Below are 57,671 nucleotides of genomic sequence, written 5' to 3'. Positions count from 1 at the left end.
GTCCCGCCGCTGGACGGCACCCTGCTGACCGACCCGGCCTCGCTCGACGCCGACGCCGACGACTTCGGGCACATCGTGCACCGCCGCCCGGCCGCCGTGCTGCGCCCCGGCTCCGTCGCCGACGTCGTCGCCATGGTGCGGTTCTGCAACACCCACCGCATCCAGATCGCCGCCCGCGGTCAGGGCCACGGCACCAACGGCCAGGCCCAGGTCGAGGGCGGGCTCATCATCGAGACCGCGCCGCTCGACGGCATCGGGCCGGTCCGGCCGGGACCGGCCGGCACCGGCACCGTAACGGTCGGCGCGGGCACGGTCTGGAGCGCGGTCGTCCACGCGACCCTCGCGCACGGTCTGACCCCGCCGGTCTTCACGGACTACCTGGAGCTGTCGGTCGGCGGCACGCTGTCCGTCGGCGGCCTCGGCGGCCAGTCGCACCTGCACGGCGCCCAGGTCGACAACGTCACCGAACTCCAGGTCGTCACCGGCGCCGGCGAGCTCGTCACCTGCTCGCCCGCCCGCCGCCCGGACCTCTTCCGGGCCGTGCTCGCCGGCCTCGGCCAGTGCGCGGTCATCGTCTCGGCGACGCTGCGCCTGGTGACGGCACCCACCTCGGTGCGGCACTTCCTGCTCCCGTACACGGACCTGGAGACCTTCCTCGACGACCAGCGCCGCCTGGCCGAGGACGACCGCTTCGCGTACGTGGAGGGCGAGGTCGCGCCGGACGCGCAGGGCGCGTTCACCGGGTACGTCCTCGAAGCGGTCGCCTACGGTCCGCCCGCCGGTCCCGCTCCCGACGACGCCGCGCTGCTCAGCGGACTGCGCTACGACAAGGCCGGTGCGATCACCGCGGAGACGCTGGGGTACTTCGACTTCCTCAACCGGCTCGCCGGCGGTGTGGCCGCCCTCGAACAGGCCGGTCTGTGGTCGTGGGCCCACCCGTGGCTGAACCTGCTGCTGCCCGGCGACCGTGCCGCGGACCTCGCCCGTACCCTGCTCGGCCGGCTGACCGGCCAGGACACCGGCCCCGGCGGCGTCGTCCTCCTCTACCCCCTGACCGGGCGGCGCCTGCACACCCCGCTGCTGCGCGTCCCGGACGACCCGGTGCCGTACCTGCTCGCCGTGCTGTGGACGCTCGACCCCGCCGATCCGGCGCCCATCGCCGCGCGCACCGCGGCCAACCACGCGGCCTACGAACTGGTCCGCGCCGCGGGCGGCACCCAGTACCCCGTCGGCAGCATCCCCATGACGCCCGCCGACTGGCGCGCCCAATACGGCCGCGCCTGGCCGGAGTTCACCGCGGCCAAGCACCGCTACGACCCCCGTGGCCTGCTCGCCCCCGGGCAGCACGTCTTCTCCTCCTGAGGACGCGGGTCCTGGCGCGGCTGCCGGGACCTCCCGGGCCGTCACCGGCCCCGGCGCGGCGCGGGCACCCCGGTCAGGCGGGGCGTTCGAGGAGGGCCTTGAGGGTGGCGAGGTCGGCGGCGACGGCGGCGGCGTCACGGGCGAAGTCGTCGTCGGACATGCCCGGTCGGCGGCGCAGGGTGAAGACGACCTCGCTGCCGCCGTCGTCCGGGACGACCCGCATGGGGTTGGAGACGGTCTCACCGGACGGGAGCGTCACGTCGTGGTCGAGGACGCCGAAGTCGTTGGGCGGCGCGAACGAGACGACGACATGGCCCATGGGGGAGTCGGCGACCCACCGGCCGTCCACCTCCTCGACCGAGGTGCCGAGGCCCGCGGCCCACGACGGGAGGTTCGACGGGCGGCGGGCGAATTCGTACACCTCGGCCGCGGGACGGGCGATCCAGGCGCTGATGTGGCGCGACGTGGTGGTCATGACCGCCAGTCTCGCGCGGGTGCCACCGCTACGGAGCCAGGCACGCGCGAACGTCCGCGATCAGCGCGTCGGCGTCGTCCAGCGCGGCCGCCAGCGCTTCCGGCGCCTCCCGGCCTCGCGGCCCGGCCGCCGCGAACAGGCCGTGCGCCCGGGCCGCGAAGCCGGGCGGCGCCGACGGGAGCCGCCCCGCCGAGTCGACGGCGCCCTTCTCGTTGACCAGCCACCGCCCCGCGTCGGCGTGCAGGGCCTGGACCAGCACGCCGACCGCCCGGAAGAGGCAGCCGGCGACGAAGAACGCGTCGCCGCGCCGCGCGCCCTTGCGCGCGTTCGCGACCACGAACGACGGCTCCCAGCGCGCGCTGTCGACCAGTGCGTCACGCAAGGGCGCGGGGTACTCCCGCATCCGGTCCTGGAGCGCGCCCAACTCCCCGGCGGGATCGGCCAGGACGCGGCCCATCGCCAACTCGCCCGCGTAGGCGTGCGAGTACACGCCCAGCGGATGGCCCGGCTGCGTCCCGATCTCGAACCGGCCGGCCGAGCACTCCTCCCATACGCGCCGCACCCGGTCGAGGTCACGGTAGATCCAGTCCACCGGGCGGCCGTCGACGGTCAGCCAGGCGCCGCCGTCCACCCACGGCCCCCAGCCGCCCGGCTCGGTCACCGCGACGTCGGCTCCCGTCAGTTCGGCCGCCAGCGCCCGCAACGCCCCGGTGTCCAGCGGCTTCCGGTAGTACAGGCCGAGGTCGACGTCGGAGTCCGGGTGGTGGGTGCCGCGCGCCCGGCTGCCGCCCAGGCACACCCCGACGACGCCGTCGACCGCGGCCAGCCGCCCCGCCATCTCCGCCAGGTCGTCCACCGGCTACCGCCGCTCCGGCCCGAGGACGACCGCGGCCCTGACGAACGTGCCGCTCTCCGCCTGACCGACCAGGAAATCGGCCACGTCGGCGCGGCTGACGCGCGCCGCAGAGGTCGGCCTGCTGCTGATGGCCACCGGCGTGGGCGCGGCGGCGTCGTTCCCGCTGGTCGCGGCGCTCATGAGACGGGTCGGTTCCCGGCGGCTGTCCCTGGTGTCGGCGCTGTGCCTGGCTCTGCTGCTGTTCGCGATGGCGGCGGCGCCGAACTACCCGGTGGCCCTGGTCGTGATGTGCGCCGACGGCGTCCTGGTGGGGTGCCTCAACGTCGCCATGAACGCGCAGGGCGCGGCGCTGGAGGCCACCTACGGACGCAACGCCATGGCACGGCTGCACGCGACCTTCAGCGGCGGTTCGCTCGCCGCGGCGCTGCTGGCCTCGGGCATGAACGCGGTGACCTCGACGGTGGCCGTGCACTTCGCGGTGGGGGCCGTCCTCCTGCTGGCGCTGCTGGCGTCCGCCCGTACCGGGCTCCTGGCGGACGACCCGGCGGCGGCGCGGAAGCCGAAGAAGGAAACAGAAGGCGCGGAGGGCGGGGAGGGCAGGAGCCGGAGCACGTGGGCGTTCCCCGCACGGATGACGTTGTGGATGGGCCTGGCCATGGCGTTCGGCACCGTGACCGAGGGCGCGATGAACGACTGGTCGGCCCTCTACATGAAGGACGTGGCCAAGGCCTCGGCGGAGCTGGCTCCGATGGGCATCGCGGTGGTCTCGGTGATGATGGTGCTGGCCCGGCTGTTCGCCGACGGGTGGCGCAGCCGCTGGGGCGACGGCCGGGTGGTGCGGGTGGGCAGCACCCTGGCCGGGGCCGGACTGGCGCTCGCCCTGCTGAGCGGGGGTGTGGCGCCGGCTCTCGCGGGCTTCGCCTGTGTCGGCCTCGGCATCGCGGCGGTCACGCCGTGCGTCTACGTGGCCGCGGCCGGGCAGGGCTCCGACGCCCTGACCCTGGTCGCCACCATGGGCACGACCGGCCTGCTCGCGGGCCCGCCGGTGATCGGCTTCATCGCCAACGCGAGCAGCCTGGTGTGGGGCCTGGCCGCGGTCTCGGCCTCGGCGGTCGTCGTCGCGCTGTGCAGCACGCAGATCCGCTGGACCGCACCTGAGCCGCAGGCCGGTCCGGTGGCGGCGGCGCCCGCCGCACCGGCCGCGCCCACGCCCTGAACCGGCGGAGGCGTCACTCGGTGGGGTAGATGTCCCCCGCCGCCATCATGCTCTCCTGCTCGCTGTCGAGCTCCAGCTGCCTGACCCGCTCCTGGAGCCGCCTGCGCTCCTCGGGGTCCTGGCTGCGTTCGGCCTCGGCCTCCAGCTCCCGCGCCTTGTCCCGCATCTCCTGCAGATGGCGGTGGGCATCGCCTGTCGCGTTCATGATCGGCCCTCGCTCCGTACCGGGAGGTCTGCCCTACCAGCGAAACAGGCGCGGCCGCCGAACGCCAACCGGCGGCCCCGCCGCGCACGGGCAGAGCGCCGGCCGGGCCGGTGGGGCTCCGAGGGCGGGGAACCCTGTTGCCCCGGGCCGGGCCCCCTGCGAGGATCTTGGCCATGCCCGTCTCCCCCGTCGTTCGAGGGCCCCTGGCCCGCACGCGACGGCCTCTCTCCCCCACCACGCGAAGGACGGCGGCCGTATGAGGCTCCTGGTGCTGGGCGCCACCGGCACGACCGGCACGCAGGTGGTGCGCCGGGCGCTGGAGGCCGGACACGACGTGACGGCCCTGGTGCGCGACCCCGCGCGCATGAAGATCACCGATCCGCGCGTCCGGGTCGTCGTGGGCGAGGTGACCCGGGACGTGCCGGCCGTGGCGGCCGCCGCGGAGGGCTGCGGCGCCGTGGTCAGCGCCCTCGGCTCGGGCCGCACCCTGCGAAGCCTGCGCTCGCCGACGGTCATGGCCGACGCCGCACCGGTGATCGTGGCGGCGATGGGCGAGGCCGGCGTCACCCGGCTGGTGTTCCTGTCCTCGCTGGGCGTCGGGGACTCCTGGGCGCGCACTCCCGTACTCCTCAAGGCGCTCTACAGGCCTGCGCTCAGCCGGGTCTTCGCCGACAAGGCCGCGGGCGAACGGGTACTCAGGGCGAGCGACCTGGACTGGACCCTGGTGCTTCCGCCGATGCTCGGCAACGGCCCGCGCACCGGCCGTGTCACCGCGGGCGCCGGTCTGCGGCTCGGCGGCGCGCCGCTCAGCCCGAGGTGCGCCTTGATCGCCGGGAGCCGCGACGCCCACGTGGCGTACTGGAAGCCCAGCGAGCAGAACAGGGCCGCGATGGCCAACTGGCCGCGGCGGAAGGGATCGTGCACGCGGAACATCGGCATCAGCCCACCTCGTGTTGTGTTGACCACCCGCGCGGCGGACCGCTGGCCGGATGCGGTTCGCCGGCGCGGTCCGGGAGGACCGGCCGGGACATGTAGACCGGATCGACTCCGTAGCCGTCGCCGGGCACCCGCTCGTCCCGGGCCGTGAAGCCGTTCGCGGACCAGAACGTGTCGCTGCCGCCGACGGCGACCAGGGAGATCTCCTCGTACCCGGCCGACCGCGCGGTCTCCGTGAGGTGCCGCAGCAGCCGCCGGCCGAGGCCCCGGCCGCGCAGGTCCTCGGCGACGACCAGGTCGTGCAGGTGCAGGTTCCGCGAGCGGAACACCGTCTCCTCGGCCCGGGCCAGGTCGGGGAACGCGGACTCCGGGTAGGGCAGGGCCAGCAGATAGCCCGCGAGCCGGGGGCCCACGTCCAGCACGAAGCAGGTGGCAGGGGAGGACCGCGCCCTTGACCGCAGGGCGGCCGGCTCCTCCGACAGCCCCAGCGGCGCGTAGGCGCGGTTCTCCAGGGTGGTGATCCCGGCCCAGTCGCCCTCGGCGACGGGACGGATCCGGGTGCGTACGTCGGCGTTCATCCGCCCTCTCCGCGAACGCAGATGTGGGGGAGCGGCTTGATGCCGTTGAACCCCCGGGACTGGTAACTGATCGCGTACGCGCCGCTGGACAGCACCCACACCGGGTCCCCCGACGCCAGGCCCTCGGGGACCAGAACGTGCCCGGGCGCCTGCGTGTCGGCGCTGTCGCAGGTCGGGCCGGCGACGGTGACGGGCACGAGCGGACCGGACGGACGGGTGGGGAAAACCAGCGGGTACCGCACGTCGTCCATCTCGTACAACCCGTTGAACTTGCCGGCGCTCAGGTACAGCCACCGCCGTGGCTCGCCGTCGGCGCCGGTCCGGGTCGACAGGCGGGCCACGTGCGCCCGCACGGCGCCGTGGTCGGCGACCAGGTGCCGGCCGGGCTCCACGACGAACCGCAGCCGGTGCCCCGGCACCTGCGCACAGCGCTCCATGCCCTCGCGCATGGCGGCGAACATCTTGTCGAGCGAGGGCGCGAACGGCTCGCCGTGCCGGTCGAGATAACCGAGCGCCGGCAGCCCGCCGCCCAGGTTCACGTGGTCCAGGGCGATACCGTGCCCGGCCAGCACCTCCAGAACGTCGGTGAGGTCGTCGAAGGCGCGCTGCCACGCCTCGGTGGTCATCTGCTGCGACCCGACGTGGACGGACAGTCCCGACGGGATCAGCCCGGCGTCCCGCGCGGCCCGCAGGACGCGGACCGCGTCGCCGGCCGAGCAGCCGAACTTGTCACTGAGCCCCCACAGTGCCCCGTACCCGTCGGTGGCCAGGCGGCAGAACACCCGCACGCCGGGGGCGTGCAGGGCGATCGCCGCCACGTCCTCGGTGCTGTCGGTGGCGTAGTCGCGGACGCCCAGCCGGTGGGCGTCCGCGATGTTCCGGTCGGACTTCACGGGGTTGCCGTAGTGGATCCGCTCCGGCGGCACCCCCGCCGCGATCGCCTGCGCGATCTCGTCGGGGCTCGCGGCGTCGACACCCGCACCCTTGAGAGCGAGGCAGGAGATCACCTCGTCCAGCGGGCACGCCTTCATCGCGAACCGGACGTCGACGCCGGGCAGTTCCTCCAGCAGGGATTCGTGGCGGGCCTCGATGCCGTCGAGGTCGAAGACGATCAGGTCCTCGGTGGCATCGGCCAGGGCGGCCAGCAGGGCCGCGTCGTGGTGCGTCATCGACGGATCAGCCGGGAAACCGCCGGAGGCGGTCCGGGCCGGTCTCCCTGCTCGCCCGCACCAGCGCCCCCCAGCACTCGATCAGCAGCGCGAAGTCGTTCGCGTCCTGCCGCGCCTCGTCCAGCAGCCGCTCCCGGCGTTCGGCGAGCAGGCCGGCGAACTCCGCGTATCTGCCGCCGAGCCGGCGGTACAGGCGGTCGAGGGCGTCGAGGCGGTCGGTGTTCTCCGCCCGGTCGAGCGCGGCCGCGCGCCGGACCGACTCGGCGATCAGCGGCACCCGCACCTGGTGGGCGTCGTCCAGCAGCCCCGCGCCGGCGGCGGCCATGTCGGCGTAGACGGCGTTGAAGTACAGCATCGACAGGAAGAACTTGGCGAAGCGCAGCTGGTAGGCCGTGAAGCCGGGGCCGGTGCGGCGTTCCGGCGTGTAGTAGTTGACGATGTGGCGGTTGTGCAGGACGCCCGGCAGCGTCGCGTCGTACACCAGGTGGATGAGGAAGTAGTCACTGCCGATGGTGTCGGTCGCGGGCGGCAGCGGCACCTGCTCGTGCACCTGGTGGAACGCGATGTTGCACATGTCCACCCGCATCGGGTCGACGTGGCCCAGCACCGCGTGGTCGCGGGTGAACGGCTCGGTGCCCGCGCCGCGGAAGGACTCGGCGGCGAGCTCGTGCTTCTGCCCGGCCGACCAGTCGGCGGGCGCCCAGAGGCCGACGACCTCGTGGTAGACGTCCGGGTCGAGCCGGTACATCTCCTCGATGTCCACGGACATCTCGCCGATGAACGAGGCGCCCACCATGGACACCGGCTTGTCGCCGTGCTCCGGTCCGAGGGTGGACGCGTCCACGCCCGCGGACGCCCGGCTCGCGCGTTCGCCGAGCGACATCAGCTCGTGGTGGACGGGGAAGACCGGCTCGCCGTCCACGCTCTGGTAGCGGCTGTCGGAGTCCCTGCGGTGCACCGACGCGCAGCCCAGGGCCGCGGCCATGAGGAACGCGCGGTTGGTGCAGGCGCCGTACGACAGCGCCTGCGGCAGCATCAGGTCGAGCACCAGCTCGGGCTTGGGCAGGCCGGCGCGGTCGATCACCCCGGTCAGGAACTCCCGCTGCGCCGCCTCGTCGAGGTGATGGGCCACCACGCCGGGCACGGCGGGCAGTTCGCGCAGCACGCGGGCGTGCTCGGCGAAGTCCGCGGCGCCGGACGAGTCCAGGACGAGCAGGTGCACCTCGACGCCGAAGTGCCGGGCGGCGTAGGCCGCTTCCTGCCCCACCGCCACGATCGTCGCGGCGCACGCCCGGTTGGTGGGCAGTGTCAGGCAGATTCGGCGCATGCCCGCTCTCCGCCCGGCAGCTCGTCGCTCTGCTCGCTCCACGACGTCAGGCCCAGCAGCCGCTCGCCCAGCGGGGTCAGCGTGGCCGGGCCGTACCGCAGCGACTCGTGCTCGACGGGGTCGCCGACCAGCGTCGCGTTCCACTCGGGGGTGCTCAGGGTGCGCCAGGACTCGACCCGGGAACGGCGCAGTTCGGCGTGCGACTCGAGGGCCGGCATCATCGACAGGTACTGCACGGCCCGGACGCCTTCCTGCGAGGTGTTGGGCGCCACGCCGTGGGCCAGCAGGCCGTTCCAGATGAGCAGGTCGCCCGCCTTCAGCTGCGGGCGCACCACCGGGTAGTCCGCAGGGTCGGCGGCCGGCCGGATGGGGTCGCGGCCCTCGGGCTGCAGCGCCTTCCACCGGTCGAAGTCCCGGAACAGCTCGGGTGAGCACTGGAAACCGCCGAGCTCGTGCTCGGTGTCGTTGAGCGCGATGATGCCCTGCACCCGCTGCGGCAGCACGCCCTGCGTGGTGTCGACGTCCCAGTGCAGGTTGATGTCGAAGCCGCGCTCGGTCGGCGCGATGAGCGCACGGTCGCGGTTCTTGATGTTGGGCGGGTTGAGGTTGAGCCGGTCGAGCGTCACCCACAGCTCTTCGCAGTCCCAGACGTCGACGAACGCGTCGTAGACCCGCTGCGCCTGGCGGCTGTCCCACATCAGCTGGTGCTGGTAGGCCTCGACGAAGCCGTAGATGTGCAGTTCCCGGTCCAGGTCGGAACGCCACTCGCGTTCCTCGTACCAGGTCTCCGGCCGGCCCCGGTCCAGGCCCTGGAACTCCCAGGTGAAGTCGAGCAGCCGCGCCGCCGCGGAAGCGGGTATCGCCTCGGGCACCACGATGTAGCCGTAGGTCTGCCAGAACGTGAAGTCCTCTTCGCTCAGAACGCGGAGTTTCCGTGACTTCTGCATGTCCCGCAACTGAGTCCGCGCGAGATAGGTCTCCCCGTCGGAGCTGAAATAGGGGACATCCGAAGGGGCTCGATACAGATAGTGGTCAGACGGCGCCATACGGTGCTCCAGCGATTGCAGGTGTGCTTGGATGCATTCGGCACAGGAGTGATCACGGATGGTGATGGACATCGTTGCCGGGCACGCTGACCAGGGCCGTTGCCGACCCTCACGTACCCGTCCCCCGGCAGAAGCGCGTCACCCACACCCCTTGCTGAACTTGCGCCTCACTAAAGTGGACTAGACCAACACTGCGTGTCAACCGAGGACTTGCGGAGATCGCGTCCCCAACTCGCAGGCAGCCATTATGAGTTGACCGGCCAGGCCGAACAGCGCGGCCGTGGGGTGTGTTCCGGGGACGTGCGAGGGCCGGTCCGGGCGCGGCCGGCGATCTTCTTGACACTGCCGATCGGGCTAAGCGACTATCAATTGGTCTGTACCACAGTTCAGCGGTGCGAACGTTGTGTCGGCACTACCCGGAAGGCCCCCAGCCGATGTCCTCCAGCAAGCACAGCAAGGAGTTGCGACGGCTCGCGCTGTCCGTCCTGCAGCCTGGCTTCGTCGGCACCGAGGCCCCGGAGTGGGTGCTGCGCGCCATCGCTGACGGCCTGTCATCCGTGGTGCTCTTCTCCCGGAACATCGCCTCGCCCGAGCAGGTGGCCCGGCTGACCGCCCAGCTGCGCGCCGAGAACCCTTCGCTGATCGTCGCCATCGACGAGGAGGCCGGTGACGTCACGCGGATGGAGTCCTCGACCGGCTCCACCCGGCCCGGCAACTTCGCCCTCGGCGCCGTCGACGACGCCGAACTCACCGAGTCCGTCGCCCGCGACCTCGGCCGCCAGCTGCACGCCGCCGGCGTGAGCCTCAACTACGCCCCCAGCGCCGACGTCAACTCCAACCCGGACAACCCGATCATCGGCGTCCGGTCCTTCGGCGTCGACCCGGCCCTGGTCGCCCGGCACGTCGGGGCCTGGATCAGCGGACTGCAGTCGGCCGGCGTGGCCGCATGCGCCAAGCACTTCCCCGGCCACGGCGACGTCGCCGTCGACTCCCACCACGGCCTGCCCAGCTACGACGCCACCCTGGAGGACATCGCGGCCCAGGCGCTGCCGCCGTTCCGCGCCGCCCTGGACGCCGGAGTGCGTGCCGTGATGAGCGGCCACCTGCTGGTCCCCGCCTACGACCCGGAGTTCCCGGCCACCCTCAGCCACCGCATCCTGGAGGACCTGCTCCGCAAGGAACTCGGTTTCGAGGGCGTCATCGTCACCGACGCCATCGAGATGGGCGCCGTGACCGACCGCTGGGGCATCGAGGGCGCCACCGTGAGGGCCCTCGCCGCCGGGGCCGACGCCATCTGCGTGGGCGGTGAACACGCCGACCAGGGCACCGCGGAACTGCTCGCCGCGGCCGTCGAACGGGCCGTGGCCGGCGGCGAACTGGCCGAAGGGCGGCTCGTGGAGGCGTCCGAGCGGGTCGCGGCGCTCGCCGACTGGTCCGGCGGCCTGGGCCGTGCCGTACCGGTGAATCCGGTCAGCGGCGACATCGGGTACATCGCGGCCCGCCGTGCCATCCGGCTCAGCGGCCCCGCGCAGGACGTGCTGCCGCTCAGCGCCCCGCCGCACGTGGTCGAACTGGTCCCGACCACCAACCTGGCCATCGGCAAGGAGACGCCGTGGGGCGTCGCCGTCCCGCTGCGCGAGCGGCTGCCCGGAACCACGTTCGTCCGCGTCCACCACCAGCAGCTGACCACGAGTCCCGGCGTGCTCGAGGAGTTCGCGCTCACCCCCGCCGCGGGCCGCCCGATGGTCGTCGTGGTCCGTGACGCCGCCCGCAACAAGTGGATGGGCGCGGCACTGGCCGACCTGGCGGCCGCCCGCCCCGACGCGATCGTGGTCGAGATGGGCTTGCCCGGCCCCGACGCCCCGGGCGCCGTGCAGATCTTCACCCACGGCGCGACGGCGGCCTCCGGGGTGGCGGCGGCGGAGGTGCTGGCCGGACGGCGGTGAGCCGTGGCGACCGGACGAGGGTGAGCCGGCGCCGGCCGGACGGCGTCGAGCGGGGGCGGGCGCAGGTGCGCGGACGTCCGTGCGCGAGGATGTCCCCGGCCCCGAGCCGGGACGTCCGGCCGCCCTGATCCCCTCACGAGGAGACCCATGGACCAGCAGGTTCACGAAGGTCAGTCGCGGTACAACCCCTTCACCCTGGCCCTGTACGACCTGATCGTGCTCGGCCTGTCGTGCCGTCTCGTCTGGGGCTGCCCCAAGAAGCACCTCATACGGATGTTCCGCCGCGGCATGGGCGCCCGGCACCTCGACGTGGGGGTCGGTACCGGCTACCTGCCCCTGCACGGCGCCGGCGCCACCACCCGGCACATCACCCTCTTCGACGCCAACCAGCACTCGCTGCACGCCAGTTCGCAGCGGCTCAAGGCGCTGGACCCGGACACCGTCCAGGGCAACGCGCTGGAGCCCCTGCCGTTCGCCGACGACACCTTCGACTCGGCCAGCGCCAACTTCCTGCTGCACTGCATGCCCGGCAGCGTCGCCGACAAGGGAGCGCTGTTCGAGGAGTTGCAGCGCGTCGTCCGGCCCGGCGGGACGGTGTTCGGGTCCACGATCCTCGCCGAGGGCGTGCCGGTCAGCGGCCGGGCCCGCCGGCTGATGGCCTTCTACAACGGCAAGGGCGTCTTCCACAACACCGCCGACAGCCTCGCGGACCTCGACGAACGGCTCGCCGGGGCGTTCAAGGACCACACCCTCACCGTCCACGGCTGCGTGGCACTCTTCGAGGCCACCGTGAAGGCGCCCGAACCGGCGCTGTGACCCGCACGGGAGGGTCCTGCGGGGAAGGCGCCCGAACCGGCGCTGTGACCCGCACGGGCCGGCCCCGCGGGCGGCGCCTCCCGTTCTCGGCCGTCACCCGAGGGAAGGCATTCCGGGCCTCGGGCGTCCCCGTCACCTCTCCGCAGGGCAGGCATTGCGTTCACGGCGCCGACCGGCGCCGTGAACCCGGTCCGTCAGGGCCGCGAGGAGGACACAGGATGCCTTCGGACACCCCGCAGGATCCGGCCGGCCCGCCCGGACACGGCCCCGGACGGCCGGCGACGACGGCCGCCGCCCCGGCGTCACCCGGGTTCCTCGCGGACCTGCGGGACGCGCTGAGCCTGCGGGCCCTGCTGCTGGTCGTGGGTGTCCTGGTGCTGCAACTCGGCTTCATCCTCTCCTACATCGGAGCCTTCCACGCGCCCAAGCCGCACCGCATCCCTGCCGCCGTCGTGGCTCCCGCCCGGGTGACCCGGCAGCTCACCGCGCAGCTCAACGCCCTGCCCGGTACTCCCTTCCGGGCCCGCTCGGTGGCCACGGAACAGCAGGCCCGGAGCCTGATCCTCAACCGCGACGTGGACGCGGCCATCGTCGTCGACCCGCGCGGCACCGACGACCGCCTCCTGGTCGCCTCCGCCGGCGGCCCGTCCGTCTCGACGGTCACCACCCAGATCGCGCAGCGCATCGAGGTGGGCAAGCGGCGACGCGTCACCGTGGTCGACCTGCGGCCCCCCAACCCCCAGGACGGCCGCGGGCTGTCGTCCTTCTACCTTGTCGTGGGCTGGATGGTCGGCGGCTACCTGGCGGCGGCCATCCTCGGCACCGCGGGCGGCGCCCGGCCGGCGAACCTGCACCGTACGTTCATCCGCCTGGGCGCCCTCGTGCCCTACGCGATCGTCTCCGGCCTCGGCGGCGCCCTCATCGCCGGAACCGTCCTCGGGGCCCTGCCCGGGCACTTCGCGGCGCTGTGGGGCATCGGCACACTGCTGGTGTTCGCCGTCGCCGCGACCACGGTGGCGCTCCAGGTGTTGCTGGGCATGGCCGGCATCGGCGTGGCGATCCTGGTGTTCGTGGTGCTGGGCAACCCGAGTGCGGGCGGCGCCTATCCCACCACCCTGCTCCCGCCGTTCTGGCGCGCGATCGGCCCCTGGCTGCCCCCGGGCGCCGGGACCACGACGGTGCGCAACACGGTGTACTTCACCGCGCACCACACCACCGGCCCGCTGTGGGTGCTGGGCGTCTACGCGGCCGCCGGCATCCTCGTCTCGGTCGCCGCCTCCGCGTTCCACCTGCACCGCGTGCGGCTGAAGCGGGGACGCGACGGGACGCGGCCCGCCACCGGCTGAGGGGCCACCCGCGGGATCCCGCCGGCCGTCCCGTCACCCGTCCAGCGGCGCGGAACAAATCCGTTGCCGTGCTCAGCGGCGGCGTGGCATGATCGCCGCGCCGTGCCCCACGGCACACCCCTCGACGGCAAAGGAACGAAGTCCATGGTCCCGGCGTCCCGCAGCGGCCGCCGCCGGCGCTGACCCGCTCCCGCTCAGGCGGGACCCCTGCGTCAGCGCCCCGCCCTCACGGCGGCCCCACAACGCGGTGACCGGCGCACCGCGGTCTCCCCGCGCGGAGACATCCCGGACCACCACCGGGAGCATCCGCACGCGTGGCTCGCGCACACCCGGCAGGGTCCGAGCACGCGTTCCGCCCCGTCATCACCGTGAGGCCTTCACCGTGGACACCACCGTCCAGAACTTCGCCGTCGCCAACCTCCGCCGCCGTCCGCTCGTGATCGAGACCGGCGGCTTCGTCCTGGGCTTCGACCCCGAGACCCGGAGTCCCTTCGTCAACTACGCCTCGCCACTGCCCCGCGCCGAGCCGACCGCAGCCGAGGTCGCCCGGCTGGTCGCGGAGTTCCGCGAGCGCGGCCTCAAACCGCGGGTCGAGTTCGTGCCCGCGGCAGCGCCGGCCGTCGAACAGGCGCTGCGCGCCGCGGGCTTCGCCGCCGAGGAGGAGTACGCCTACCTGGTCTGCACCCCGGCGACGCTGACGATGCCGCGGCAGCGCGCCCACCGGGACTCCGCGGACCCGGAAGCCTGGCTCCCGCAGGCGCGGGCCCCGCACGCGGACGAGGAGTACGCCGCGATCGACGCGGCGCTGGCCGAGGCGTTCGGCAGCGAGTACGACGCCTCTGCGGAGAGTGCGGCCCGGCTGCGGCGCATCGAGCGGCTCGGGGGAGTGGTCCGCTACGTCCCCGCGCCCGACGGCCGGTGCGCCGGGGCGGGGTCCTGCTCGGCGCCGGCGGCCGGCACGTGCGAGCTGGCGGGTGTCGGCACCCGGCCGGCCTTCCGCGGGCGCGGCGTCGCGGCCACGGTCACCGCGGAGCTGACGGCGGCGATGTTCGCACGCGGCGCCCGGTCGGTCTGGCTGGAGTCGTCCGGTGACGACGCCCGGCGCGTGTACGAGCGCCTCGGCTACCGCGCCGAAGGGACCCGGCTCTACCTGACGATCCAGGACTGAGACTGCGGGCAGGGCGGCGCGCCGCGGGCTCGGCCCCGCGTCCCGACGGTCCCGCCCGGCACGGCAGTTCGGCGCGGCTCCTTGACGTGTTCGCGTCGAGAGGCGGACACTCCGTTTCGATCCTGGTGTTTGAGAGCGCTTCCAAGTCGATGGTTCGAAGGCGTCACGGAAGGAGGAACACCCTGCCATCGGCGGTGGCGTACGCGCTCAGTGCCCGGATCACCCCTTCGCCCACGCCCGTTCACCGTCCGACTGAAGAAGGGACCATCGCCCCCATGCGCAGAACCCCACTTCCGCGCCACTCCCGGAGGCGGCCGCACCCCCACCGCGGCCTCGTCGCCCTGCTCGCCGCCGCCGCACTGGTGCTCGCCGGGCTGCTCGGCCTGACGTCACTGCCGGCCAAGGCCGCCGCCGCGTCCGACTACACCCAGAGCGTCACCGCGACCAGCGCCAGCCAGGCCCTCATCAGCTTCACCCCCACGACGCCCGCCGCGTACGTGGACGTGCACTACCTGGTCAACGGCGCGGGCCAGCAGAACTTCCGGATGACCCTGAACGGCGCCACCTGGACCCGCACCGTCGACCAGTTGTCGACCGGGACCGTGCTGACGTACTGGTTCACCTACGAGAAGAACGGCCCGCAGTACGACACGCCGCAGTTCACCTATACGCAGGGGAGCGGTGGTACGAGCAGTGGCGGCGGCTCGACCAGTGGAGGCACGACCGGTGCCACCACGGGCGGCGGAGGCGGCGGGCCGGTGCCGGCCACCATCCCGCTGACCGTCACCAACAACTCCGGCCGCTCGGGCGCGGTCTACGTCTACGACCTGGGCACGCTGCTGGCGACCGGGCAGCAGGGCTGGGCCGACGCGGGCGGCGCCTTCCACGCGTGGCCGGCCGGCGGCAACCCGCCCACCCCCGCGCCCGACGCGTCGATCGCCGGCCCCGGACCGGGGCAGTCGGTCACCATCCGGATCCCGAAGTTCTCCGGCCGGGTGTACTTCTCCTACGGGCAGAAGCTGGTCTTCAAGCTGACGACCGGCGGCCTGGTGCAGCCCGCCGTGCAGAACCCGTCCGACCCCAACCGCAACATCCTCTTCAACTGGTCCGAGTACACGCTGAACGACAGCGGCCTGTGGATCAACAGCACGCAGGTGGACATGTTCTCGGCGCCCTACGCCGTCGGCGTCCAGTCACCCAGCGGCACGCAGACCACGGGGCATCTGAAGTCCGGTGGTTTCAACGCGGTGCTCAACGACCTGCGCGGCCAAGCGGGCGGCTGGGCCGGCCTGATCCAGACCGCCCCCGACGGGTCCGTGCTGCGGGCCCTGTCGCCCGGCCACGGCATCGAGACCGGCGCGTTGTCGAACAGCGTGCTGGACGACTACATCAACCGCGTCTGGCAGAAGTACACGTCGTCCACGCTGACGGTCACGCCGTTCGCGGACCAGCCCGACACCAAGTACTTCGGGCGGGTCTCGGGCAACGTCATGAACTTCACGAACTCCTCCGGAGCGGTCGTCACCAGCTTCCAGAAGCCCGACGCCGACAGCGTCTTCGGCTGCTACAAGCTGCTGGACGCGCCGAACGACCAGGTGCGCGGGCCGATTTCGCGCACCCTGTGCGCGGGCTTCAACCGTTCGACCCTGCTGGTCAACCCGAACCAGCCGGACACGTCCGCGGCGAACTTCTACCAGGACGCGGTGACCAACCAGTACGCGCGGGCGATCCACGCGCAGATGGGGGACGGCAGGGCTTACGCGTTCGCGTTCGATGACGTGGGGAACCATGAGTCGCTGGTGCATGACGGGAGCCCGTCGTCGGCGAGTCTGATCCTGGATCCCTTGTCCTGAGGGGCGGTGCCCCTGGGGCGGCGAGGTCCATCCCTGCGGGGTGCTCCGCGTGGACCTCGCGGCTCCGGGGGTGCCTGGCCTTTGCCTGCGGTGCGTTGCCGCCTGCGGCTGGGCTGTGGCTTGTCGCGCCAAGCCACGACGGCGCAGCAGTCGGCAACGCACCGCAAGGGGCAGGGCGGAGCCCGAAAGAGGGCGGCCCACGCGGCGGGCCGGACCCGTGGGTGGGGGACCGGCCCGGCGAGGGGCGACAGGTCGTTGGGGACGACCGTTACCGCTGGGCTGCTCCAGGCACCCCGCAAGGCTGCCGCGAGTCCGCCGTCACCCAGCCGTGCTCAGCGCTGACCTCACGGGAGTAACACACCCCCGCATCCGTCGTACCGACATACCTCTCACTCGCGGAGCCGTCAGCCGACACCACCGTTCCGCCGCTCCGCGCCAGCACCCCCGTGGCCCGCACCGTGTCGTCCGTCAGTGCGACGGTGCTCCACGGCCCCGCAGGGCCGTTGCGGGTGCCGTCGCTGAGCACCCGCTGCTGGCGGACCGAGCCGCGCAGGTCGTAGTTGTTGCCGTCGGTGTAGACCGGAATCGACATGTCGACGTCGATCGGGTACGACCAGGCGTGGTGTTCCGCCCGTACGAAGCCGTGGCCCGAACCGTGCCGGGGCGCGGTGGTCGTGGTCACGGTCGTCGCCCCCGAGTCGCGCTGCGCGACCACCTGCTGCTGCCCGCCGTCGGAGACCACGTCGTCGTTGCGGTAGGCGACCTGCTGCTGCACCCGGGTGGTGATCCGGCCCGCGGAGGTGTCCAGGTACCCCTCGGTGAACCAGTCACGGGTGGCGGCCACATGGACGGTCGCCCCGCCGGCCTTGGGCTGCTCGGTCGTCGACACGCCCGGGTCCAGAGTCAGCGTGTCGCCGGTCAGGGCGCCCGAGGTGGTGGCCGCGTGGTCGTCGGTGTCCAGGAAGAGCGTGCCGTCCACCGTCCAGGTGTCGGCGGCGCCGTAGGGCGTCAGGGTGATCGCGTGCGGACGGCCGTCGACGAGCAGGCCCGCGAACGGCGTCAGGTCGATGTCGTAGGGCAGCGTGAGGAACTGGTCGATCGCGGGTATCGGCCGCCACAGCGTGGGCACGATGCCGCCGGAGTACACCACGGGATACGGCTGGGCCAGTCCCGCGGGCCGGCCGTCCACCGACACCTGCACCTCGCGGTAGGGACCGCCGCCGCAGAGGTAGTCGGGGTACTGGGAGGCGAGGTCACCGGGCACCGCGTCGAACCACTGCTCGTCGCAGCCGCCGCCGCGGGCGTACACCTCCAGGCGGGCGTGCGTCAGATTGCGCGGGAAGACCACGCTCTTCGTCGCCGACTGGCCGGGGGACAGGCTGTACCAGCCGGGCGAGGAGTCGTCGGACAGCGGCAGCACCTGATCGGCCACGGCCGGCGCCGGATGCCGCCGGTCGGCCTGGTAGTAGGTGAGCGTCAGCGTCATGTGGTAGACGCCGGTGTACGTGCTGTTGACGATGTTGCCGAGGTCCGCGACGAGCGGCTGCGGACCGCGCAGCAGGGGCGCGAAGGACGTGATGTCCTTGTCGACGTGCCAGGTGATGCCGTCGTCGTCGGGCTCCGGCGTGCTGGTCCGCAGGACCTCCGCGCCGCCGATCCACACACCGGCCAGCCGGTCGTACTGGCGCCCGGCGACGCTGCCCGACCAGGTGAGGACGACCTTGGCCCACGGCCCGGGGCAGTCGGCCGGCGGGGTCACCGTGCCGGTGTACGGCTGGCCGTAGGAGTTGGCGAAGTCGTGCCGCATCACCGTGACCGAGCAGTGCGGCGTGGGCGGCCGGCTGACCGGCGGCAGTGCGGTGACCGGGTCCTGGTAGCCGGTCTCGACGTACGACGGTGCCGTCGTGGCCGGTCCGGAAGCCGCGGGCGCCGCCGAGGCGGGCGCGACGGTCAGCGCGGTCGTGGCGGCGGCCAGCACCGCGCCGACCGTGAGCACGGTGCGCGCGGCGCGCCGCAGTCCGCGGACGGCGGTGCCTGCGGGCCGGGCGCGGCCCGGAACCGTGCGCCACCGGGTCGCGGTGGCCGCACTGCTGGGTGGTGTCCGCTCTGGCATGCCTCTCCTATACGGGAGTCGGGGCGTGATCGCCGCAGCCGGACGTGCGGTGGGGGTGGTTCGCGGCCTCCGGGCGGACGATCAACGAGATGGCGGTCGCTGATCGTACTCCCGGAGTGACCTTCCGCCCCCACTGCTGCGCAAGTTGTCGGAGTGTCAGAAGCGGTGCCGGCAGCGCTGCCCGTCCGCGCGACGGCGGTGTCGCCGGGCGCGTCAGGCGTACGCCCTGGCCTGCATCCGGAACAGCTCCGCGTAGTACCCGCCGGCCGACAGGAGTTCGTTGTGCGGGCCGAACGCCTCGACGCGGCCGTCGCGCAGCACCAGCACGAAGTCCGCGGACTTCACCGTGGACAATCGGTGCGTCACATAGAACGTCACCGCGCCGGACGTGTGCGCGTAGCTGCGGGCGGTCTCCTCGTAGGCGTCCTGCAGCCGCTGTTCGGCCACCGGGTCGAGGGAGTGGGCAGGTTCGTCCAGCGAGAGGACCAGCGGCCTGCGCTTCATGAGGGTGCGGGCGAAGGCCAGCGACTGCCACTGCCCGCCGGAGAGTTCGGTGCCGTCGGTGTAGCGCCGGCCCACGTGACCGTCGAGCGAACCCACGCGCCGCACCACGGACTCGGCTCCCGCCCGGCGGACCGCCGCACCGATCCGGTCGCCGTCGTCGACGTGGGGGACGTCGCCGATGCCGATGCTCTCGCCGAGCCGGAAGTCGAAGTGCTCGAAGTCCTGGAAGAGCGCGGACGTCGCGGCGAACCACTCCCGCGGACGGGTGTCCGCGAGGTCGGCGCCGTCCAGCAGGATCCGCCCGGTGCCGGGCGGGTAGAGGCCGTGCAGCAGCTTGACCAGCGTGCTCTTGCCCGCGCCGTTCTCCCCGACCACGGCCACCGAACTGCCCGCCGGCACGGCCAGGTCGAGACCGCGCAGGACGGGTCCCGCAGCGCCGGGATAGGTGTAACCGAGGTTCTCCAGCCGTATGCCGTCGGCGAGTCGGTCCGGCACTCTGGCGTGAGCCGGCATCGCGTCCGGCCGCCCGTCGGCACGGTCGGGTGCCCCATGCGGCGTCCCCGCGTGGCCCGTGCCCGAGGCGGCCGCCGCCGTGCTCTCGTCGCCCGGCCCGCCGCGGTCCGCCGATCGCCGCCGAGCCACCGCGGCCTCCAGTTCCTGCAGCTCGCACAGCCCCTGGGCCGCCGCGCCGACCGTGCCGAGGCTCTGCAGCAGGGCCGTGACCTGCTGGGAGACCTGAGGGGCGAGCAGCAGCGTCAGCACGACTCCGCCGACTCCGACCGCACCCCGGTGGGACAGCCAGACCACGACGGCCATGGCCGCCGCGAACGTCAGGGTGAAGGGAAGCTGCCCGATGACCCGCCGTACCGCGACCCGCGCGTGGGCGCGGTTCATCGACCGCAGGATCTCCTCGTGCGTCCCGGCGTGCAGCCGGGCCAGATGGGCCGCGCCGCCGCCCAGCCGGATCTCCTTCTGGCTCGCGGGCGACGACACCAGCTCGTGCAGGTGCGCCAGCCGTCTGCGGGCCGGGGTGGCGCCGGACTGGGCCTCGCGCAGGGGCCGTTCGGCCCAGTTCGTCAGGAGCACCGGTACGGCGGCGGTGAACGGGAGGACGAGCAGCGCGGGCGACACGGTCGACAACAGCACTGCGGTCATGAGGAGTTGCGCGCACGAAGCGGTCAGCGTCAGCCCGGCCGCCACGGTGGCCCGGGTCCGCACGATGTCCATGCGGGCCCTGTCGAGCAGATCGGCGGTCGCGGGGCTATCGACCTCCTCCAGGCCCAGATCGTCGGTGACGATCCCCGCCAAGTGGTGGTTGAGCGCGGCCTCGTCGCGTTCACCCAGCTCGAAGTACCACAGGTGTGCGAAGTGCCCCAGCATCAACTGGCCGACCAGCGCGGCCACCAGCCCCAGGGCGAGTCCGACGATCACCGCCCGGTCCGGTGAGCCGAGCGACTCCACGAAGATCCGTGACACCAGCGCCACCAGCGGCGAGCACAGGGTGCCGAGGAGGAGCAGGCCGCCGCCCAGCAGCAGACGGAAGCGGTCGGTGCGCCACGACAGGCGGCCGAGGTAGAGAAGCGCCCTCAGAGTCTGGGTCATTCGTCCGTGTACCTCGTCGACTGGGTCCGGAAGAGCCGCTCGTACGTCCCGCCCCGCGCCACCAGTTCCTCGTGGGTGCCGCGTTCGGTGATCCGCCCGTGTTCCAGGGAGGCGATGGTGTGCGCGCGCCGCACCGAGGAGAACCGGTGCGAGATGACCAGGCTCGTCACCCCGCGGGTGAGCGCGAGGAAGTCCTCGTAGAACTCCGCCTCGCCGCGCGCGTCGAGCTGGGCGGTCGGCTCGTCGAGGACGAGGAAACGCGCGCCGTGGTGGACGGCGAACAGCACGCGCGCCAGCGCCAGACGCTGCCACTGGCCGCCCGACAGGTCGGTGCCGTCGGTGACGAGCCGGGACAGCGGCGTGTCGATCCCGCGGGCGAGCTCGCCGATGCGCGTGCCCAGCCCGACCCGTTCCAGCACCTCGCGGATGCCGGCGGAGTCGTCGAGGTGGGCCACCGACTGCATCGCGACGTTCTCCCTGACCGTCAGCCGGTACCGCACGAAGTCCTGGAAGAGCACCGCGGTGCTCCGCTGCCACCCGGCGACGGCCGAGGGCGTCAGCGGCTCGCCCCCGACCCGGATCCGTCCTTCGTCGGGCAGGTAGAGGCCGGTCAGCAGTTTCACCAGCGTCGACTTGCCGGCGCCGTTGGAGCCGATCACCGCGGTCGAGGTGCCCTGACGCAGCCGCAGGTCGATGCCGCGGAGCACGGGACGGGAGTCGTCGTAGCGGTAATGCAGGCCGCTCACCGTGATGAGGTCGCCGGTGTCCGCCGCCGCTCCGCCGCTCCTACCGGCGGCGCCTGCGTGGCTCACGTCCGCGGGCGGCGGCTGCCGGGGCCGCACGAGCACCGCCCCCGCGCCGGGCGATCCGACGCCCTGGGGCACGCGCCCCATCCGGCCTGTGCCGCTCGCCCGGACGGCCCCCGTGATCGCCTCGACCCCGGTGATCGCCTGCCAGGTGGTGCGCCCGAACTGCAGCTTGCTGTCGGACTCGGGGAAGATCACGCCGAAGGCCGTACAGAGCATCACCGCCTGCAGCAGCATGCTCAGCGAGCCCAGCGACAGCGTCCCGGCGAGCACCGGGTCGACGATCGCCAGGGTGACCAGGCCGGTGCCCGCCACCAGCGTGACGACCGCGTAGACGACGAAGGAGCGGCCGCTGATCCGCCGCCGCGCCCGCCACAAGGTCCCCAGGTAGGCGTCGGAGTCGGCCGAGTAGCGGCCCTGGAGCCAGGAACGGATGCGGAGCACGCGGATGTCGCGCGACACCTTGGGGTGCGACACCATGTCGCGCAGGTACGCCATGCGGCGGCGTTCACCGGCCATGGCCTGGTAGGCCGCCACCCACAGGGAGTAGGCCCGGGTCTGACCGAGCCGGTTCGTCAGCGCGATGACCAGCGCGAGGACGGCCGCGATCCCGCTGCCCTGGACCGCGATGATCACGACGGCGCCCGCCAGTTGCACATAGCGCGGCATGAGCGCCAGCGCGCCGTCGACGGCCCCGCCCGGCGTTTGGCTCTCGTTGTTCAGGGACTGCGTCGCCTCCGCGAGACCGTCCGCCACCGCGGGCGCCTCAAGGTCGCGCAGGGCGGCGACGTCCAGCGCGTCGGCGAAGAGGCGCCGCGAGCAGTACGCGTCGACCTCGGCCTGGACGCGGTGCGCGACCATCATCTGCAGCGGCGAGACGATCTGCAGCACGACGACGGCCAGCCCGGTCAGGCCGAGCCACAGGGCGACCGCCGAAACGTCGTCGGAGCGGACCGCCGGAATGGCGCGGCTGGACGTGACGATGAACGCGATCGGGACCAGCCCCGCCACGAGGTGCAGGACCAGCGCCGCGGCGATGTCGGCGGGGTGTGCCTGGCGTGTGAGGAACAGCAGTTGGCGGGCGGCGGTGGTGCGGGCGGCGCACCACCGGCGGGCCGCCGACGCGCCGGCCGTGCGCGTCCGTCTGCCGGGTTCCCGGTCCGTGCCCGCAGGGCCCGTGCACACCGTGCTCATCCGCGTCCCGCCTCTCCGGATCCCGCGTCTCCGTTGCCCGGCCCTCCGGATCCCGTGTCTCCGTTGCCCGGCCCTCCGGATCCGGCGTCCGCGCGTCCCGCCCCTCCTGCCGCGTGGATCGGCGCGCCGGGTACGGACCGCCGGACGTCCAGGGGCGGCAGCACCTGCTTGCGGCAGGCAGTCAGCACCGCGTCCACCGCCCCGGCGAGGGTGTCGGTCGCCCGGTCGAGAGCCGCCGCGTCGCGCAGCCCCGCATCCAGCCGCAGCACTCCCGGCACCCAGGTGGCCAGCGCACGGTCGCGCAGCCGCCGCTGCCAGTCCGGGTCCCCGTCAGGGTCGGCGACGGCCCCGGCCGGCGTGCCGGGGAGCGACGCGGCGGACAGCACCGTGTACGCGGCCACCTCCACCAGCCGGCGGAACCGGCGGGCGAACCGGTCGTCCGGCTCCGTCGCGCCCCGCACGGAGGCGAGGACGGGCCGCCACACCGCGGCGATCTCCTCCCGCGTCACGGTGTCCGCGAAGCCCTCGCCCAGTTCGCGTTTCTCGCCCCGGCCGCAGCCGGGCCGCCACCGGTCCAGCGCGAGCGGCTCGTCGTGGGCGAAGTTCAGCACCGCGATCCGGCGAATCCCCTCCAGCCGTGGCCGCCGCCACCACTCCCCGTCGCGGGCGAGCTCCGGCGCGAGCAGCGTGGACCGCCGCACTCCGTGCCCGTCGTTGCCGATCAGGCTGACATCGCCGTCGTGCTGGACGAGTTGGGGGATCGTCAGCAGGACCCGCAGCCGCGCGGCGTCGGTGAGGTAGGAGAAGACGGCCACGTCGTCGATGGCGTCGGCGCCCCTCGACGCCAGGTGGGCGGCGAGCCCGGCGGCGGCCTCGCGGGGCAGGAGCCCCGCCACGGTGGGGAAGTAGCTGTCGACGCTCTCGGTCCACGCGTGCCCGGACAGCAGCGCCAGCCGCACCGCGTAGGAGGAGTACGACCCCCACTCGCAGAACAGGCCGAGCGCGGCGGCCGGTTCGTGCCCGACGACCTCCAGCAGTGTGGCTTCGAAGTCGTCGGTCGGCGTCACGTCGTCCTGGAGGACGAGATGGTGGGTGGCCGAGGGGTCCCAGGGCTGCCAGGCGAGGCGGGCGGTTCTGACGGTCGACGGTTCGCCGTCCGGCTCGGGGTCGTAGCAGACCCGCGCGGGGAACACCGAGAAGCGGGCGCGCAACCGTTCGGCCCGGGCCGCTCGCGACGGGTGGGCCATGATCGAGACCGACACGGAGTACGGAGCGGGCGGCACGCGCGCTACCCCGCCATCTTCCGGCCGGCGTCGTAGCCCGCCTTCAGCATCGGCAGGCTCGCCGCGGCCAGTTGCTCCAGCACCGCGTCCGTGAACACCCGCCGGTACACGCCGGGCACCGTGGTCGCCAGCGCCGCCTCACCCGCGGCGCTCAGACCCGCGCCGGCCGGCGCGCCAAGGGAGAGGACGCCGAGACACACCGCGCTCAGCCATGTCTGGTACAGCCGCTCCGCCCGCACCAGCCCGCCGAGTTCGGCCGGCAGCGCCTGGCGAGCGGCCACCCACGCCTCGCCGAGCAGCCCCGCGTCGGCGCCCCGCCCGGCCAGCCAGCGCTCCGCCGGGACGTCGGTGCCCACCAGGTCCTGCGGCGAGCGGTCCTTGACGTTCACATAAGCGGTGAAGTCCTGCTGCGACACGAACGGCGACTCCGGGGCCTCGAACACCGCGGCGTCCGCCTCCGGACGACCCGCGTCCGGCTCCTCGGCGAGGTCGCCGGCGAAGCAGACGCTGCGCCGCACCCCCTTGGTCACGCCGTTGCCGAGCACGGAGTCGGCGCCCCGCACGTCGTGCTGCGCCAGGGACGGCACGGTGAGCAGCGAACGGCGCCCCCGTGCGGACAGGAAGGACTGCAGCAGACCCGCATCACCGGTGCTGCGGTCCTCGGCGGCCCGGAGGAACGCGCTGAACTCCCGCGCCAGGGTGGCCGGCATCACCAGCGCCGGACCCGGTACGTAGTCGGCGCGCCACGAGAGCCAGGAGTACCCGTTGAGCGCGGCCAGCCGGGCGGCGCCCGACGTGGCGCTGGACCACGCGGCGAACAGCGCGATCACGTCGCCGGGGTGGGTGGTGACGGCGTTCACCAGGCGCCGGGTGAAGTCCGGCGTGAGTGTCATGTCGTCCTGGAGGACCAGGACATGGGAGTGCTCGGGGCCGCTCGCCGCCCACGCTTCGGCAGCGCAGCGTACGGCGTCGGCGGGGGCGTCCGGCTCGGGGTCGAGCACGATCCGGACCGCCGGGCCGAGGTCCGCGGCGAGTTCCTCGGCCATGGGCAGGCGCGAGGGATGGCACATGATGTTCAGGGCGATGGCGCGCTCGGCGACGCCGACGCGGTCCGGGGCGGCCTGCGGGCCGAGGTTTGCGGTGGCAGGACTGGTGGTCAACTCGTCAACTCCTCTCGGGGTAGGGGGCCGTTCACTCGTAGGCGAGCCACTGGTCCAGCTTCTGGATGCCGAAGATCTCCTTGACGCTGGCGATGGACCCCTCGAGCTCGGCCGAACTGCCGTTGTTCACGATGTGGTCGAGGGTCGAGCGGGTGGCCGTGACCGTCGCGCGCAGCCCCTGGTTCGCGAAGATCACGACGGCCGCGCCCGCCTCCCACGCCGCCGCCGCGCTCCAGTCGAAGTAGGTGGTCGGCACGACGACGGCCGGCAGCCTCCGGTCCCAGCGGCGCAGGAACTCCACGACCCGCTCGGGCGTGCGGTCCTTGGAGTGGATCAGCAGCGCGTCCGCGCCGGCGTCGGCGTAGGCGTGGCTGCGCTCCAGGGCCTGGTCCACGGTGCCGCCGGCGATCAGCGTCTCGGTCCGGGCGATCACCACGAAGTCCGGGTCGCGCTGGGCCTTCTTGGCCGCCTCGATCTTGCCCGCGAACTCCTCGGCGGACACCAGGTCCTGGCCCTGTCCGGCGAAACTGTTGAGCTTGGGGAAGTGCTTGTCCTCGAAGCAGACGGCGGCCACCCCGGCCGCCTCGTACTGCTGCACGGCGTGCACGACGTTGAGGTTGTTGCCGAAGCCGGTGTCGCAGTCGGCGATCACGGGCACGGTGACGGCGTCGTTCATCTGCCGGGTCGCCGTCAGGTACTCGCCCATGCCGAGCAGGCTGGCGTCGGGCAGCGCGGCGGCGGCGGAGATCTCGAAACTCGACGCCCACACCGCGCCGAACCCGGCCTGCTCGGCCAGGACGGCGGTCAGGCCGTCGTGGGCGCCCGCCACGAGCAGCGGCCCCGCGCCGTCGGCGAGGGTCGTGCGCAGGGCGGTGGCCTTGCCTGTCATGAGCGTCATGCCGGTCCTCTCGTTGCTTCTCGTGCGCTCGGGATGTGCGGTGTCCGGGGACGGGGACTGCGGTGTCCGGGGAAGGGGACGGGACGGGAGCGGGAGCGGTGGTTCGGGTGCCGTACGTGATGCGGTGTGGCTGTGCGCGTCGGGCTGCGGCCGGGGGCGGCGGTCCGGTCCGTCGCCGGTGGCGAGTGCCGGACGTCCGGGGTGGACGCGGGGCGACGATCAGTGGCCGGCGGCCGGCCGCTCGGGGTAGACGCGGCGGGGCCGGGTGGTCAGCCGGAACTCCGAGACGAGCCGGTCGCCCTGGCTCAGACGGACGGCGTGCTCCAGCTCGCCGGACCGGTCGCCGGTGCCGACGGGGCGCGGCAGGTCCAGTCGCAGCGGCAGGTCGAACTCGGCGACCGAGACGAACCGCGCCGCGCAGGAGGCCAGTTCGAGCTCGGCGGCCGGCAGGTCGCGGGTCCGCGCGTGGGCGGAGACCGCGAGCTGCCGTGTCGCCTCGAGCTGGACCATGGCGTAGATGTGGTCGATGGGATGGTCGAAGAGCACCGGGTGCTGCAGGTCGGCCCGCACCTCGGCGTGGAAGCCCTGCTCGTCCTGCGTGACGGTCTGCAGCGCGACGTTGTCCTGGTTGCGGCGGCCCACGCTCCGGGCGGTCACCGTGCCGGGGGCGAGGCGCCGGCCGCCCTCGGCGACGGACAGTCGGCGGCCACGGCGCATGGAGTCCCGCATCCGGCGCCAGTCCCCGCGGTCGATCCACACCATCCGCATCCGCGCGTCCGCGACGTGCACCTCGCCGGAACGGTCGCTGACGCGGAACCGCCAGACCAGGGCGGTGAGTTCGCCGCCGCGCCGCCGCGTCTCCTCGATGGTGCACTCCGCCACCAGCTCCACGGGACGTGCCGGCGGCAGGAGTTCGGGGTCCGCCAGCCGGGTCTCCAGCTCCTGCAGCAGGAACTGGTAGCGGTTGTCGGCGAACGGCACGTCGAACCGGGTGTGTGCCACCAGGAAGCATGCCTGCCGGCACACCTCGGTGATCAGGGCGATGTCGGGCAGCCGGTCCTCGACCGGGTACTCGCAGTACAGCCCGTGCGCCCGGGGCAGGACGGCGGCGACCAGCGTCCGGTCCGGCAGCTCCTCCCAGCCGGTGACGAACACCTGGTCGAGCGCGTGCTTGTGCACGAGCTTCTTCGGGACGGTCTGGTCGAACGCCAGCCCCGGGGAGGTCCGGCGGGAGATCTCCTGCACCTGTACGGACACGTCACGCCCTTCACGTCATCTGCTGTCGGTGTGTGCTGTCGCTGGCTCCGGACCACATGCGGGATCACGTGCCGGATCTCGCGCCTGAACCGCGCCGGAGCCCTTCGGTACTGCTCCGGATCGCGGCGCCGGAGCCGTTCCGCCGCGCCCGGCCGCGGTCAGCCGGAGACGTGCCGGGTGAAACGGCCGGCCATCCGGTCCGGGGCGATCGCGTCGGACGCCCGGGAGCCGACGCCCGCGCTCTCTACGCCGCGGGCCACCAGCAGGTGCGGGCCGGGCCGGGTCCGTGTGGCGGCCAGCGCCTCGCGGACCGAGGCCACATCGTCCGCCTGGTGGGTGTGCCGGTAGCCGGCCGCGGCGGCGGCCGCCGCGAAGTCCACGCGGACCCCGACGGGCTGCCCGCCGGTCGAGCCGTAGGCGCCGTTGTCGAAGACGACGTGCACGAGGTTCCGCGGGTGGTGGGCGCCGATCGTCGCGAGTACGCCCATGTGCATCAGCACCGCGCCGTCACCGTCCAGGACCACCACGCGCCGGTCCGGGCGGGACAGCGCGACCCCGAGGGACAGCGACGCCACGTGGCCCATCGATCCCTGCATGTAGAAGTTGCCGGGACGGTCGCCGCCCGCGAACAGGGCCCGGGACATGTAGCCGGTGGTGGACAGCACCACCTGGTCGCCGCCGCCATCCGTGTCGGAGGCGGTGACGGCGTCCACCAGCTGCTCCCGGGTCACGCCGCGCGGGACGCCCGGCGACGCGTCGTCCCTCGCGGACGCGGCGCCGGCGGGCGTGTCCGGGGGTGGGAACGTGCCCTTGGGCACCAGCACGAAGGCCGGATCGCCACGACGTGTGCCGTCCAGCGCCCGCTGCAGCGTCTCGACCTGCTCGGACTCGTCGCCGGTGAGCCAGTGCGTGGCGATCCCGAGGGAGCCGAGCCAGTCCGCGGAGACCTTGCCCATCCACTCGTGCTGTTCCTCGCCCGAGGCGATGGCCGGCCATCCACGCATGCTCATGAAGACCAGGACCGGGATGCGGTAGGGCAGCACCAGCGAGGTCAGCGGGTTGATCATGTTGCCGAAGCCGCTGTTCTGGGCGATGACCGCGGCGCGCTCGCCCCCCAGCAGGGCCCCGGCCGCGACGGCCAGGCTGCTGCCCTCGTTGACGCCCGGGACGTGCCGGAACCGGGGGTCGCCGTCGAGCAGGCGCAGTGGTGCCGCGAAGAAAGAACAGGGCACACTGCTCACACAACCGATTTCCGCACCGTTCAGGATGTCCAGAAACTTCTCGCCGGCAAGCACAGAATTCCCCCTTCGACGATGTGCCGTGAAACACCGAACCGTCGCGTCGTCCGCGTTCAGAGCGCGAGTGCGACCCCGTACCTTTCCAGCCACGCGTTCAGCCAGAGGCACATTTCCATGCTGCCCCGTGAATACGGCAGACTCACCGCGGTGGAATCCCTTTGCAGTTGTGCGTCGACCTTTGCGCGGTCGAGCAGCGGCAGAACGGGAGACGACGGTTCGTGGACGACGTCCAGCAGCATTTTGCGCAGACCCGACTCGTATCCGCCGTCCTGAATGGCCGGATAGGGATTCTTCTTGCGGTCGAGGATCGACGCCGGAAGCAGGTCGCGGACGGATTCCCGCAGCACGCTCTTCTCGCGCCCGTCGAAGGACTTGAGGCGCCACGGGATGTTGAACACGTACTCGACCAGCCGGTGGTCGCAGAACGGGACCCGCACCTCCAGGCCGACGCCCATGCTCATGCGGTCCTTGCGGTCGAGGAGGGTCTGCAGGAAACGGGTCAGGTTGAGGTGGCCGACCCGCCGCATCCGGGCCTCCTCCGGGGCCTCCCCGTCGAGGACCGGGACCACCGCCACGGCGTCCAGGTAGCTCTGCCGGCGGGCCTCGGCCAGGTGCAGACCGTCCAGGAAGCCGCGGTCGAACAGCTTCAGACCGCCGAAGTAGCGACTGGATCCCGAGGTCAGCCAGGGGAAGGTGTCACCGTCGACCGCCGCGGGGTTGAAGAACCACTGGTACCCGCCGAAGAGCTCGTCGGCGCCCTCGCCGGACAGCGCCACGGTGGAGTGCCGCTTGACCTCGTCGAAGAGCAGCAGCAGCGACGGCCACATGTCGCCCCAGTAGGCGGGCGGCAGGTCGGTGGCCGTCAGCACGGCGGTGCGGACGTCGGGGTCCAGCAGACGGTCGCCGTCGAGCAGCACCTCGTGGTGGTCGGTGCCGAGGTGCTCGGCGAGCGCGCGGGCGTGCGGGAAGTCGGGGCTGCGGCGGACCGCGTCCTGTGCGAACGACTCGGCTGCGGAGGCGAAGTCCACGGCGAAGGTGCGCAGGGTCTCCGGCCGCAGGGCCGCGGCGGCGATCGCCGTGATCGCGGACGAGTCCAGGCCCCCGGACAGCAGGGTGCACCGGGGCACGTCGCTGACCAGCTGGTCTCCGACGACCTGTTCCAGCAGGTCGCGCACCCGGCCGACGGTGTCGGGCAGGCTGTCAGTGTGCTCGGTGGCCTCCAGGGCCCAGTAGCGGTGCTCGGTTGTGCCGGAGGAGTCCAGGGTCAGGTAGTGGCCCGGCGGCAGTTCCCGCATGCCGCGGAAGACCGCGGCACCCGGGGTCTTGACCATGTCGAGCACCTCGCGCAGGCCGGCCGCGTCCACCTCGGGGGCGACCTGTCCTGACGCCAGCAGCACCTTGGGCTCGGAGCCGAAAACGATTCCGGTGCCCGCGCGTGCGTAGTAGAGGGGCTTGATGCCCAGCCGGTCGCGTCCCAGGAGTAATCGACCGTGGCGCGGGTCCCACACGGCGAAGGCGAACATCCCCTCCAGCCGGGCCACGCAGGCGGTGCCCCACTCGAGGTACGAGCGCAGCAGCACCTCGGTGTCGCTCGCGGTGCGGAAGGAGTGGCCGCGCTGCGCCAACTCCTCGCGCAGCGCACGGTAGTTGTAGATCTCACCGCTGAAGGTCAGGACGTACTCCCGGCCGCCGGCCGTGGCGGTCATGGGCTGGCCGCCGTGCTCCAGGTCGATCACCGCCAGCCGGCGGTGGCCGAACGCCGCGTGCTCACCGGTCCAGACACCCTGGGCGTCCGGTCCTCGGCGGTGGATCGTGGCGGTCATCCGTTCGAGCAGCGGGCCGTGGTCCCGCAGATTCCGGGCAGGGTCGACCCAGCCGGCTATTCCGCACATGGTTTTCCCCCGTCGTCGGGCGGTTACCGGGCAGCGAGCGCCTTGTTGACGACCTGCAGCAGGTCCTCGACGCTTTTCGCCGAGGCGGTGTCGTCGTAGGGAATTTCCACGCCGAACCGGCTGGAGATCTGCACGGTGACGTTGAACACACCCAGGGAGTCGAATCCGAGTTCCTGGAGGGATCGGGCGGAATGCTCCGGGCTCAGGTCGATGTCGACGTCTTCGTCCTGTTCGCCGAACTCGCGGAGCAGATCTATCAGTCCGAGCATCGAAAGTTCAGACACGATGGACCCCCGGTGTCGTAAAAGTGAACCAGAAATGATCGGCAGGTCTAGACCTTAACATCATTCCGGCGGGGGCGGTCAAGGATCATCCTGGCGGGCGGCAGGAAAGTGACAGGGCGCGCTGAATGCGCGATTTCTCCTAGTCGAGGACGCCCTGAACGCCCTGGACCACACGCCACATGGGCGTTCCGCGGCGGGCGACCATCACCACCACGTCGTCGGCCGGCGAGGTGTCCTTCTCCGGCTCCCGGTCCTGGCGGTCCGGCCAGGTGGCCGTCACGTACGCCAGGGCGTGGTCGACCTCGGCGTCCGGGTCGATCGACGCCCCCGAGCGCAGCCAGGTGCGCAGGGCGTGGTTGTGGGCGGCGACGACGGCCGCGGCGATCACGTCGGCCCGCAGCCTGCCGTCCGGCCGGGCGGCGAAACGGGCCCGAAGGTAGTTGGCGAGCGTGTTCTCGTAACGGCGGACGACCGACAGCTCGTGCGAGCGCAGCGCCGGGACCTGCCGGGTCAGCTCGTAGCGGCGGACCGAGAACTCCGGGTCGTTGGTGTACATCCGCAGGACCAGCCGGGCGGCGTCGTTCACGCGGTCCACGGGGTCGGCGGCGTCGCCCTCGGGGTCGGCCAGGAACTCGGTCATCTGCCGCAGGCAGCCCTCGTGGTCGGGGAAGACCACCGACTCCTTGGAGGGGAAGTAGCGGAAGAAGGAACGCCGCCCCACACCGGCCAGCGCCACGATGTCGTCGACCGTGGTCTGCTCGAACCCGCGCTCGGTGAAGAGCTGGAGCGCGGCCGCCACGAGGGTGGCGCGCATCGGGGGCTTGGGTGCGGGCGTCATGTCTGGACCGTAGCACCAGAAAGACCGTTGCGAACCTCATAGGCGGCACTGAGTGTGCTTTTGAGCAGGAACTGAGTACCCTGAGGGCGACCCTGGATGCGCGACAGCCCACACGAGGAGCCCCCATGTCCGAACCGTTCGACCTCTTCCGTATCTCGGAGGAGCAGGAGATGCTCCGCGACTCGGTGCGCAGCATGGCCGAGTCGAAGATCGCGCCGTTCGCGGCCGAGGTGGACGAGCAGGGCCGGTTCCCCCAGGAGGCACGCGACGCGCTGGAGGCCGCCGACCTCCACGCGGTGCACGTCCCCGAGGAGTACGGGGGCGCGGGCGCGGACGCGCTGTCCACGGTCATCGTGATCGAGGAGGTCGCCCGGGTCTGCGCCTCGTCGTCGCTGATCCCCGCGGTGAACAAGCTGGGGTCGCTGCCGGTGCAGCTCTCGGGTTCCGAGGAGCTGAAGTCCCGCTACCTCGGAGCCCTCGCGCGCAAGCGGGGCATGTTCTCCTACTGCCTGTCCGAGCCCGAGGCCGGCTCCGACGCGGCGAGCATGCGCACCCGCGCGGTACGCGACGGCGACACCTGGGTCCTCAACGGCGTCAAGCGCTGGATCACCAACGCCGGCGTGTCGGAGTTCTACACCGTGATGGCCGTGACCGACCCCGACAAGCGCTCCAAGGGCATCTCGGCGTTCGTCGTCGAGAAGGACGACCCGGGCGTCTCCTTCGGCGCTCCCGAGCGCAAGCTCGGCATCAAGGGCTCGCCGACCCGCGAGGTCTACTTCGACCAGGTCCGGATCCCCGCCGACCGCATGATCGGCGAGGAGGGCACCGGCTTCGCCACCGCGATGCGCACCCTCGACCACACCCGGGTGACCATCGCCGCGCAGGCCCTGGGCATCGCGCAGGGCGCGCTCGACTACGCCAAGGGCTACGTGTCCGAGCGCAAGCAGTTCGGCAAGGCCATCGCCGAGTTCCAGGGCATCCAGTTCATGCTCGCCGACATGGCGATGAAGCTGGAGGCCGCCCGGCAGCTCACCTACGCGGCCGCCGCGAAGTCCGAGCGCGCCGACCGCGACCTGACCTTCTTCGGCGCCGCCGCCAAGTGCTACGCCTCCGACGTCGCCATGGAGATCACCACGGACGCCGTTCAGCTGCTCGGCGGCTACGGCTACACCCGCGACTACCCGGTCGAGCGCATGATGCGCGACGCCAAGATCACGCAGATCTACGAGGGCACCAACCAGGTCCAGCGCATCGTCATGGCCCGCAACCTGCCCTGACCCCGGACCAGAGCGGCACTCAGTACCCCGGGGTCCTTCCCGGGGTACTCGCCGTGAAAGCAGCAGGTCACAGGGGACGGGACCGGGTCGGCGCGGACGGTGTCCGCAGGGTCCTCAGTTCCCTGCTCCACCGGCGTCCTGCGGGACGTGCCCGGCAGGCGGCGGAACCTCGATCCCGCTCTCCCTGGCCAGCCACAGTGCCGTCTCCAGTTCGTCCAGCGCGTCCCTGAGCACCGGGGAGTCCGGCGCTTCCGCCGCCTCCTCCAGCGCCGCGCGGGCGGCCAGGATCCGGCCGATCACCTGCTCGCCGTGCTTGTCCACCACGCCCGTCTCACCTCGTCGTGCCGTGGGCGGTGCCGTACCCCGTCAGCGTGCCACCGGATGAACCGTCGTTCAATTCACCGGGGCGCGCCGCCCTCCAGGACACCCGGGGGAGGGCGGGACCGGGCGCCGCGACGACGTCACGTCACCCGATCCCGTCCCGTGCCGCAGGACTTTCCGGCGTTCCGGTGCCCGCCCCGGGCGTGGACGCTTGCCTTGGAGTGGACTCCAGCTCCTAGCCTCGGTCGCATGACCACACCTCAGAAGTCCATCGGATCGGGATTCGGCGCCGAGAGCACGGCGGACGAGGTCCTGCGCGGCATCGACCTGACCGGCACGCTCGCCGTCGTCACCGGCGGATACTCCGGACTCGGCCTGGAGACGACGCGCGCGCTCGCCAAGGCCGGCGCCCGCGTGGTGGTGCCGGCCCGGCGGCCCGAGACGGCGCGGGAGGCGGTCGCCGGCATCGACGGGGTCGAGGTCGAGCAGCTCGACCTGGCGGACCTCGGCAGCGTGCAGGCCTTCGCCGACCGGTTCCTCGCCTCCGGCCGCGACATCGGCATCATGATCGACAACGCCGGCGTCATGGCGTGCCCCGAGACGCGGGTCGGCCCCGGCTGGGAGGCGCAGTTCGCCACCAACCACCTGGGGCACTTCGCCCTCGTCAACCGGCTGTGGCCGGCGATCGAGCGCGGCGGCGGCCGGGTCGTCTCGGTGTCCTCGAGCGGCCACCACCTCTCCGGTATCCGCTGGGACGACCCCCAGTTCACCCGGGGCGACTACGACAAGTGGATCGCCTACGGCCAGTCCAAGACGGCCAACGTGCTCTTCGCCGTCCAGCTCGACGCGCTCGCCCGGGACCGTGGCGTGCGGGCCTTCGCCCTCCACCCCGGCGGCATCCTCACGCCGCTCCAGCGGCACCTGGAGAAGTCCGAGATGGTCGACCGCGGCTGGATCGACGAGGACGGCAAGCCGCTGAACCCGGCGGGCTTCAAGACACCCGAGCAGGGTGCCGCCACCCAGGTGTGGGCGGCGACGTCCCCACAGCTCGACGGCATGGGCGGGGTCTTCCTCGAGGACTGCGACATCGCGGGACCCGCGCCGGCCGACGGCGGACGTGGCGGGGTCAAGGATTATGCGGTGGACCCCGTCGAGGCCGAGCGGCTCTGGACCCTCTCCGCGGAGCTGACCGGCGTCTCCGCATTCCCCGGCTAGCGCCTCAGGCCCACCTCCCATCGCCCGGGTACGCCCCGGGCCCTACGGCCTCCGGGGTGCCCCGCTGGGGCGCGTCCCCGGCTTTCCGCCGGTGGTGGGTTCCTCGCGCTGGGGGGAACTCCCGGTCGAAGTCCGGGGGACCTCGCGCCCCTGTTTCGGCGTGCCGTTCGTTCACTTGTCGGGGTCAGTCCGAGGAGGTGCTCCCGGACTGGCCCCGTCCCCCGCGCCGAACGTGCACCGCCAGGGGCGCGGGGAACTGCGCGACAAGCCACAGTCGATCGCTCAGACGGCAACGGCGGCCCGGGGGCAGCCCGGAAGCCGAGCCCGCCACCGGCGGAAAGCCGGGAACGTACCCCAGGGGGGACCCCGAACCCCGCGGCCGAGCGAACCCGCAACGTCAGGTCAGGGCCGGCCGATACGCGTACACCGTCGTCGCGACAGCACACACGCTGGGCGAGACGATCTCGACCCGAAGCACCTCGCCCGCGGGATCGTAATCGATCCCCTCCGACTCGAACGTGCCGGAACAGATGCTCTTGCGCGGCAACTGGAACAACGTGCTGACGTGCCCCGTGACGGGCATCCCGTCGAGCGCGTGCGGCAGGTCCACCTGGAGCACGTCCTTCGCCGCGTCGTCCGACGCGCACACCAGCCGCGTCGTCGAGACGAAGTCACACCCCTGGACGTCCTGGACGGGCTGGTCGAGCGAGATCTGCCCGGCCTGCGCGAGGGTGCCGCCGGTCCGTGGCGTGGACGGGTTGGTGAGCGGCGCGGGGAAGACCTGGAGCCGGTTCATCGTGCCCCACTCGCCGGCGACCAGCCACTGCGCGTCGGGCGAGACCGTCGCGAAGGAGTTGTTGATCGCCTCCCCGGCGTCCAGCGGGTGGGTGTAGTCGTACGCCGTGCCCGACGGTGTCGTCACCTCGAACATCTTGGAGGTGGCGCCGTCCCCGCCCTGGTAGGCGTCGAAGGTGTAGCCGTCGGCGATGTCGGGGTCGCCGACGTGGTTCCAGCCGGCGATCCGCAGGCCGAGCGGGATCGAGCCGAGGCCGCGGGTCAGCAGCGAGCCGTCCGCGCGGGTGGCGATCCCCTCGCCGCCGGTGAGCGAGTTGACCGTCGAGGAGCCCGAACTCCGCCAGCCGCCGGGGGAGTCGGCTCGGGCGGTGCCCGGCGCGGCGAGGGCGACGGCGGTCGCGGCGAGGAGCAGGACGGCGGTGCGGCGACCCAGTGCGGTTGCGCTCAAGGAAACCCCCAGGGGTGTGGGCGGGCCGCCCGGCACCGCGGCCCGAAGCACCCAGCACCCTAGCCGCGCCGCCCCTTCCGCCACTATGGCATCAGGCCGAACTCCGCCTGAACGCCGTGCACGTGAGCATCACTGCGTTCCGAGGGCATGCCTCCGGACCGGCGGCCTGCCGGCGCGCCGGCCCGGAGCGGCTTCGTCGTCCCGCCGGGAGCGATCGGGCGCGTCTAGGACTTTTCCGGCCCGTAGAGCGCGGCGATGTCCTGTGAGGAGGACCAGCGGCTGTACGTGGGCGACTGCGGCCAGCCCTCGGGCGAGTCCTGCCACTCCTCCTGCCGTCCGTACGGCAGCAGGTCGATCAGCGGGAAGGTGTGGCTGAGCTGCTCGGTGCCGCGGCCCTCGGTGTGCCAGGTGCGGTAGACGGTGTCGCCGTCGCGCAGGAAGACGTTCACGGCGAAGCCGCCGCCGGGAGGCGCGCCGACGTCCGTGCCGAACGGGCTGTTCGCCGTCGAGTACCAGGTCATCGTGTTGCCGACGCGGCGCTTGTAGGCGAGGGCCTCGTCGATCGGGCCCTGGGTGACGATCACGAACCGGGCGTCGTAGGCGTCGAGGAAGTCCAGCCGGGTGAACTGCGAGGTGTAGCCCGTGCAGCCGGGGCACTGCCACTCCTTGCCGGCGAACCACATGTGGTTGTAGACGATCAGTTGCGACCTGCCGTCGAAGACGTCGGCGAGCCCGACCGGGCCGGTCTCCCCTTCGAGCGTGTAGTCGGGCATCCTCACCATCGGCAGACGGCGGCGTTCGGCGGCGATGGCGTCGAGTTCCCGGGTCGCGGCCTTCTCCCGGGCCCGCAGCCGGTCGAGTTGACGCTGCCAGGTCTCCGCGTCGGCGACGGGCGGTAGCGCGCTGGTGCTCATGGTCCCTCACTGGTCCTGTCGGGTGCATGCACGTCGAGGGGTAGACCGGCGGCGTGCCCCGAACTCATCGGTGGCCACCCGCCGGTGTAGGTCGCGGCCCGAGGGCGCCGGTGGGACGCCCCTGGAGGGCTCCGTTCCGCAGCGCGCCGACTTGCCCCGGAAACCCGGCTCTTGACAGGGAAGCGGAATGCGGACCAGCCTATGGCAACGTTGTCAGGCGCGGGCGTCCCTCCACCCGCGCCGCATCCTGCGCCCACGGGATTGGACCTCCGCACATGCCGAACCCTTCGCCCCACCCCTCCCGCCGTGCGGTCGTCTCCGCCGGCTCCGGCCTGCTCGCGGGACTGGGGCTCGCGGTGACGCTGCCCGCCGCGACGGCCGCCGCGGCGGAGCCCGCCGCCCGCCCCTCGGGGAAGGAGGAACTCGCCGCGTACCGGCCGGTCACGGTGTCGTCCACGGACTACGCCCCGACGCCGGGGGAGTTCGCCGTCGACACCCTCACCTCCACCGGCGTGAAGAGCACCGGCTGGCGCGCCTCCGCCGGCGACCCGCAGTGGATCTCGGTGGACCTGCAGGACCGGTGCGCGGTGGACGCCGTGCGCCTGACCTTCGAAGCGACCCTGAACGACCCGGTGTTCGTGCCCTCCACCAGCGGCAACCCGCGGGACAACACGACCGGCCAGGAGATCCTGTCCAGCTGCGCGGTCGAGTTCACCGTCGAGACGTCCCTGGACCACACGTCCTGGACAACGATCGACCGCACGACCTCCGGGACGGGCGGCGTCGTGGACATCACCCTGGCCCGGGCAGTCCCCGCCCGGTGGGTGCGGCTGACCGTCACCAAGCGGTCCAACGCCAACCCGCTCGGCCTCAACGGCTTCGAGGTCTACGGCACGGCGGGCAGCCACCGTCCCGCCGCCACCGGCTGGACCGACTGGGGCACCCACGACCACCGCGCCCCGGACCTGACCGTCGCCGCCGACGGCACCGTCCCGCTGGAGTCCGGCTGGACGCTGACCCTGGACGACCGGGCCGGCGGCGACGGCGCCGCCCTGTCGGCATCGGGTGTGGACACCAGCGGCTGGCTGCCCGCGACGGTTCCCGGCACGGTGCTGGCCACCCTCGTCGACCAGGGCCATCTGCCGGACCCGGTGGCCGGCTTCAACAACCTGCACGTCCCCGAGGCGCTCTCCCGCCACTCCTGGTGGTACCGGCGGGCGTTCTCGCTGCCCGCGGCGCTGCGCACCGGCGCCGGCCGCCACGTCTGGCTGGAACTGGACGGCGTCAACCACCAGGCGGACGTCTGGTTCAACGGCAAGCACGCGGGCGGCCTCGCCCACCCGTTCGGCCGCGCCGCGCTCGACGTGACCGGGCTGCTGGCCTCCGCCGGCGACCAGGTGGCCGCCGTGCAGATCACGCCGATGCCGTTCCCCGGCAGCCCCGGCGACAAGGGCCCCGAGGGCCTGTCCTTCGTCGACGCCGGCGCCAACATGATGAACCGCAACTCCCCGACGTACCTGGCCTCTTCCGGCTGGGACTGGATGCCCGCGGTGCGCGACCGCGCCGCCGGCATCTGGAACCACGTGCGGCTGCGGTCCACCGGCCACGCCGTCATCGGCGACCCGCGGGTCGACACGGTCCTGCCGAACCTGCCCGACACCTCCGTCGCCGAGCTCACGGTCGTCGTCCCCGTGCGCAACGCGGATACCAGCGACCAGCAGGTCACCGTCACCGCGGCGTTCGACGACGTCCGGGTGTCCAGGACCGTCGCCGTCCCCGCCGGCACCAGCATCGACGTCACCTTCGCCCCGGACGCGTTCGCCGCGCTGCGGGTGCGCAACCCCAGGTTGTGGTGGCCCAACGGCTACGGCAGCCCGGACCTCCACGACCTGACGCTCACCGCGGTCGTCGGCGGCCGGGAGAGCGACCGCCGCACGACCCGGTTCGGCATCCGCCAGTTCGGCTACGAGTACGACACCCCGCTGCCGTTCGTCGCCGGCGGCGACTCCTACACGCAGACCGTGAACCTCGGCAGGCAGCAGGCCCAGCACGTCCGCATCCGCTGCCTGACCCGCGCCACCGGCTGGGGCAGCTCGCTGTGGACCCTCGCGGTCCTCGACAGCTCGGCCCCCGCCACCGATCTGGCCCTGCACCGGACCGCCACGTCGTCCTCGGTGGACGAGTCCGACCACCAGCCGGGCAACGCCACCGACGGCGACCCCGGCACCCGCTGGTCGTCCTCCTTCGACGACGACCAGTGGATCGCGGTCGACCTCGGCGCACCGGTCTCCTTCGACCGGGTCGACCTGACGTGGGAGCAGGCCTACGCCCGCACCTTCGTGGTGCAGGTGTCCGCCGACGGCAGCACCTGGACCGACGTCACGACCGTCGACAACACCGCCGTGCCGCTGCCCTTCAACACCGGCGACGCGAGCCTGCAGACCGAGGACTTCACCGCGCGAACCGCCCGCTACGTGCGGCTCCAGTGCCACAGCCGCGCCACCAGCTGGGGCAACTCGCTGTGGACGCTGTCGGTGCTGGACACCGGCCACCCCGGTACCGACCTGGCCCTGCACAAGACCGTCACGGCGTCGACCGAGGACTCCTCGAACCCCGCGGTGAACGCCACCGACGGCAACTCCGGCACCCGCTGGTCCTCGGACTACCTGGACGACCAGTGGATCCAGGTGGACCTCGGCTCCGCGCAGTCCTTCGACCGGGTGGTCGTCGTCTGGGAGGCCGCGTACCCGAAGACGTACACGATCCAGGTGTCCGACGACGGCTCCACCTGGACCGACGTGAAGACCGTCGACAACGCGCCGGTCCCGCTGAAGATCAGCGTCAACGGCGTGCGGGTCTTCTGCCGCGGCGGCAACTGGGGCTGGGACGAACTGCTCCGCCGGATGCCGGCCGACCGCATGGACGCGGCCGTGCGGATGCACCGCGACATGAACTTCACGATGATCCGCAACTGGGTCGGCTGCAGCAACCGCGAGGAGTTCTTCGCCAGTTGCGACGAGCACGGCCTCCTGGTGTGGAACGACTTCCCCAACGCGTGGGGCATGGACCCGCCGGACCACCAGACCTTCAACGACCAGGCCCACGACACCGTGCTGCGCTACCGCATCCACCCCTGCGTGGTCGTGTGGTGCGGCGCCAACGAGGGCAACCCGCCGGCGGCCATCGACACCGGCATGCGCACCGCGGTCCAGCAGCAGGCCCCCGGCGTGCTGTACCAGAACAACTCGGCCGGCGGCATCATCTCCGGCGGCGGCCCCTACGGCTGGATCGAGCCCGAGCGCTACTCCTCGCCGAGCACCTACGGCAGCGGCAGCTTCGGCTTCCACACCGAGATCGGCATGCCGGTGGTGTCCACCGCCGAGAGCACCCGCTCCATGGTCGGCGACACCCCGGAGTGGCCCATCGGCGGCGCCTGGTACTACCACGACTGGAGCACCCGCGGTAACCAGGCCCCGCAGAACTACCTGGCCGCCGTCGAGGCCCGCCTCGACCAGGTCCGGGACCTCGACGACCTCGCCCGCAAGGCGCAGTTCGTCAACTACGAGAACACCCGCGCGATGTTCGAGGCGTGGAACGCCCACCTGTGGGAGGACGCCAGCGGCCTGATGCTCTGGATGTCCCACCCCGCGTGGCACAGCACCGTGTGGCAGACCTACGACTACGACTTCGACGTCAACGGCACCTACTACGGCGCCCGGAAGGCCTGCGAGCCCTTCCACGTCCAGGCCGACCCGGTCGACTGGCACGTCATCGCGGTCAACCACACCCCCAAGGCGCTGAAGGGCGCGACGGTCACCGCGCGCGCCGTCGACCTCGCCGGGCGGCAGATCGGCGCCGTCCAGCGGACCACGCTGGACGTCGACGCCTCCGCCACGGCGGCGGCGTTCACCTCCGGGTGGACCGCGGCGCTGCCGGACCTGCACCTGCTGCGGCTCACCCTGCAGGACGCGCACGGCACGACCCTGTCGGAGAACACCTACTGGCGGTACCGCGAACCGGCCGCCATGAAGGCGCTCAACGGCGCGACCCCGACGAAGGTCACCGCGGACCTCGGCAAGGTCACCGGCTCCGGCGACCGCCGGACCGCCACCGCGACCCTCCGCAACCGCGGATCGTCGGTCGCCGCCATGGTCCGGCTGTCGCTGCTCAAGGGCACGACGGACGAGCGCGTGCTGCCGACGCTCTACGGCGACAACTACCTGTGGCTGCTGCCCGGGGAGTCCCGGACGGTCACGATCTCGTGGCCCGCGGCGTCGCTGCCCTCGGGCCGGCCCTCGCTGCGCGTCGAGGGCTACAACGTCCCCCGGACGGTCACCAGGGGCTGACCCGCACCACCGCACAACCGCCCCGCGGGCCGCATGCCGCGGGGGCTGTGCCGGGCTCCTGCCTCCGGACCCGTCGACCCGGTGGCTCGGCGCCCCTCCGATCCCGCCCCGGCGCCGGCCGCATACCCCGGCGCTGGGGCGGACCTCATCGGCCGATGTCCTCGAACCACAGGTCGGGCCGCGCGGCGACGAAGTCCCGCATCAGCGCGACGCACGCGGGATCGTCCATGACCGTCACCCGCACGCCGTGCTCGGCGAGCCACGCGTGACCGCCCTCGAAGGTGCGTGCCTCGCCGATGAGGACCGCGCCGATCCCGAACTGCCGGATGAGGCCCGAGCAGTACCAGCACGGCGACAGCGTCGTCACCATCGTCGTGTCCCCGTAGCCGCGCAGACGGCCGGCCGCGCGGAAGGCCGAGGTCTCGCCGTGCGCGGACGGATCGCCGTCCTGCACCCGCCGGTTGCGGCCCCGGCCGAGCAGCCGCCCGTCCGCCCCGAACAGCGCCGCGCCGACCGGCACTCCGCCCTCGGCCAGTCCGGCCCGCGCCTCCTCCAGGGCCACCGACAGCATGCTCGTGTGATCCGGTGCCACCGTTCCCGTCATGCCTCCACTGTCACCGCCGCACACCCCGGCCGCAACGCACCACACGCGGGACCGGTCCCGAACGAGCCAGGACGGAGCGGGCCTCCTGGCGGTCGGCGCCACCCGGCCTCGCGGATCAGAGCCCGTACACCCGCAGCGCGTTGTCCCGGCCGATCATCCGCACGACCCGCCGGGCGTCCGCCGCCGACCAGTCACCGGCGTCCACCCATCCCCGCACCACCTCGCCCGTCGCCCGGCGCCACAACGCGGCCCCCAGGAAGTGCAGTTCGGCCGGTCCCCAGGCGTCGGAGGAGTACAGCAGCTTGGCGAACGGCGCCAGTTCCATCGACTCGGCCACGACGGCCGCCGCCCGCGCGCCGACATGGTTCACGGCGAGGCCGACGTCGCAGTAGACCTGGTCGAACGCCTGCGCCAGGTAGCCGGCCTCGCGGTGGAAGGGGTAGCAGTGCAGGAGCATGACGGGGACGGCGGCGACCGCGGGCTGCCGCAGCAGGCCGGTGAGCAGCAGCGGACTGACCCGGTGCAGGTCCAGGTCCCGGTCGCCGAAACCGGTGTGGAACTGGATCGGCAGACCGCGTTCCACCGCGCAGTGGACGCCGTGCCGCACCAGCACCGGATCGGTGAGCCGCGGCTGCGGCCCGGCGGCCGCGAGCCAGCGCGCGGCCGCCGCCTCTACGTCCGCCAGGTCCGGGGGTGACCAGTCCAGATCCAGGCCCGAGCGGTAGGCGGCGACCGTCTTGACCGCGACGGCGTCCCGCGTGGCCTCGTGCAGCAGATCGCGGAACGCCCCGGGGTACGCCGCCGCGCTCGTCCCTGCGGCCGCCAGCGTCTCGGCGAGCGCTTCGAGGCGCACCACGGTGTGCCCGGCGCCGCCCGCGGCCCGTCCGAGCGCCTCCGGGGAGAGCAGCCGGTCGCCCTGGTACCCGGTGTCGACCAGCCAGTGGTCCACGCCCGCCGCCGGCAGCAGCCGGGCGATCACCTCCGCCTCGCCGAGGGCGGCGCGGCGTTCCCAGTACGCGTCGGCGGGGGCGTGTTCGGGCAGGTCAAGCAGCGGGGCACACCAGCGCCGCACCGCGAAGCCCAGTTGGGAGTCGAACGCGGACATCCAGGGCGGCACCGGGCCGTGCGGGCCCTCCCGCAGGGACTCCTCGAACCGGGCCCGGTCCGGCGCCGTCGCGAAGGCGCCGTGCACATGGTGGTCCACCAGCCCGAGGTCCGCCGTCCAGGCGTCCGGTGTCACGGCAGCGCTCCTTCCCCGCACCGATGCCGGCCGCGTCTCACAGCGACCAGGCGAACCGGAAGCGGTCCGTGAGGTCGCCGATCCCGGTGGCCCCGTACGTCTCCGCCTCGTGGCGGCGGACCGCCAGCACCGCGGCCATGATCTCGTCGCCGAGGATCCGGCGCGCGGTCCCGGACGCGGCCAGCGCCTCCAGCACCGCCTCCTGCGTCTCCGGCAGCCGCTCGGCCGACGGGTCCCGCACCGGGTCCACCGTGACCTCGGGCGGCAGTTCGGCACTCCGCCCGATGCCGTCCAGCGCGAGCCCGAGGAGCGTCGCCGTCGCCAGGTAGACGTTGGCGGAGGGATCCCCGCACTTCAGCTCGACGTTCGCCCCGTGCGGGGTGCCGCGGGTCGCGCCCACCAGACGCACCGCGGCCTCACGGTTCTCCAGACCCCAGCAGGCGAAGGCCCCCGACCACGTGCCCGGCCGCAGCCGGGCGGAGGACAGCAGCGATCCGGCGAAGATGCCGAGCGTGCCCGGCAGGCCCCGCACGATGCCGCCGATCGCGGCCGCGCCCTGCCCGGTCAGCCCGTGCGGGCCGTCGCCGCCGGACAGCAGCGGCACGCCGTCCCGCGCGAGGGACAGGTGCAGATGGGCGCCGTTGCCCGCGCCGCCGGCGAACGGCAGCGGTGAGAAGGACACGAGCAGGCCGTGGTCGCGCGCCACCTGCCCGGTCACCAGCCGGGCCAGCACGACGCCGTCGGCGGAGGCCAGCGGCTCGGCCGGGGCCAGGGACACCTCGAACTGCCCGGTGCCGTACTCCGCGTGGACCTGCTCGACGGGCAGCCCCACGTCCTCCAGCGCGCCCGTCAGGTCCGCGACGAATCCGCCCCGCTCCAGGACCGCGCCGAGCCCGTAGGGCTGCCAGTGGCGCTCCGGCAGCCGCCGGCCGTCGCCGTCGGTGAGCACGAACTCCAGCTCATGGCCGACCGTCGCCGTCACGCCGGCCGCCTCGGCGGCGGCCTGCACCCGGCGCAACTGGCCGCGGGCGCAGGGCGCGGAGGGTGTCCCGTCCTGGTCGAAGAACTCCGCCGGCGCCCACGCGTAGCCGCCGCCGATCACCCGCGCCGCCGTGAGATCCGCGCGCAGCCGCAGGTCGCCGACGACGCCGAGCCGGTCGGTGAAGGCGACCGCCGCGTCGGCGCAGAAGACGTTCCAGGACGGCGAGGCCCCCATGCCCGCGGCGTGGAAGGCCGCGGCCCGGCGCAGGGGCACGGTCTTGGCGCGGGCCACTCCCGCCATGTCCACGACGGATCCGACGAGGACCCGGACACCGCTGCCGGTCAGGTCGGCCAGGCGTGCGGTCAGTTCGCCGCCGGTCAGCACGGGCATGGGATCGGTGAGCGGCACGAAGGCCTCCTGTCCTGGGCGGGCACGACCTCCGCGCACGCTAGCGGACCCGCCCCCGCCCGCGAAGCCGTCCACGCCCGTCCCTCCCACAACACCGGCCCCGCCGACGCGGCGCCGCTCAGTTCCAGGGGAGGGCGGCGCGGTGCGCCCAGTAGTCGGCAGGGGACTCGGCGAGCTCGGTCAGGTCGTCGAGCTGCACGGGGGAGAGGTGGACGTCGGCGGCACGCAGGTTGGACGTGAGCTGCTCGGCCGTGGCGGCTCCGGACAGGACGACGTCGGCCCACGGCTGGTGGAGCGCCGCCGCCAGCGCGACGCCGTCGCGGGTGCTGCCCGTGGCCTCCGCGATCGGCAGGAGGACGCGGTCGAGCCCGGGGTCGGGCACGGCGAGCCGCCCGTTGGCGACGCCCTCCTTGACCATCACCGTGCACCCCGCGTCGTGCGCCTCGGCCAGCGCCGGCCCGGCCGACGGCTCCAGCGGGTTCCACGTCGCCTGCACGCTGCGGAACAGCGGCCGGCCGTCGACCTCCACGGCCAGCGCGGCGCGGATCGCCTCCGGCTGCCCGGGGCCGCTCACCGACACGCCGACCGTGACGCCCTCGGCGGCCAGCGCGGCCAGCCGGCCGTGGAGCACCGTGTCGGTCAGAGCCGGGCTGTCCGGCGTCAGGGAGTGGATCTGGTAGATGTCCAGCCGGTCGCCGAGCAGTGCGCGGGTCTCGGCGATCTGCCGGTCGTAGGTCGCGACGCTGTGGTCCTTGATCTCGTGCGCCTCGGCGTGGACGTGCCAGTCGGCCGTGTAGGTGTAGCCCCACTTGCTGGAGATCACCAGCCCGGGCCGGTCCCCGGCGCCGGCCAGCCAGTCGGCGAGGAACTCCTCGGCCCGGCCGTAGGAGCGCGCGGCGTCGACGTGGCGGACGCCGCCGGCGTACGCGAGGTCGAGGAGCTCGTGCACCCGCTGCCGGAGCGCGTCCACCGCGCGCCCCGGCGGCAGGTCGCGCTCCCGGCCGAGCGTGATGTAGCCGGGCCGCCCGACGGCGGCCAGGCCCAGTCCCATCCGGCGGACCGCGGGCTCGGTGTGCTGGTGTGCGGTCACGGGCGGCTCCTCACGATCGTGCGCGCCCCCGGCACCGGGGCGCGGCGGTGCTGCGCGGACCGTCGGGCCCGGCATGATCACCGTAGTCCCGCACGACCGCGATGCGCGGACGACCCGGCGGCCCGGTGCCCCCGGCTCCCGGCCGTCACCGCCGGAACGCGCGGAGCGCGGCGACCCCGCCCGCCGGTCGCCGCGCTCCTTCCTGCTCTTCCGGCCGGCTCAGGTTCCGACGGTGGTGGTGAACTGCCCGGCGCCGCTGTCCTGCAGCCACTGCGACCAGCTCAGGTTGAAGTCGGCGTAGCCGTTGCTGCCCGCGGCCTTGCCGCGCGGCGAGCCGGTGATGGTGACCGGGTCGCCCTGCCGCGCCCAGTCGTAGAACCACTTGGCGTTGGCGAGGGACAGATGGACGCAGCCGTGCGAACCGTTGCCGTGACCGGGCTGCGGGTCGCCGGTCGAGTAGTGGATGTAGGTGCCCGACGTGGTCAGGTGGACGTCCCAGGGCAGCGTCAGGTCGTAGTAGTTCGGGCTCTTCTTGTCGCAGCTGATGCCGACGCTGCAGGAGGTCATCCGGACCTTGGCCTGCTTGTCGATGACGGCCATCGTGCCGTCCCACGAGGGCCAGCTCGGGCTGCCCGCGTCGATCGGCATGGTCTTGACGACCTTGCCGTCGCGGGTGACCCGCATGGTGTGGTCCGGCACCGACACCGTGACCTCGTCGTCGCTGCCGATGGTGAAGTCGTGGCGGTAGTCGTGCACGCCCACCCGGCCGCTGCCGTTCGACACGTTCGTCATCTGCGCGTCCAGTGAGACCTTGGTGCCGGCCTTCCAGTACGACTGCGGCCGGAAGTCGACGCGCGTGCTGCTGAACCAGTGCCAGGCGCCGGTCGTGGGCACCGACGTGGTGATCTTCAGGTGCTTCTCGATGTCGGCCCGCGCCGAGGTCGCCACCGGGTTGGTGAAGACCACCGATATCGGCATGGCCACCCCGACCGTCGCCCCGGTCATGGGCGTGATCGTCTCCAGCAGCATCGGTGGGGGCGCCGGCTTGGTCGTGGTCGGACTGGGCTTGGTGCTCGCCGACGGCGTGGCCGGGGCGGAGTCGCCCGGCTTCGAGGCAGACGAGGAGCCCCCGCCGTTGCACGCACTGGTGGCCGCGAGCACCGCGCCCGTCACCAGTGCGATCGCTATGCCTGTCCTGCCCCGACCCATGTTCCCCACTCCGCTCATGTCACTGCCTCAGAAGACTCCACCCTAAAGGGACTCGTATCCCATCACGGCGGTTGCAGGCACCACGTAAAGGCTCTGCCAGGTCGGGAGGGCCGTCACGACAACCTGTCGTCCGATCTAGTGACAGGTGCGGAGACCGGTTGCTTCAATGCAGCAAGCGCTTACCATCCGGTGATTGGAGCATTTGCCGTGCAGATCTCGCGCCGCGCCCTGCTGTCCGCCGTCCCGGCCGCCACGCTGCTCGCCCTGACGCCCGCGCTGCGGGCCCGGGCCGCCGAGCCGGACGGCGCCGATCCGGCCGCCGCGTCCGCCGACCGCACGGCGCTGCTCGCCAACACGGTCGCGATCTTCGCGGGCACCGCCACGTCCAACGCCCGCCCCGAGGCCGCCGCCAAGATCGCCGCCATCGCCGCGACCGCGCGCAGCCGCCTCGCCGCGATGGACGCCGCGACCGGTGCCGCCGAGCTCTTCCACGGCGTCACCCTCGGCACCAGCGACCCGAACCTCACCACGTCCTTCCAGTACCTGTACGAGACGGCCCTGGCGACCCGCGCGCCCGGTGTGGCGCCGGACCTCTACGGCAGCACCGCCGTGCAGCAGCGGGTCGCCGACGGCCTGACCTGGCTCTACGACCACTTCTACGGCGACCAGTCCCAGGGCTACTACGGCAACTGGTTCAACTGGGAGATCGGCATGTCCACCTACGTCAGCAAGACCCTGGTCCTGCTCGACGACTACCTGACGGCGAACCGCCCGGATCTGGCCTCCGCCTACGTGGCGGCCATGGACGGCTACCTCCGCAACGGCAAGAACGGCGACGTCGACCTCGACTCGCGCTTCCACACCGGCGCCAACCTCGCCGACATCACCACCAACCGCGTCCTGCAGGGCGCGGTCCTGGGCGACGACGCCCGGATCAGCAAAGCCCTCGCCGACCAGCTCACCGTCTACGCGGCGATCGACCCCTACCACCTCCAGCACGGCGTGACCGACGGCTTCTACGCCGACGGCTCCTTCATCCAGCACTCCTCCGTCGCCTACACCGGCTCCTACGGCAGCGGCCTGCTCACCCGCATCCTGCAGACGATCAAGATGCTCGACGGCACCGGGTACGTGCAGGGCGACGGCCTGGTCGGCGTCGTCCAGGGCTGGGTCGCCGACGCCTTCGCCCCGCTGATCTTCGAAGGCTGGATGATGGAGATCGTCAAGGGCCGCGCGGTCTCGCGGACCACCACCGGCTACGCCGACGTCGCCGCGATCGTCGAGGCCGTGGTGGACCTCACCGGATACGCGGCGGACGGCGACGCCACCGCACTCGGCGGCTACGTCAAGTTCGTCCGGCAGACCTCCCGCAGCGCCCCCGACCCGGCGAAGTTCGTCTCCCCGGTCAGCGTGGTCCGCTACGCCGACATCCTGGCCGACGACGCGATACCCGCCCGCGACCTCAACGCGCCCGCACAGCACACCGCCTTCGCCGCGATGGACCGCAGCGTCCACCGGCGCCCCGGATACGCCTTCGCCCTGTCCCGCAGCTCCACCCGGATCAGCGGCTACGAGTACATGAGCGGCGAGAACCTCATGCCGTGGTTCCAGGGCGCCGGCGCCCACTACCTCTACCTCACCGGGCAGGACCAGACCCAGGCGTACGGCATCGACTACTTCACCACCGTCTCGCCCTACGCCCTGGGCGGCGTCACCGCCCCCGTGGAGACCCGCGAGACCGTCCCCGAGCTGTACGGCACCGCCTGGTACGACAACCCGGCGCTCGGCTTCACCTCGTCATCGGTCTCGCAGAACACCTACGTCTACTTCCCGCTCTCCACCAACGCCTACTCCGGGGGCGCGCGCCTCGGCGCCTACGGCACCGCCGGGTACGTCCAGTCCGACGACGCCGCCTACACGGCCAAGCAGGCCGGACAGCTCCCCGACGACTTCGTGGCCTACCGCAACGCCGACGCCACCAAGTCGTGGTTCATGCTCGACGACGAGATCGTGGTGCTCGCCGCGGGCGTCGGCGACGGCGCCGGGCGCGCCGTGACCACCACCCTCGACACCCGGATCGCCGGTCCGTCCGACGCGGTCGCCCTGACCGGGCGCCTGCGCGGCGGCACCCCGTGGACCGGCACCGGCACCGGCCCGCTGGCCTGGCTGCGGTACGCCGACGCCACGCAGGGCGTCGCCGTCGGCTACGCGTTCCTCGACGGTCCCGAGGCGACCGTCGCCCTGGACACGGTCAGCCGCAGCCGCAGGGCCGTGCGCACCTCCAACCCGGACACGACGGCGAGCAAGCAGGTGTTCTCGCTGTCCGTCGACCGGCCGGCCGGCGCACCCCACACCAGCCTGGCCTACGCCCTCGTCCCGCACGCCACGCAGGACGCGCTCGCCCACTACGACCGCGGCCCGCTGGCCGTGATCGCCAACAGCACCCAGGTGCAGGCGATCCGGCACAGCACGCTCGGCCTGCTCGCCGCCAACGCCTTCACCGCCGGCACCCACCACGCGGAGCGTCTGACCGTGGACGGCCCGGCCTCGGTGATCCTCCGCGAGGAGCGCGGCACCACCTCCATCGCCGTCGCCGATCCCACGACAGGCCGTGACACCGTCTCGGTCCTGGTCCACGGCCGGGCGATGCGGGCGGTGTCGGCCGACGAGGGCGTCACCGTGCGGCGGGTGCCCGGCGGCACCCGGCTCGACGTGACCACGCGGCAGGCGTACGGGCGCAGCTTCCAGGCGGTGCTGCGCTGACGGGGCGCCGCTCGTGGGGACGTGCGGTGGGGGTCCCGCGGCCGGCACCGCCTGACGGTGACGGCCGCGGGACCTCCGGGCGGGGGCGTGGTCGTCGGTGGCCGCGGGACCTGGCGGCGGCTGCTGCGGACGGGCGGACCCGGGATGCGGGATGCCCGGGCGCATGGGGTGATGTCTACATGGCGAAAGAGACCGTGGCCGAACAGTTCGTGGACGTCCTCGTGCGGTCCGGCGTGCAGCGCCTGTACGGCGTGGTCGGCGACAGCCTCAACCCCGTGGTGGACGCCGTGCGGCGCAACCGCTCCCTCGAATGGGTGCACGTCCGCCACGAGGAGACCGCGGCGTTCGCCGCCGGGGCCGAGGCCCAGCTCACCGGCAGGCTCGCCGCCTGCGCCGGATCCTGCGGCCCCGGCAACCTCCACCTCATCAACGGTCTGTACGACGCCCACCGCTCGATGGCCCCGGTGCTCGCCCTCGCCTCGCACATCCCCAGCAGCGAGATCGGCACCGGCTACTTCCAGGAGACCCACCCCGACCAGCTCTTCCGGGAGTGCAGCCACTACAGCGAGCTGATCTCCAACGCCGGCCAGATGCCGCGGGTGCTGCGGATCGCGATCCAGCACGCGGTCGGCCTCGGCGGCGTGTCCGTCGTCAGCCTCCCCGGCGACATCGCCGCGCAGACCGCGCCGCGCAGCGTGGCCGAGCACGCCATGGTCTCCCGGCGCCCCCAGGTCAGGCCGGGCGACGCCGAGATCGACGAGTTCGCCGCCCTCGTCGACGCCGCCCAGCGGATCACCCTCTTCTGCGGCAGCGGCACGGCCGGCGCCCACGACGAGGTGATGCGGTTCGCCGAGCGGGTCAAGGCACCGGTGGGGCACGCGCTGCGCGGCAAGGAATGGATCCAGTACGACAACCCGTTCGACGTCGGCATGAGCGGCCTGCTCGGCTACGGCGCCGCCTACGAGGCCATGCACGAGTGCGACCTGCTGATCCTGCTGGGCACCGACTTCCCCTACAACCGCTTCCTGCCCGAGGACGTACGGATCGTCCAGGTCGACGTGCGCCCCGAGCGGCTCGGCCGCCGGTCGCGGCTGGACCTCGCGGTGTGGGGCGACGTCGGCGAGACGCTACGCTGCCTGAGCCCGAAGGTCCGGGTCAAGAACGACCGCCGGTTCCTGGACCGCATGCTGCGCAAGCACACCGACGCCCTCGAAGGCGTCGTCAAGGCCTACACCCGCAAGGTCGACCGGCACGTCCCGATCCACCCCGAGTACGTCGCGGCCGTGCTCGACGAAATGGCCGACGACGACGCGGTGTTCACCGTCGACACCGGTATGTGCAACGTCTGGGCCGCCCGCTATCTGACCCCCAACGGCAAGCGGCGGGTCATCGGGTCGTTCTCGCACGGCTCCATGGCCAACGCACTCCCGCAGGCCATCGGCGCCCAGTTCACCGACCGTCGCCGCCAGGTGGTGTCGATGTCCGGCGACGGCGGGTTCAGCATGCTCATGGGCGACTTCCTGACCCTCGTGCAGTACCAACTGCCCGTCAAGGTCGTGCTGTTCAACAACTCCTCACTCGGCATGGTCGAGTTGGAGATGATGGTCGAAGGGCTGCCGCCCTACGGCACCACCAACCGCAACCCCGACTTCGCCGCGCTCGCGAACGCCGCCGGGGCGTACGGGATCCGCGTCGAGAAGCCCAAGGACCTGCGCGGCGCCCTGAAGGACGCGTTCCGTCACAAGGGTCCCGCCCTCGTGGACGTGGTGACCGACCCGCACGCGCTGTCCATCCCGCCGAAGATCACCGGTGAACAGATCGGCGGCTTCGCGTTGTCCATGGGCCGCACCGTCCTGGACGGCGGCGTGGGCAAGATGGTGCAGCTGGCCCGCGCCAACCTGCGCAACGTGCCGCGTCCGTAACGGAGTCGACCGAGCGCCGGCCGGACGGTCCCGGCCGGTGCTCCGGCCTGCGCCCACCCGTGCGTGAGCTCGGGGGAACGCTCGAGGGAATCGCGACCGGCGCCCGAGAACGGCCCCGTAACCTGCGTGTGGGCACGCCGGAGAACAGCGACGCGGCCACGGTGCGCACGTGGACCGATGCCCGCCCCGGGAGCAGCGCCTCGCGCCACCCCGGCATCGCGGGCGGTGACGCGACCGGCCGCGACGCCGCGCCGTTCACCACGCCACCGTGCGCTGACCGGACGAGCGCGTCCGCCTGCTCCCGTCGTTCGACCGTTCGACCGCTCCGACGAAGCTCATCGCCCCGTCCGACCGCGTCCCCGTTCGAAAGGCAGGAGGCCCATGGCAGACTCGACCGCCGTCCCGACCGACGGCGTTGCCGTGAAACGCCGCGTCACGCTTCCCTCGCTCACCGGCCTGAGGTTCCTGGCCGCGATGTGCGTGTTCCTCTACCACACCTCCTACCTCAACGACCCCTTACGACCGACCATGCCGGTCAGCTTCTTCGGGGACCACGACGTCGCCAAGCCGATCGCCGACTTCCTGGAGCCCGCGGGCCGCATCGGCGTGTCCTTCTTCTTCATCCTCAGCGGCTTCGTGCTGACGTGGTCGGCGACGGCGGGCGAGCGGCCCACCGCCTTCTGGCGGCGCCGCGCGCTGAAGATCTACCCCAACCACATCGTGACCTGGGCGCTGGCCATGTGGCTCTTCGCGTCGTCCACCCCCGTGCACGCCTACGTGGCGAACCTCCTCCTCGTGCACGGCTTCAGCAACCGGCCCGACACCGCGGTGAGCGTCAACTTCCCGTCGTGGTCGCTGTGCTGCGAGATGCTCTTCTATGCCCTGTTCCCGTTGTTCATCGTCCTTGTCCGCCGCATCTCCGACCGCAGGCTGTGGTGGTGGGCCGCCGGGATGATCGCCGGCGTCGCGGCCGTCACCGTCGTGACCACCCAGCTCGTCTCCGGCGGCGTCAGCAGCCCGTTCGGCAACCTCTCCGCCAACCAGGAGTGGTTCGGCTACGAGTTCCCGCCGCCGCGGCTCTTCGAGTTCGTCTTCGGCATGATCCTGGCCCGCATCGTCGCCGCGGGCATGTGGCCGCGCATCGGCCTGCTGCCCGGCACCGTGCTCTTCGCCGGCGGTTACTGGGCCGCGCTCAAGGTGCCCAACCCGTACGACTTCAGCCTCACCACCATCATTCCGATCGGCATGATCATCTGCGCCGCGGCCGCGTCCGACGAACGCGGCAAGGGCGGCTGGCTCTCCGGACGCACCATGGTGTGGCTCGGGAACGTCTCCTTCGCCTTCTACCTGCTGCAGGCGCTCGTCATCTTCTACGGCCGGCCCAAGGTGTTCCACGCCCACACCTACGACACCGTGCCCGCCATCGGCCTGTGGATCGCGCTGCTCCTGGCGAACGTACTCGCCGCCTGGCTGCTCTACAGCCTGGTCGAGCGGCCCATCATGCGCCGCTGGGCACGCAGCAGGAAGAGGCCGGCACGGGTGGTGCCGGTCCCCGCGGAGACCGTGCCGACGGGCGAGGCCGTCTGACCGGCCGAACCACTCACCACCCTGACCCTGAGCGTCTGCACGCGCCCGGTCGTCCCCCGCACGTCGGGGGAGGCCGGGCACTTGTTTTGGGTTCTCGCGCGGGAATTCCGGAATAGGTTCCACCGCTTCGGCCCGCCTATCGCGATATAGCGCCGCGCGCGCCAGGCGCGTTCCAGCGGGCGTCGAGAAGGTCTGTGGCGGCGTCGTGAACAGTCGGGTAAAGAGCCGGGAAAACGCGTCCCGTCGGGGGAGCCGCGTATGCCGGCCGGCACTCGCGAACAGGAGCCACGCCATGCTGTCTCTCGATCTCTCCAACCGAACCGCTCTGGTCACCGGTTCCACCGCCGGAATCGGCAGAGCCACCGCCCAGCAACTCGCCACCGCCGGTGCCCGCGTCTACATCAACGGCCGCACCGAGGAGCGTGTGCAGACGGCCATCGCGGACATCCGCAAGGCCGTTCCCGACGCCGAGCTGTACGCCGCACCCGGCGATGTGTCTACGGGTGAGGGCGTACAGGAAATCATTCGTGTGCTGCCGGAGACCGACATCCTGGTCAACAACGCCGGCACCGCCGAACTCAGCCAGTTCACCGAGGTGTCGGACGAGAGCTGGCAGCGGCTGTGGGACCTGAACGTGATGAGCGGCGTGCGCCTGTCCCGTCACTACGTCGCCGGAATGGCCGACCGCGGCTGGGGCCGGATCATCTTCGTGTCGAGCGAGTCCGCGCTCGTCATCCCGCCGCAGATGGTGCACTACGGCGCGACCAAGACCGCGCAGCTCGGCGTCGCACGCGGGCTGGCCGAGGCCTACCCGGCCTCGGGGATCACGGTGAACTCCGTGCTGCCCGGCCCGACGCGCTCCGAACTGGTGGAGCGGTACTTCGCCATGGTGCAGGAGCAGCAGCCGGACCTCTCGCTCGAGGAGATCGAGCGGGAGCACCTGGAGAGCGCTCACCCCGGCTTATTACTCGGCCGGTTCGCCGAGTGTGAGGAAGTGGCGAACCTGATCGCGTATCTCGCCTCACCCCTGTCCACGGCGACGAACGGCGCCGCCCTGCGGGTGGACGGCGGCGCCCTCCGCAACGTCGCCTGACCGCTTCCGGGGTCTGCCCATCGCCCTTGGGGGCCTGGCCCCTCGGCCTCAGCTCCAGTGGTCCGCCATCGGGGCTGAGGCCGTCCCTTTCGCACTCCGGGCGGTCCCGCGGACGCGCTTGGTGCGACCGTGCTCGGCCAGGAGGGCCACGGCGCCCGCGTTCAGCCCTGCCGCGGCCCTGAGCTGCAGCCAGTCGGACGCGGCGAGCAGGGCGTCCCGCTGCCAGGGCAGCCGCAAGGCGATGGCGCGCAGAAGGCCCCACTCCTGAAGGCGCCGGCTGAGGAAAGGGTGGCCGTCGACGGCGGCCTGTATCGAGGCGGCCCAGCCCGCGAAGTCGGCTCCCAGCAGCAGCGCCTCGGCCCGGCGGTCCATGTGGCGCAGGACGGCCGACTGCGCCATGCCCCGGTGCTCGTCGGTGAGGACCCGGCGGACCAGGGTGAGTTCATCCGCGGACGGGACATGCTCCAGAGAGTCGAGGTAGGCGGCGAAGCGGAGATGTTCATCGGGCTCGTCCTGCGGCAAGGGAGCGGTCTCCTGGGGAAGTTGGGGCCGACGCCCGGCCGAGGGCGTCATGCCCGGCAGCTTGCCGGAATGTGCACGGGGCAACGGCAGTCCTCGCCGGAGGCCACCGACGGTACTCCCGCCAGGCCCGCAACTCCGCCTGGATCAGCGGCTCCCGAGGCAATGCCGCCGTCTGCCAGACTCGCCGGGTGGAGCTGATCGGGAGGGGCCGCGAGGCCGACGTCTTCGCCGTGGACCAGCGGCGGGTGCTGCGCCGTACGCGTGACGGCCGGGACGCCGAGCCGGAAGCGCGGCTGCTGCGGCACCTGGCCGGGCACGGGTATCCCGTGCCCGAGGTGTACGACGTGGACGGCGCCGACCTCGTCATGGAGCGCCTGAGCGGCCCGAACATGAGCGAGGTGGCCCGCTCGCAGCCGTGGCGTGCGCGGGGCCTGGGCGCGACCCTCGGCCGCCTGCACCGCTCCCTGCACGCCGTACCGGCCCCTGCCTGGCTGCCTCCCGCGACCGCCGACGACGACCGCCCCTGCGTGGTCCACCTCGACCTGCACCCGGACAACGTGCTGCTAACGCCCCGCGGCCCGGTGGTGATCGACTGGGCCAACTCGGCTGCGGGAACGGCGGCCCTGGACGTCGCGATGACGCTGGTCATCCTGCTGGGCATCGAACTCCGCGCGCATGAACGTCTGTTGATCCGCGTGCTGCTGTCCGCGATGCGGCGCGCCTGCGGCACGGACCCGCGCCCCGCCCTTCCCGCCGCGGTCACCCGCCGCCTCGCCGACCCCAACCTGACGCCGCACGAGGCCGCCCTCGTCACGCGCTTGGGCCGCCGCTACGGCTGAGGAGTACGCATCCGGGGGCGGGTCACGTCGCCGGCCCAGCTCTGCCGGCGAAGGTGGGCTCACGGCGACTGGAACGTCACCGAGGAGCGGTGCCTGCACGTTCTGGGCAGGTCTGCACAGTTCAGGCGGACCTCGGCGAGCTCGACGGCTCCCGGCTCGTCAGGCCTCGGTCGTGTTCTTCAAGGCGCACCGGAGATCGCGCATCGTGAGGTCGGGTTCCCGGTAGCGCTCGGTGAGGCGGGTGACCACGGTACGGATTCCCGCATCGAGACGGGCCAACGTCACCGCACTGCCCCGTTGTTCGTACGTGAGCAGCTTGAGGATGTTCAACCAGTGCGACCGGACCGCGTCCGGAACGACCGCGTCGAGGCCCGCGAAGAGCTCGTAGTGCTGTCGCGGGTCCGATACGGCGAGCGCGAGCGGAACGCCGGCCGGATCGACCCGGGTCGACGGACGCCCTGGCGCGGCGGCGTCATCGGTGGACAGGGCGTACAGCCTGAGTGCCAGCAGCGTCCGGCTGAGGCCGTCCGCGGTGGGAGCGGACAGTCGCCATGCCGCATAGGAATCCAGCAGGCGATCTCGTTGCCAGGGCACGTGGTCGTGAACCTCGAACACCGCATCGGCGTACGCGACACAGGCGTCCCAGACCTCCTGGGGACCCTCGGGCGGACCGGGCATGCGAGTGATGCTTCCGCAGGTTGCAAGGATCCGGCCAGGGCGCAACCACGGGGGCGCTCGGCGCGGGGCTTACTCACGCGGCGTTCTCGTCAACCGCCCTGACTGGGCGGCCAGGTGCGGCCGCCGGTGGCTTCCCGGGCCAGGCGGTGCCACTCGGCCTCGCCGCCGGGCAGGGTCAGGAGCAGGTCGGCTGTTCCGCGGTGGTGAGGTCGTGGAGTCGGCGGGCGAGCTGGGGGCCGGCAGTGGCCGTGCCGTCGGGGACCGCAGGGCCGTGAGTGGCACGCAGGGCGGCGAAGCGGCGCAACTCGACGGCGTAGAAGTCGGCGTCCGTGGCGCGCGCGGCGAGGTCGTCGCCGGGCAGCGTGCGGTGCAGCTGCAGGAGCGGGGGCTCGACGCACTCGGCGATCGCGGCGGCGAGCCGCGCGTGACCGTCCAGGATCAGATGGCAGTCCAAGCCGCTGACCCACCACAGCAGGACGGGGGCCAGCGGCCTCTGTGGATCGGTCCGTCGCACTTCTGCTCATGGCTGAAGGCCGGCACGTTGGCCGCGGTGGCCATCTGGGATGCGGTCACCCGGGGGGTTGAACGCGCCGCATTCCCTGACCGCGGGGACTTCGGCCGAAGTGGCGGCTGCTGCGGCTCTCAGTGACATGCGTGGCTGCCGGTCAGGCAGGGCGGGACGCCGTACCTCGTCGTCGGGGGTGCCGGCGGAGCGGTCCTGGGGGTGGTGGACTGGACGGCGTAGCTGTCGACGAGGGAGAACGCGGCCACGTAGCGGTGCATGACGTGAGCGGATCGGCTCACCGTAAGGGTCGCGAGGGGATGCCAGGTGAGGTAGACGGTGCCGTCCACCGTGTACTTCTCCGTCGTGCCGCCGACCTGGATGTCGCCGGTGTCCGCTTCGGGCGTGCAGGGACGCTCCGCCACCGCGACCCGCAGTCGGACCCCGAGCCCGCCGTGCGCCATGCCGTAGTTCTGGGAGGACGGCCTGTATCCCGCGGAGACGCACAGCGGTGGTGGGGTCGGCGCCTCGGTGCTCCTCTGCTGCGGCCCGGCCGGGGACGGGGCACCAGCGGTCTGGCCGATGCGGGCCGTCATCGCGGTCAGCGAGTTCTCCAGCGAGGTCGCGCCTACCCATCGCCTGGCGGCCAACGTAGCGTCGAGCTGGTGAACGCGCGTGCGGAGGTCCCCGTCGAACGCGACGTAGACGACGGTGCTGCGGACGCAGTTGACCGGTGCCCACCGGGCCGCCCCGAAGAGGGCGCTCTCGTTCTCGGTCCGGCACGAGTCCGCTACGGACGTACCGAGCGGGGCGGCCCAGGGTAGCGCCGAGGTCAGCTCCGCGAGCTGCGCGGAACTGGTGCGCGCGGCGGCCGCGTCGGCGGTCCGCGTGGCTGCCGCGTGCGCGAAGGCGTCGATGTCCGGGGGCTTGCGGTCCCAGGCGCGGTGAAGTTGCCACAGCGCTATGAGCACCAGCAGGCATACCAGGCCGGCGGCGACCAGCGCGGTGATCCCGCATCCCCGGGCCACCGCTTCTGCCCTCTGACGTCCCCCCGTGGGTCTTTCCATGGCACGCATGGTCGCGGGCCCACACCGGAGTTGCGGCAACAGCCCGGTCTCCATCCGGTCTCGCCATCCGGAATGGCCCCTTTCATTCGGGGAGGTTGTCTCCCATTCTGTCGGGATGCCCGCTGCCTCGCACCGGTGAATGGGTTTGTCGAACAGGTTTGGTGCGTGGCCGCGGGCGGTGAGCTGTCTGTTCAAGCGTGGATGGTGGGGTTTGGGCGTGGCGAGATTATTCGTGCCCAGCCCCATTTTGTTTTTCCTTTAGTTGTTGGGGGTTCCGAGGTAGTGGTGGAGGTGGGTGGTGAGGTGGTGGGGGTTGGTGCCGGCGTATGCGATGTATCCGTCGGGTCGGATGAGGAGGGTGTGGGTGGGGTGGTAGGGGTGGGGGTTGGTGAGGGTTCCGGTGTGGGTGGTGAGTCGGTTT

General features: G+C 72.6%; 45 protein-coding genes and 5 pseudogenes (1 of these 50 running past the window's edge). 17 read left to right on the top strand and 33 right to left on the bottom strand.

Features of this window, described 5'->3' with window-relative positions:
• Window positions 1-1,362, top strand: the 3' portion of a protein-coding gene (locus tag K7862_RS28045) for an FAD-binding protein (RefSeq protein WP_222967382.1). It extends 141 nt beyond the left edge of the window; 1,362 of the gene's 1,503 nt are visible here — the last part of the coding sequence; its start codon lies off the left edge, out of view; its stop codon occupies window positions 1,360-1,362.
• A 73-nt stretch (window positions 1,363-1,435) separates the two neighbouring features.
• Here the strand turns inward: K7862_RS28045 and K7862_RS28040 are convergent, their stop codons facing one another.
• Genes K7862_RS28040 through K7862_RS28030 form a run of 3 tightly spaced genes read right to left on the bottom strand, consistent with a single transcriptional unit; the run spans window position 1,436 to window position 2,873 of the window.
• Entirely contained in the window at window positions 1,436-1,837 is a 402-nt protein-coding gene (locus K7862_RS28040) for an SRPBCC family protein (RefSeq protein WP_222967380.1), read from the bottom strand.
• A gap of 28 nt (window positions 1,838-1,865) precedes the next feature.
• On the bottom strand, window positions 1,866-2,675 hold the full coding sequence (locus K7862_RS28035; protein WP_222967394.1) for a nucleotidyltransferase domain-containing protein: 810 nt from the start codon (window positions 2,673-2,675) through the stop codon (window positions 1,866-1,868).
• Window positions 2,676-2,696: 21 nt separating this feature from the next.
• Complete coding sequence (locus K7862_RS28030; RefSeq protein WP_222967397.1) at window positions 2,697-2,873, bottom strand: hypothetical protein; 177 nt, start codon at window positions 2,871-2,873, stop codon at window positions 2,697-2,699.
• Here K7862_RS28030 and K7862_RS28025 point away from each other — a divergent pair.
• Window positions 2,797-3,909 (top strand): annotated as a pseudogene (locus K7862_RS28025) (MFS transporter); the annotation flags it as partial. The gene K7862_RS28030 and the pseudogene K7862_RS28025 sit on opposite strands and share 77 nt — an antisense overlap.
• 13 nt (window positions 3,910-3,922) lie before the next feature.
• Here the strand turns inward: K7862_RS28025 and K7862_RS28020 are convergent.
• On the bottom strand, window positions 3,923-4,114 hold the full coding sequence (locus tag K7862_RS28020; RefSeq protein WP_222967377.1) for a DUF6381 family protein: 192 nt from the start codon (window positions 4,112-4,114) through the stop codon (window positions 3,923-3,925).
• Here K7862_RS28020 and K7862_RS37865 point away from each other — a divergent pair.
• Window positions 4,113-4,853, top strand: a pseudogene (locus K7862_RS37865) (NAD(P)-dependent oxidoreductase); the annotation flags it as partial. The gene K7862_RS28020 and the pseudogene K7862_RS37865 sit on opposite strands and share 2 nt — an antisense overlap.
• A 59-nt stretch (window positions 4,854-4,912) precedes the next feature.
• Here the strand turns inward: K7862_RS37865 and K7862_RS37860 are convergent.
• The 5 genes and pseudogenes from K7862_RS37860 to K7862_RS28000 all read right to left on the bottom strand — a co-directional run.
• A pseudogene (locus tag K7862_RS37860) lies at window positions 4,913-5,047 on the bottom strand (MFS transporter); the annotation flags it as partial.
• Between the two features lie 5 nt (window positions 5,048-5,052).
• Complete coding sequence (locus tag K7862_RS28015) at window positions 5,053-5,628, bottom strand: GNAT family N-acetyltransferase (protein WP_222967375.1); 576 nt, start codon at window positions 5,626-5,628, stop codon at window positions 5,053-5,055.
• Complete coding sequence (locus K7862_RS28010) at window positions 5,625-6,797, bottom strand: type III PLP-dependent enzyme (protein ID WP_222967373.1); 1,173 nt, start codon at window positions 6,795-6,797, stop codon at window positions 5,625-5,627. The genes K7862_RS28015 and K7862_RS28010 overlap by 4 nt, the downstream gene beginning before the upstream one ends.
• 7 nt (window positions 6,798-6,804) lie before the next feature.
• Complete coding sequence (locus K7862_RS28005; protein ID WP_222967371.1) at window positions 6,805-8,124, bottom strand: DUF6271 family protein; 1,320 nt, start codon at window positions 8,122-8,124, stop codon at window positions 6,805-6,807.
• Complete coding sequence (locus tag K7862_RS28000) at window positions 8,106-9,170, bottom strand: phytanoyl-CoA dioxygenase family protein (RefSeq protein WP_222967370.1); 1,065 nt, start codon at window positions 9,168-9,170, stop codon at window positions 8,106-8,108. Before K7862_RS28000 ends, K7862_RS28005 begins: the two co-directional genes overlap by 19 nt.
• Before the next feature lie 434 nt (window positions 9,171-9,604).
• Here K7862_RS28000 and K7862_RS27995 point away from each other — a divergent pair, with 434 nt between their 5' ends.
• The 6 genes and pseudogenes from K7862_RS27995 to K7862_RS27975 all read left to right on the top strand — a co-directional run.
• A complete protein-coding gene (locus K7862_RS27995) occupies window positions 9,605-11,116 on the top strand; it encodes a glycoside hydrolase family 3 protein (RefSeq protein ID WP_222967369.1) in 1,512 nt (503 codons plus the stop codon).
• Window positions 11,117-11,263: 147 nt separating this feature from the next.
• The gene (locus K7862_RS27990) at window positions 11,264-11,932 is read left to right on the top strand and encodes a class I SAM-dependent methyltransferase (RefSeq protein ID WP_222967368.1); all 669 of its coding nucleotides are present in this window, start codon (window positions 11,264-11,266) and stop codon (window positions 11,930-11,932) included.
• 218 nt (window positions 11,933-12,150) lie between these two features.
• Window positions 12,151-13,278, top strand: coding sequence for a DUF3533 domain-containing protein (locus tag K7862_RS27985; protein WP_222967367.1), 1,128 nt, complete (start codon window positions 12,151-12,153; stop codon window positions 13,276-13,278).
• A 382-nt stretch (window positions 13,279-13,660) separates the two neighbouring features.
• Entirely contained in the window at window positions 13,661-14,446 is a 786-nt protein-coding gene (locus K7862_RS27980; protein WP_222967366.1) for a GNAT family N-acetyltransferase, read from the top strand.
• A gap of 149 nt (window positions 14,447-14,595) precedes the next feature.
• Window positions 14,596-15,039: pseudogene (locus K7862_RS38535) on the top strand (hypothetical protein); the annotation flags it as partial.
• A gap of 165 nt (window positions 15,040-15,204) precedes the next feature.
• Window positions 15,205-16,299 (top strand): annotated as a pseudogene (locus K7862_RS27975) (glycoside hydrolase family 64 protein); the annotation flags it as partial.
• Window positions 16,300-16,567: 268 nt separating this feature from the next.
• Here the strand turns inward: K7862_RS27975 and K7862_RS27970 are convergent.
• The 11 genes from K7862_RS27970 to K7862_RS27920 form a co-directional block, all read right to left on the bottom strand.
• Entirely contained in the window at window positions 16,568-18,412 is a 1,845-nt protein-coding gene (locus K7862_RS27970; protein WP_222967365.1) for a peptide-N4-asparagine amidase, read from the bottom strand.
• Between the two features lie 213 nt (window positions 18,413-18,625).
• Window positions 18,626-20,518, bottom strand: coding sequence for an ATP-binding cassette domain-containing protein (locus tag K7862_RS27965; protein WP_222967363.1), 1,893 nt, complete (start codon window positions 20,516-20,518; stop codon window positions 18,626-18,628).
• The gene (locus K7862_RS27960; RefSeq protein WP_222967362.1) at window positions 20,515-22,518 is read right to left on the bottom strand and encodes an ATP-binding cassette domain-containing protein; all 2,004 of its coding nucleotides are present in this window, start codon (window positions 22,516-22,518) and stop codon (window positions 20,515-20,517) included. The genes K7862_RS27965 and K7862_RS27960 overlap by 4 nt, the downstream gene beginning before the upstream one ends.
• Window positions 22,515-23,801, bottom strand: coding sequence for a hypothetical protein (locus tag K7862_RS27955; RefSeq protein ID WP_222967360.1), 1,287 nt, complete (start codon window positions 23,799-23,801; stop codon window positions 22,515-22,517). Before K7862_RS27955 ends, K7862_RS27960 begins: the two co-directional genes overlap by 4 nt.
• A 5-nt stretch (window positions 23,802-23,806) precedes the next feature.
• Window positions 23,807-24,961: a hypothetical protein gene (locus K7862_RS27950; RefSeq protein WP_222967358.1), complete on the bottom strand. Its 1,155-nt coding sequence runs from the start codon at window positions 24,959-24,961 to the stop codon at window positions 23,807-23,809.
• Window positions 24,962-24,992: 31 nt separating this feature from the next.
• Window positions 24,993-25,859 carry an isocitrate lyase/phosphoenolpyruvate mutase family protein gene (locus tag K7862_RS27945; protein WP_222967356.1) on the bottom strand — a complete coding sequence of 289 codons (867 nt, stop codon included), beginning with the start codon at window positions 25,857-25,859 and terminating at the stop codon, window positions 24,993-24,995.
• Between the two features lie 219 nt (window positions 25,860-26,078).
• Window positions 26,079-27,116, bottom strand: coding sequence for an AfsA-related hotdog domain-containing protein (locus tag K7862_RS27940; RefSeq protein ID WP_222967354.1), 1,038 nt, complete (start codon window positions 27,114-27,116; stop codon window positions 26,079-26,081).
• A gap of 158 nt (window positions 27,117-27,274) precedes the next feature.
• On the bottom strand, window positions 27,275-28,357 hold the full coding sequence (gene aepY / locus K7862_RS27935; RefSeq protein WP_222967352.1) for a phosphonopyruvate decarboxylase: 1,083 nt from the start codon (window positions 28,355-28,357) through the stop codon (window positions 27,275-27,277).
• A gap of 110 nt (window positions 28,358-28,467) precedes the next feature.
• The gene (gene asnB, locus K7862_RS27930; protein ID WP_222967350.1) at window positions 28,468-30,306 is read right to left on the bottom strand and encodes an asparagine synthase (glutamine-hydrolyzing); all 1,839 of its coding nucleotides are present in this window, start codon (window positions 30,304-30,306) and stop codon (window positions 28,468-28,470) included.
• 23 nt (window positions 30,307-30,329) lie between these two features.
• Window positions 30,330-30,575 carry an acyl carrier protein gene (locus tag K7862_RS27925; protein ID WP_222967349.1) on the bottom strand — a complete coding sequence of 82 codons (246 nt, stop codon included), beginning with the start codon at window positions 30,573-30,575 and terminating at the stop codon, window positions 30,330-30,332.
• 154 nt (window positions 30,576-30,729) lie between these two features.
• A complete protein-coding gene (locus K7862_RS27920) occupies window positions 30,730-31,428 on the bottom strand; it encodes a TetR family transcriptional regulator (RefSeq protein WP_222967348.1) in 699 nt (232 codons plus the stop codon).
• A 125-nt stretch (window positions 31,429-31,553) separates the two neighbouring features.
• Here K7862_RS27920 and K7862_RS27915 point away from each other — a divergent pair, with 125 nt between their 5' ends.
• Window positions 31,554-32,705: an acyl-CoA dehydrogenase family protein gene (locus K7862_RS27915; RefSeq protein ID WP_222967347.1), complete on the top strand. Its 1,152-nt coding sequence runs from the start codon at window positions 31,554-31,556 to the stop codon at window positions 32,703-32,705.
• 114 nt (window positions 32,706-32,819) lie between these two features.
• Here the strand turns inward: K7862_RS27915 and K7862_RS27910 are convergent, their stop codons facing one another.
• Window positions 32,820-33,029: a hypothetical protein gene (locus K7862_RS27910; protein ID WP_222967346.1), complete on the bottom strand. Its 210-nt coding sequence runs from the start codon at window positions 33,027-33,029 to the stop codon at window positions 32,820-32,822.
• 246 nt (window positions 33,030-33,275) lie between these two features.
• Between K7862_RS27910 and K7862_RS27905 the strand changes: the two genes are divergently transcribed.
• Entirely contained in the window at window positions 33,276-34,241 is a 966-nt protein-coding gene (locus K7862_RS27905) for an SDR family NAD(P)-dependent oxidoreductase (protein ID WP_222967345.1), read from the top strand.
• A gap of 397 nt (window positions 34,242-34,638) precedes the next feature.
• Here K7862_RS27905 and K7862_RS27900 read toward each other — a convergent pair whose 3' ends face one another.
• Both K7862_RS27900 and K7862_RS27895 read right to left on the bottom strand, forming a co-directional pair.
• Window positions 34,639-35,484, bottom strand: a complete 846-nt coding sequence (locus tag K7862_RS27900; RefSeq protein ID WP_262413933.1) for a hypothetical protein — start codon at window positions 35,482-35,484, stop codon at window positions 34,639-34,641.
• A gap of 224 nt (window positions 35,485-35,708) precedes the next feature.
• A complete protein-coding gene (locus tag K7862_RS27895) occupies window positions 35,709-36,398 on the bottom strand; it encodes a DUF899 domain-containing protein (RefSeq protein ID WP_222967344.1) in 690 nt (229 codons plus the stop codon).
• Between the two features lie 275 nt (window positions 36,399-36,673).
• Here K7862_RS27895 and K7862_RS27890 point away from each other — a divergent pair, with 275 nt between their 5' ends.
• Entirely contained in the window at window positions 36,674-40,744 is a 4,071-nt protein-coding gene (locus tag K7862_RS27890; protein ID WP_222967343.1) for a discoidin domain-containing protein, read from the top strand.
• Window positions 40,745-40,889: 145 nt separating this feature from the next.
• On the opposite strand, the gene K7862_RS27885 is transcribed toward K7862_RS27890, so the two are convergent.
• The 5 genes from K7862_RS27885 to K7862_RS27865 form a co-directional block, all read right to left on the bottom strand.
• Window positions 40,890-41,348: a nucleoside deaminase gene (locus K7862_RS27885; protein ID WP_262413932.1), complete on the bottom strand. Its 459-nt coding sequence runs from the start codon at window positions 41,346-41,348 to the stop codon at window positions 40,890-40,892.
• Between the two features lie 115 nt (window positions 41,349-41,463).
• Entirely contained in the window at window positions 41,464-42,588 is a 1,125-nt protein-coding gene (locus tag K7862_RS27880; RefSeq protein WP_308012226.1) for an amidohydrolase family protein, read from the bottom strand.
• Between the two features lie 37 nt (window positions 42,589-42,625).
• Complete coding sequence (locus tag K7862_RS27875; protein WP_222967341.1) at window positions 42,626-43,978, bottom strand: type I glutamate--ammonia ligase; 1,353 nt, start codon at window positions 43,976-43,978, stop codon at window positions 42,626-42,628.
• 118 nt (window positions 43,979-44,096) lie between these two features.
• Window positions 44,097-45,029, bottom strand: coding sequence for an aldo/keto reductase (locus K7862_RS27870; protein WP_262413938.1), 933 nt, complete (start codon window positions 45,027-45,029; stop codon window positions 44,097-44,099).
• A 258-nt stretch (window positions 45,030-45,287) separates the two neighbouring features.
• Window positions 45,288-46,277 (bottom strand): L,D-transpeptidase, encoded by a 990-nt coding sequence (locus K7862_RS27865; protein WP_222967339.1) that lies wholly within the window; start codon window positions 46,275-46,277, stop codon window positions 45,288-45,290.
• Window positions 46,278-46,484: 207 nt separating this feature from the next.
• On the opposite strand from K7862_RS27865, the gene K7862_RS27860 reads away from it, so the two are divergent.
• The 4 genes from K7862_RS27860 (at window position 46,485) to K7862_RS27845 (ending at window position 53,642) form a co-directional block, all read left to right on the top strand.
• The gene (locus K7862_RS27860) at window positions 46,485-49,040 is read left to right on the top strand and encodes a polysaccharide lyase family 8 super-sandwich domain-containing protein (protein ID WP_222967388.1); all 2,556 of its coding nucleotides are present in this window, start codon (window positions 46,485-46,487) and stop codon (window positions 49,038-49,040) included.
• Window positions 49,041-49,219: 179 nt separating this feature from the next.
• Window positions 49,220-50,962 carry a pyruvate dehydrogenase gene (locus tag K7862_RS27855; protein ID WP_222967338.1) on the top strand — a complete coding sequence of 581 codons (1,743 nt, stop codon included), beginning with the start codon at window positions 49,220-49,222 and terminating at the stop codon, window positions 50,960-50,962.
• Window positions 50,963-51,343: 381 nt separating this feature from the next.
• Entirely contained in the window at window positions 51,344-52,549 is a 1,206-nt protein-coding gene (locus K7862_RS27850; protein WP_222967337.1) for an acyltransferase family protein, read from the top strand.
• A 292-nt stretch (window positions 52,550-52,841) separates the two neighbouring features.
• Window positions 52,842-53,642, top strand: coding sequence for an SDR family NAD(P)-dependent oxidoreductase (locus K7862_RS27845; RefSeq protein WP_222967336.1), 801 nt, complete (start codon window positions 52,842-52,844; stop codon window positions 53,640-53,642).
• A gap of 48 nt (window positions 53,643-53,690) precedes the next feature.
• Here K7862_RS27845 and K7862_RS27840 read toward each other — a convergent pair whose 3' ends face one another.
• Entirely contained in the window at window positions 53,691-54,164 is a 474-nt protein-coding gene (locus K7862_RS27840; RefSeq protein ID WP_262413931.1) for a hypothetical protein, read from the bottom strand.
• Window positions 54,165-54,352: 188 nt separating this feature from the next.
• Here K7862_RS27840 and K7862_RS27835 point away from each other — a divergent pair, with 188 nt between their 5' ends.
• Window positions 54,353-55,003 carry a phosphotransferase gene (locus K7862_RS27835; RefSeq protein ID WP_222967335.1) on the top strand — a complete coding sequence of 217 codons (651 nt, stop codon included), beginning with the start codon at window positions 54,353-54,355 and terminating at the stop codon, window positions 55,001-55,003.
• A 159-nt stretch (window positions 55,004-55,162) separates the two neighbouring features.
• Here the strand turns inward: K7862_RS27835 and K7862_RS27830 are convergent, their stop codons facing one another.
• The 4 genes from K7862_RS27830 to K7862_RS38530 all read right to left on the bottom strand — a co-directional run.
• The gene (locus K7862_RS27830; protein ID WP_222967332.1) at window positions 55,163-55,681 is read right to left on the bottom strand and encodes a hypothetical protein; all 519 of its coding nucleotides are present in this window, start codon (window positions 55,679-55,681) and stop codon (window positions 55,163-55,165) included.
• A gap of 175 nt (window positions 55,682-55,856) precedes the next feature.
• The gene (locus tag K7862_RS27825) at window positions 55,857-56,195 is read right to left on the bottom strand and encodes a hypothetical protein (RefSeq protein ID WP_262413930.1); all 339 of its coding nucleotides are present in this window, start codon (window positions 56,193-56,195) and stop codon (window positions 55,857-55,859) included.
• Window positions 56,196-56,323: 128 nt separating this feature from the next.
• Window positions 56,324-57,250, bottom strand: a complete 927-nt coding sequence (locus K7862_RS27820; RefSeq protein ID WP_222967330.1) for a hypothetical protein — start codon at window positions 57,248-57,250, stop codon at window positions 56,324-56,326.
• Window positions 57,251-57,508: 258 nt separating this feature from the next.
• The coding region (locus tag K7862_RS38530) for an aromatic-ring hydroxylase C-terminal domain-containing protein (RefSeq protein ID WP_372461689.1) at window positions 57,509-57,671 on the bottom strand (163 nt) is incomplete at its 5' end.

This window comes from Actinacidiphila acidipaludis (genome assembly GCF_019890725.1).
GTDB lineage: Bacteria > Actinomycetota > Actinomycetes > Streptomycetales > Streptomycetaceae > Actinacidiphila > Actinacidiphila acidipaludis.
Note: the sequence above shows the minus strand (reverse complement) of the source record. Positions and strands in the feature narration are given on the sequence as shown.

Excerpts from the sequence above, each read along its gene's own strand:
- K7862_RS27925 (WP_222967349.1), bottom strand. The coding sequence starts at position 30,575 with ATGCTCGGACTGATAGATCTGCTCCGCGAGTTCGGCGAACAGGACGAA.
- K7862_RS27985 (WP_222967367.1), top strand. The coding sequence starts at position 12,151 with ATGCCTTCGGACACCCCGCAGGATCCGGCCGGCCCGCCCGGACACGGC.
- K7862_RS27920 (WP_222967348.1), bottom strand. The coding sequence starts at position 31,428 with ATGACGCCCGCACCCAAGCCCCCGATGCGCGCCACCCTCGTGGCGGCC.
- K7862_RS28010 (WP_222967373.1), bottom strand. The coding sequence starts at position 6,797 with ATGACGCACCACGACGCGGCCCTGCTGGCCGCCCTGGCCGATGCCACC.
- K7862_RS27990 (WP_222967368.1), top strand. The coding sequence starts at position 11,264 with ATGGACCAGCAGGTTCACGAAGGTCAGTCGCGGTACAACCCCTTCACC.
- K7862_RS27870 (WP_262413938.1), bottom strand. The coding sequence starts at position 45,029 with ATGGGACTGGGCCTGGCCGCCGTCGGGCGGCCCGGCTACATCACGCTC.
- asnB (WP_222967350.1), bottom strand. The coding sequence starts at position 30,306 with ATGTGCGGAATAGCCGGCTGGGTCGACCCTGCCCGGAATCTGCGGGAC.
- K7862_RS27895 (WP_222967344.1), bottom strand. The coding sequence starts at position 36,398 with ATGAGCACCAGCGCGCTACCGCCCGTCGCCGACGCGGAGACCTGGCAG.
- K7862_RS27850 (WP_222967337.1), top strand. The coding sequence starts at position 51,344 with ATGGCAGACTCGACCGCCGTCCCGACCGACGGCGTTGCCGTGAAACGC.
- K7862_RS27970 (WP_222967365.1), bottom strand. The coding sequence starts at position 18,412 with ATGCCAGAGCGGACACCACCCAGCAGTGCGGCCACCGCGACCCGGTGG.
- K7862_RS27865 (WP_222967339.1), bottom strand. The coding sequence starts at position 46,277 with ATGGGTCGGGGCAGGACAGGCATAGCGATCGCACTGGTGACGGGCGCG.
- K7862_RS28015 (WP_222967375.1), bottom strand. The coding sequence starts at position 5,628 with ATGAACGCCGACGTACGCACCCGGATCCGTCCCGTCGCCGAGGGCGAC.
- K7862_RS28035 (WP_222967394.1), bottom strand. The coding sequence starts at position 2,675 with ATGGCGGGGCGGCTGGCCGCGGTCGACGGCGTCGTCGGGGTGTGCCTG.
- K7862_RS27995 (WP_222967369.1), top strand. The coding sequence starts at position 9,605 with ATGTCCTCCAGCAAGCACAGCAAGGAGTTGCGACGGCTCGCGCTGTCC.
- K7862_RS27890 (WP_222967343.1), top strand. The coding sequence starts at position 36,674 with ATGCCGAACCCTTCGCCCCACCCCTCCCGCCGTGCGGTCGTCTCCGCC.
- K7862_RS27905 (WP_222967345.1), top strand. The coding sequence starts at position 33,276 with ATGACCACACCTCAGAAGTCCATCGGATCGGGATTCGGCGCCGAGAGC.
- K7862_RS27915 (WP_222967347.1), top strand. The coding sequence starts at position 31,554 with ATGTCCGAACCGTTCGACCTCTTCCGTATCTCGGAGGAGCAGGAGATG.
- K7862_RS28030 (WP_222967397.1), bottom strand. The coding sequence starts at position 2,873 with ATGAGCGCCGCGACCAGCGGGAACGACGCCGCCGCGCCCACGCCGGTG.
- K7862_RS27855 (WP_222967338.1), top strand. The coding sequence starts at position 49,220 with ATGGCGAAAGAGACCGTGGCCGAACAGTTCGTGGACGTCCTCGTGCGG.
- K7862_RS27845 (WP_222967336.1), top strand. The coding sequence starts at position 52,842 with ATGCTGTCTCTCGATCTCTCCAACCGAACCGCTCTGGTCACCGGTTCC.
- K7862_RS27965 (WP_222967363.1), bottom strand. The coding sequence starts at position 20,518 with ATGACCCAGACTCTGAGGGCGCTTCTCTACCTCGGCCGCCTGTCGTGG.
- K7862_RS27960 (WP_222967362.1), bottom strand. The coding sequence starts at position 22,518 with ATGAGCACGGTGTGCACGGGCCCTGCGGGCACGGACCGGGAACCCGGC.
- K7862_RS28040 (WP_222967380.1), bottom strand. The coding sequence starts at position 1,837 with ATGACCACCACGTCGCGCCACATCAGCGCCTGGATCGCCCGTCCCGCG.
- K7862_RS27830 (WP_222967332.1), bottom strand. The coding sequence starts at position 55,681 with ATGCCCGGTCCGCCCGAGGGTCCCCAGGAGGTCTGGGACGCCTGTGTC.
- K7862_RS28005 (WP_222967371.1), bottom strand. The coding sequence starts at position 8,124 with ATGCGCCGAATCTGCCTGACACTGCCCACCAACCGGGCGTGCGCCGCG.
- K7862_RS28020 (WP_222967377.1), bottom strand. The coding sequence starts at position 4,114 with ATGAACGCGACAGGCGATGCCCACCGCCATCTGCAGGAGATGCGGGAC.
- K7862_RS27820 (WP_222967330.1), bottom strand. The coding sequence starts at position 57,250 with ATGGAAAGACCCACGGGGGGACGTCAGAGGGCAGAAGCGGTGGCCCGG.
- K7862_RS27885 (WP_262413932.1), bottom strand. The coding sequence starts at position 41,348 with ATGACGGGAACGGTGGCACCGGATCACACGAGCATGCTGTCGGTGGCC.
- K7862_RS28000 (WP_222967370.1), bottom strand. The coding sequence starts at position 9,170 with ATGGCGCCGTCTGACCACTATCTGTATCGAGCCCCTTCGGATGTCCCC.
- K7862_RS27945 (WP_222967356.1), bottom strand. The coding sequence starts at position 25,859 with ATGACGCTCATGACAGGCAAGGCCACCGCCCTGCGCACGACCCTCGCC.